Source organism: Myxococcus xanthus (assembly GCF_006402735.1).
Lineage (GTDB): Bacteria > Myxococcota > Myxococcia > Myxococcales > Myxococcaceae > Myxococcus > Myxococcus xanthus_A.
Window position 1 is genome coordinate 8,793,735 of record NZ_CP017174.1, and the last position, 54,595, is coordinate 8,848,329.

General features: G+C 69.5%; 56 protein-coding genes (2 of these 56 only partly in view). 26 read left to right on the forward strand and 30 right to left on the reverse strand.

Annotated features, from left to right (window positions below):
• The 6 genes from BHS09_RS36265 to BHS09_RS36295 form a co-directional block, all read left to right on the forward strand.
• Positions 1-251, forward strand: partial view of a YncE family protein gene (locus tag BHS09_RS36265; protein ID WP_140800350.1) — the end only. Its footprint begins 1,000 nt before the window's first position; only the last 251 of its 1,251 coding nucleotides appear in the window; its start codon lies off the left edge, out of view; its stop codon occupies positions 249-251.
• Entirely contained in the window at positions 248-967 is a 720-nt protein-coding gene (locus BHS09_RS36270) for a c-type cytochrome (RefSeq protein ID WP_140795917.1), read from the forward strand. The genes BHS09_RS36265 and BHS09_RS36270 overlap by 4 nt, the downstream gene beginning before the upstream one ends.
• Positions 968-1,124: 157 nt before the next feature.
• Positions 1,125-2,345, forward strand: coding sequence for a DUF1444 family protein (locus BHS09_RS36275; RefSeq protein WP_237080045.1), 1,221 nt, complete (start codon positions 1,125-1,127; stop codon positions 2,343-2,345).
• Positions 2,346-2,362: 17 nt separating this feature from the next.
• Positions 2,363-2,857 carry an endonuclease V gene (locus BHS09_RS36280; RefSeq protein WP_140800352.1) on the forward strand — a complete coding sequence of 165 codons (495 nt, stop codon included), beginning with the start codon at positions 2,363-2,365 and terminating at the stop codon, positions 2,855-2,857.
• Positions 2,858-2,975: 118 nt separating this feature from the next.
• Complete coding sequence (locus BHS09_RS36285) at positions 2,976-3,779, forward strand: hypothetical protein (RefSeq protein WP_140795919.1); 804 nt, start codon at positions 2,976-2,978, stop codon at positions 3,777-3,779.
• A 619-nt stretch (positions 3,780-4,398) separates the two neighbouring features.
• Positions 4,399-4,800, forward strand: a complete 402-nt coding sequence (locus tag BHS09_RS36295) for a DUF2203 domain-containing protein (RefSeq protein WP_174260618.1) — start codon at positions 4,399-4,401, stop codon at positions 4,798-4,800.
• Here BHS09_RS36295 and BHS09_RS36300 read toward each other — a convergent pair.
• Positions 4,793-5,422: a hypothetical protein gene (locus tag BHS09_RS36300; RefSeq protein WP_237080046.1), complete on the reverse strand. Its 630-nt coding sequence runs from the start codon at positions 5,420-5,422 to the stop codon at positions 4,793-4,795. The genes BHS09_RS36295 and BHS09_RS36300 overlap by 8 nt on opposite strands.
• A 166-nt stretch (positions 5,423-5,588) precedes the next feature.
• Here BHS09_RS36300 and BHS09_RS36305 point away from each other — a divergent pair, with 166 nt between their 5' ends.
• Together BHS09_RS36305 and BHS09_RS36310 are read left to right on the forward strand one after the other, a co-directional pair.
• A complete protein-coding gene (locus BHS09_RS36305; protein WP_140800355.1) occupies positions 5,589-6,509 on the forward strand; it encodes an NmrA/HSCARG family protein in 921 nt (306 codons plus the stop codon).
• A 19-nt stretch (positions 6,510-6,528) separates the two neighbouring features.
• On the forward strand, positions 6,529-7,221 hold the full coding sequence (locus BHS09_RS36310) for a putative periplasmic lipoprotein (RefSeq protein WP_140800356.1): 693 nt from the start codon (positions 6,529-6,531) through the stop codon (positions 7,219-7,221).
• Positions 7,222-7,251: 30 nt separating this feature from the next.
• Here BHS09_RS36310 and BHS09_RS36315 read toward each other — a convergent pair whose 3' ends face one another.
• Positions 7,252-7,545, reverse strand: a complete 294-nt coding sequence (locus tag BHS09_RS36315; protein WP_237077806.1) for a YgaP-like transmembrane domain — start codon at positions 7,543-7,545, stop codon at positions 7,252-7,254.
• Between the two features lie 243 nt (positions 7,546-7,788).
• Between BHS09_RS36315 and BHS09_RS36320 the strand changes: the two genes are divergently transcribed.
• Positions 7,789-8,031, forward strand: coding sequence for a DUF2171 domain-containing protein (locus BHS09_RS36320; protein WP_140800357.1), 243 nt, complete (start codon positions 7,789-7,791; stop codon positions 8,029-8,031).
• A gap of 4 nt (positions 8,032-8,035) precedes the next feature.
• Here BHS09_RS36320 and BHS09_RS36325 read toward each other — a convergent pair whose 3' ends face one another.
• Positions 8,036-9,424 carry an MFS transporter gene (locus tag BHS09_RS36325; RefSeq protein WP_237080047.1) on the reverse strand — a complete coding sequence of 463 codons (1,389 nt, stop codon included), beginning with the start codon at positions 9,422-9,424 and terminating at the stop codon, positions 8,036-8,038.
• Entirely contained in the window at positions 9,421-10,383 is a 963-nt protein-coding gene (locus BHS09_RS36330) for an ornithine cyclodeaminase family protein (protein ID WP_140800358.1), read from the reverse strand. Before BHS09_RS36330 ends, BHS09_RS36325 begins: the two co-directional genes overlap by 4 nt.
• 232 nt (positions 10,384-10,615) lie before the next feature.
• On the opposite strand from BHS09_RS36330, the gene BHS09_RS36335 reads away from it, so the two are divergent.
• The 4 genes from BHS09_RS36335 (at position 10,616) to BHS09_RS36350 (ending at position 19,279) form a co-directional block, all read left to right on the forward strand.
• Complete coding sequence (locus BHS09_RS36335) at positions 10,616-12,661, forward strand: ATP-binding protein (RefSeq protein ID WP_237080048.1); 2,046 nt, start codon at positions 10,616-10,618, stop codon at positions 12,659-12,661.
• Between the two features lie 95 nt (positions 12,662-12,756).
• Positions 12,757-13,413, forward strand: a complete 657-nt coding sequence (msrA, locus tag BHS09_RS36340; protein WP_140800360.1) for a peptide-methionine (S)-S-oxide reductase MsrA — start codon at positions 12,757-12,759, stop codon at positions 13,411-13,413.
• A gap of 387 nt (positions 13,414-13,800) precedes the next feature.
• Positions 13,801-18,180: a discoidin domain-containing protein gene (locus BHS09_RS36345; protein WP_140800361.1), complete on the forward strand. Its 4,380-nt coding sequence runs from the start codon at positions 13,801-13,803 to the stop codon at positions 18,178-18,180.
• A gap of 295 nt (positions 18,181-18,475) precedes the next feature.
• A complete protein-coding gene (locus tag BHS09_RS36350; RefSeq protein WP_140795929.1) occupies positions 18,476-19,279 on the forward strand; it encodes a lectin OAA family protein in 804 nt (267 codons plus the stop codon).
• A 62-nt stretch (positions 19,280-19,341) separates the two neighbouring features.
• Here the strand turns inward: BHS09_RS36350 and BHS09_RS36355 are convergent, their stop codons facing one another.
• The 5 genes from BHS09_RS36355 to BHS09_RS36375 form a co-directional block, all read right to left on the reverse strand.
• The gene (locus BHS09_RS36355; RefSeq protein WP_011556981.1) at positions 19,342-20,064 is read right to left on the reverse strand and encodes a YebC/PmpR family DNA-binding transcriptional regulator; all 723 of its coding nucleotides are present in this window, start codon (positions 20,062-20,064) and stop codon (positions 19,342-19,344) included.
• A gap of 118 nt (positions 20,065-20,182) precedes the next feature.
• Positions 20,183-20,386, reverse strand: a complete 204-nt coding sequence (locus tag BHS09_RS36360) for a YbdD/YjiX family protein (protein WP_152039059.1) — start codon at positions 20,384-20,386, stop codon at positions 20,183-20,185.
• A 1-nt stretch (position 20,387) separates the two neighbouring features.
• Positions 20,388-22,451 (reverse strand): carbon starvation CstA family protein, encoded by a 2,064-nt coding sequence (locus BHS09_RS36365; RefSeq protein ID WP_140800362.1) that lies wholly within the window; start codon positions 22,449-22,451, stop codon positions 20,388-20,390.
• A gap of 142 nt (positions 22,452-22,593) precedes the next feature.
• Positions 22,594-23,412, reverse strand: coding sequence for a methyltransferase domain-containing protein (locus BHS09_RS36370; protein WP_201800544.1), 819 nt, complete (start codon positions 23,410-23,412; stop codon positions 22,594-22,596).
• A gap of 174 nt (positions 23,413-23,586) precedes the next feature.
• A complete protein-coding gene (locus BHS09_RS36375) occupies positions 23,587-23,970 on the reverse strand; it encodes an Mpo1-like protein (protein ID WP_140800363.1) in 384 nt (127 codons plus the stop codon).
• 199 nt (positions 23,971-24,169) lie between these two features.
• Here BHS09_RS36375 and BHS09_RS36380 point away from each other — a divergent pair, with 199 nt between their 5' ends.
• A complete protein-coding gene (locus BHS09_RS36380; protein ID WP_174260619.1) occupies positions 24,170-25,309 on the forward strand; it encodes a hypothetical protein in 1,140 nt (379 codons plus the stop codon).
• A 3-nt stretch (positions 25,310-25,312) separates the two neighbouring features.
• On the opposite strand, the gene BHS09_RS36385 is transcribed toward BHS09_RS36380, so the two are convergent.
• Positions 25,313-25,666 carry a winged helix-turn-helix transcriptional regulator gene (locus BHS09_RS36385; protein ID WP_140795933.1) on the reverse strand — a complete coding sequence of 118 codons (354 nt, stop codon included), beginning with the start codon at positions 25,664-25,666 and terminating at the stop codon, positions 25,313-25,315.
• A 172-nt stretch (positions 25,667-25,838) separates the two neighbouring features.
• Between BHS09_RS36385 and BHS09_RS36390 the strand changes: the two genes are divergently transcribed.
• Positions 25,839-26,441, forward strand: coding sequence for a malonic semialdehyde reductase (locus BHS09_RS36390; RefSeq protein WP_140800365.1), 603 nt, complete (start codon positions 25,839-25,841; stop codon positions 26,439-26,441).
• A 21-nt stretch (positions 26,442-26,462) separates the two neighbouring features.
• Here the strand turns inward: BHS09_RS36390 and BHS09_RS36395 are convergent, their stop codons facing one another.
• Together BHS09_RS36395 and BHS09_RS36400 are read right to left on the reverse strand one after the other, a co-directional pair.
• Complete coding sequence (locus BHS09_RS36395) at positions 26,463-27,233, reverse strand: methyltransferase domain-containing protein (RefSeq protein ID WP_174259386.1); 771 nt, start codon at positions 27,231-27,233, stop codon at positions 26,463-26,465.
• Between the two features lie 32 nt (positions 27,234-27,265).
• The gene (locus tag BHS09_RS36400; RefSeq protein ID WP_174259088.1) at positions 27,266-27,730 is read right to left on the reverse strand and encodes an acyl-CoA thioesterase; all 465 of its coding nucleotides are present in this window, start codon (positions 27,728-27,730) and stop codon (positions 27,266-27,268) included.
• A gap of 185 nt (positions 27,731-27,915) precedes the next feature.
• Here BHS09_RS36400 and BHS09_RS36405 point away from each other — a divergent pair, with 185 nt between their 5' ends.
• The gene (locus BHS09_RS36405) at positions 27,916-29,742 is read left to right on the forward strand and encodes a metallophosphoesterase (protein WP_140800367.1); all 1,827 of its coding nucleotides are present in this window, start codon (positions 27,916-27,918) and stop codon (positions 29,740-29,742) included.
• An 81-nt stretch (positions 29,743-29,823) separates the two neighbouring features.
• Positions 29,824-30,540, forward strand: coding sequence for a hypothetical protein (locus tag BHS09_RS36410; protein ID WP_140795938.1), 717 nt, complete (start codon positions 29,824-29,826; stop codon positions 30,538-30,540).
• A gap of 8 nt (positions 30,541-30,548) precedes the next feature.
• Here the strand turns inward: BHS09_RS36410 and BHS09_RS36415 are convergent, their stop codons facing one another.
• A complete protein-coding gene (locus tag BHS09_RS36415; protein ID WP_237080049.1) occupies positions 30,549-31,985 on the reverse strand; it encodes an aminotransferase-like domain-containing protein in 1,437 nt (478 codons plus the stop codon).
• Between the two features lie 196 nt (positions 31,986-32,181).
• On the opposite strand from BHS09_RS36415, the gene BHS09_RS36420 reads away from it, so the two are divergent.
• Both BHS09_RS36420 and BHS09_RS36425 read left to right on the forward strand, forming a co-directional pair.
• Positions 32,182-32,523 (forward strand): DUF2917 domain-containing protein, encoded by a 342-nt coding sequence (locus BHS09_RS36420; protein WP_237080050.1) that lies wholly within the window; start codon positions 32,182-32,184, stop codon positions 32,521-32,523.
• A gap of 134 nt (positions 32,524-32,657) precedes the next feature.
• Positions 32,658-33,335, forward strand: coding sequence for a hypothetical protein (locus BHS09_RS36425; protein ID WP_237080051.1), 678 nt, complete (start codon positions 32,658-32,660; stop codon positions 33,333-33,335).
• Between the two features lie 31 nt (positions 33,336-33,366).
• On the opposite strand, the gene BHS09_RS39795 is transcribed toward BHS09_RS36425, so the two are convergent.
• Entirely contained in the window at positions 33,367-34,668 is a 1,302-nt protein-coding gene (locus BHS09_RS39795) for a hypothetical protein (RefSeq protein ID WP_237080052.1), read from the reverse strand.
• Between the two features lie 124 nt (positions 34,669-34,792).
• Positions 34,793-35,773 (reverse strand): TolB family protein, encoded by a 981-nt coding sequence (locus tag BHS09_RS36440; protein WP_237080053.1) that lies wholly within the window; start codon positions 35,771-35,773, stop codon positions 34,793-34,795.
• Between the two features lie 66 nt (positions 35,774-35,839).
• Here BHS09_RS36440 and BHS09_RS36445 point away from each other — a divergent pair, with 66 nt between their 5' ends.
• Entirely contained in the window at positions 35,840-36,715 is an 876-nt protein-coding gene (locus tag BHS09_RS36445) for a helix-turn-helix domain-containing protein (protein WP_174259002.1), read from the forward strand.
• A gap of 307 nt (positions 36,716-37,022) precedes the next feature.
• The gene (locus tag BHS09_RS36455; protein WP_140800373.1) at positions 37,023-37,739 is read left to right on the forward strand and encodes a class I SAM-dependent methyltransferase; all 717 of its coding nucleotides are present in this window, start codon (positions 37,023-37,025) and stop codon (positions 37,737-37,739) included.
• A gap of 102 nt (positions 37,740-37,841) precedes the next feature.
• On the opposite strand, the gene BHS09_RS36460 is transcribed toward BHS09_RS36455, so the two are convergent.
• The 9 genes from BHS09_RS36460 to BHS09_RS36500 all read right to left on the reverse strand — a co-directional run bounded on the left by BHS09_RS36460 (position 37,842) and on the right by BHS09_RS36500 (position 46,130).
• Complete coding sequence (locus BHS09_RS36460; protein WP_140795946.1) at positions 37,842-38,453, reverse strand: hypothetical protein; 612 nt, start codon at positions 38,451-38,453, stop codon at positions 37,842-37,844.
• Positions 38,454-38,538: 85 nt separating this feature from the next.
• Positions 38,539-41,604, reverse strand: a complete 3,066-nt coding sequence (locus BHS09_RS36465; RefSeq protein WP_140800374.1) for a protein kinase domain-containing protein — start codon at positions 41,602-41,604, stop codon at positions 38,539-38,541.
• Positions 41,601-42,506 carry a transcriptional regulator gene (locus BHS09_RS36470; protein WP_418763973.1) on the reverse strand — a complete coding sequence of 302 codons (906 nt, stop codon included), beginning with the start codon at positions 42,504-42,506 and terminating at the stop codon, positions 41,601-41,603. Before BHS09_RS36470 ends, BHS09_RS36465 begins: the two co-directional genes overlap by 4 nt.
• A gap of 199 nt (positions 42,507-42,705) precedes the next feature.
• Positions 42,706-43,701, reverse strand: coding sequence for a type I methionyl aminopeptidase (map, locus tag BHS09_RS36475; protein WP_140795948.1), 996 nt, complete (start codon positions 43,699-43,701; stop codon positions 42,706-42,708).
• Complete coding sequence (locus BHS09_RS36480) at positions 43,698-43,919, reverse strand: hypothetical protein (protein ID WP_171410092.1); 222 nt, start codon at positions 43,917-43,919, stop codon at positions 43,698-43,700. The genes map and BHS09_RS36480 overlap by 4 nt, the downstream gene beginning before the upstream one ends.
• 120 nt (positions 43,920-44,039) lie before the next feature.
• Entirely contained in the window at positions 44,040-44,303 is a 264-nt protein-coding gene (locus BHS09_RS36485; RefSeq protein WP_140800375.1) for a TraR/DksA family transcriptional regulator, read from the reverse strand.
• Positions 44,304-44,468: 165 nt separating this feature from the next.
• Positions 44,469-45,116: an START domain-containing protein gene (locus BHS09_RS36490; RefSeq protein WP_237080054.1), complete on the reverse strand. Its 648-nt coding sequence runs from the start codon at positions 45,114-45,116 to the stop codon at positions 44,469-44,471.
• A gap of 157 nt (positions 45,117-45,273) precedes the next feature.
• Entirely contained in the window at positions 45,274-45,513 is a 240-nt protein-coding gene (locus tag BHS09_RS36495; protein WP_140795950.1) for a hypothetical protein, read from the reverse strand.
• Complete coding sequence (locus BHS09_RS36500) at positions 45,510-46,130, reverse strand: hypothetical protein (protein WP_140795951.1); 621 nt, start codon at positions 46,128-46,130, stop codon at positions 45,510-45,512. The genes BHS09_RS36495 and BHS09_RS36500 overlap by 4 nt, the downstream gene beginning before the upstream one ends.
• Before the next feature lie 133 nt (positions 46,131-46,263).
• Here BHS09_RS36500 and BHS09_RS36505 point away from each other — a divergent pair, with 133 nt between their 5' ends.
• From BHS09_RS36505 to BHS09_RS36515, 3 genes are all read left to right on the forward strand, one after another.
• Positions 46,264-46,815, forward strand: coding sequence for a glutathione peroxidase (locus tag BHS09_RS36505; RefSeq protein ID WP_011557009.1), 552 nt, complete (start codon positions 46,264-46,266; stop codon positions 46,813-46,815).
• 95 nt (positions 46,816-46,910) lie between these two features.
• Positions 46,911-48,419: an HAD-IG family 5'-nucleotidase gene (locus BHS09_RS36510; RefSeq protein ID WP_140800377.1), complete on the forward strand. Its 1,509-nt coding sequence runs from the start codon at positions 46,911-46,913 to the stop codon at positions 48,417-48,419.
• A gap of 147 nt (positions 48,420-48,566) precedes the next feature.
• Positions 48,567-49,100 carry a hypothetical protein gene (locus BHS09_RS36515; RefSeq protein ID WP_140800378.1) on the forward strand — a complete coding sequence of 178 codons (534 nt, stop codon included), beginning with the start codon at positions 48,567-48,569 and terminating at the stop codon, positions 49,098-49,100.
• A gap of 63 nt (positions 49,101-49,163) precedes the next feature.
• On the opposite strand, the gene fghA is transcribed toward BHS09_RS36515, so the two are convergent.
• From fghA to BHS09_RS36530, 3 genes are read right to left on the reverse strand one after another with little or no spacing between them, the layout of a single operon-like run.
• Complete coding sequence (fghA, locus tag BHS09_RS36520; protein ID WP_140800379.1) at positions 49,164-50,015, reverse strand: S-formylglutathione hydrolase; 852 nt, start codon at positions 50,013-50,015, stop codon at positions 49,164-49,166.
• A gap of 2 nt (positions 50,016-50,017) precedes the next feature.
• A complete protein-coding gene (locus tag BHS09_RS36525; RefSeq protein ID WP_002636403.1) occupies positions 50,018-51,127 on the reverse strand; it encodes an S-(hydroxymethyl)glutathione dehydrogenase/class III alcohol dehydrogenase in 1,110 nt (369 codons plus the stop codon).
• A gap of 43 nt (positions 51,128-51,170) precedes the next feature.
• Positions 51,171-51,446 carry a metal/formaldehyde-sensitive transcriptional repressor gene (locus BHS09_RS36530; protein WP_140795956.1) on the reverse strand — a complete coding sequence of 92 codons (276 nt, stop codon included), beginning with the start codon at positions 51,444-51,446 and terminating at the stop codon, positions 51,171-51,173.
• 348 nt (positions 51,447-51,794) lie between these two features.
• On the opposite strand from BHS09_RS36530, the gene BHS09_RS36535 reads away from it, so the two are divergent.
• Positions 51,795-52,094, forward strand: a complete 300-nt coding sequence (locus tag BHS09_RS36535; protein WP_237077815.1) for a hypothetical protein — start codon at positions 51,795-51,797, stop codon at positions 52,092-52,094.
• Positions 52,095-52,154: 60 nt separating this feature from the next.
• Here BHS09_RS36535 and BHS09_RS36540 read toward each other — a convergent pair whose 3' ends face one another.
• Entirely contained in the window at positions 52,155-52,814 is a 660-nt protein-coding gene (locus BHS09_RS36540; RefSeq protein ID WP_237077816.1) for a hypothetical protein, read from the reverse strand.
• 163 nt (positions 52,815-52,977) lie between these two features.
• Here BHS09_RS36540 and BHS09_RS36545 point away from each other — a divergent pair, with 163 nt between their 5' ends.
• Entirely contained in the window at positions 52,978-53,379 is a 402-nt protein-coding gene (locus tag BHS09_RS36545; RefSeq protein WP_140795959.1) for a hypothetical protein, read from the forward strand.
• 419 nt (positions 53,380-53,798) lie between these two features.
• On the opposite strand, the gene BHS09_RS36550 is transcribed toward BHS09_RS36545, so the two are convergent.
• Together BHS09_RS36550 and BHS09_RS36555 are read right to left on the reverse strand one after the other, a co-directional pair.
• Positions 53,799-54,362: a hypothetical protein gene (locus tag BHS09_RS36550; protein ID WP_237077817.1), complete on the reverse strand. Its 564-nt coding sequence runs from the start codon at positions 54,360-54,362 to the stop codon at positions 53,799-53,801.
• A gap of 23 nt (positions 54,363-54,385) precedes the next feature.
• Positions 54,386-54,595, reverse strand: partial view of a hypothetical protein gene (locus BHS09_RS36555; RefSeq protein ID WP_140800380.1) — the 3' portion only. 168 nt of this gene lie beyond the right edge of the window; 210 of the gene's 378 nt are visible here — the last part of the coding sequence; its start codon lies beyond the right edge, outside the window; its stop codon occupies positions 54,386-54,388.

The window sequence follows — 54,595 nt, forward strand, 5'->3', positions numbered from 1 at the left end:
ACGCGCTGGCCGTCATCGACCCGGAGACGGGCACCGTGCTGCGCGAGGTGCAGCTGGCGGACGCCGGCTGTCTCAACGTGCATCAAGTCACGCTGACACCCGACGAGCGCATAGGCCTGGTCGTCTGCGAAGGCGACCACGTGGGGCCGGGCACGCTGCACGCGGTGGACCTGACGGAAGGCACGGTGATGGGCACGGTGGAGGTGGGCATCTTCCCGGACTCGGTGAGCATCCTGCGGGGGCAGCCATGAAGCGCGCGGCCTGGGGTGTGGTGGCACTGGCCCTGGTGCTGACCGGCTGCGACGACGGCGGCGATGGCCGCGTGCCGGCGGCGGAGTACGGCGAGGTGCTGTTCAACGACTCGCGGCTGTCGGAGAGCGGCTTCAACAGCTTCTCGTGCGCGACGTGCCACGCGACGACGCCCACTGCACCCACGGGGCGGATGGACTCCGGCTACACGCTGTATGACTCTGCGTTCCGGGAGAGCTGGTGGGGCGGCTTCGAGACGCGCCTGCTGGACGCGGTGAACTTCTGCTACGTGAACTTCATGCGGGGCGTGACGCCGCTGCCGAAGGACTCGCCGCAGAGCCGGGCGTTGTACGAGTACCTGGTGAGCATCAGCCCGAGCCCGTCCGCGCCGGCCCGTCCCTTCACGGTGGTGAAGGACATCGTCGAAGTCACGCGCGGTGACGTGACGCGTGGACAGCAGGTCTACATGGAGGCCTGCCAGAGCTGCCACGGCGCGCCCCACACCGGCGCGGGCCGGCTGACCGAGCTGGCGTCGATTCTACCGGAGGTGACGAACGACTACGACGAGCTGTTCCCCGGCGTGCCCAAGTCACTGGTCGTCATCGAGAAGGTGCGGCACGGCCAGTTCTTCGGTGTCGGGGGCAACATGCCGCTCTACAGCCTGGAGACCCTGTCTGACGAGGACCTGGGCGCATTGCTCGCATTCCTGGCTTTGTGACGAGGCATGCGTGTTCCGGTGGAGCCCACGGGCCACCGGACATAACCTCGCCGCGAACACACACGTGGGAGCGAGCATGGGGTTCTGGGGCAGGCTTTTCGGGAGGAAGACACCAACGGCCGCCGAGGTTCCTCCCGGCCCCTCCAAGGAATGGGCGGTGGAGCCGCGCGAGGCACTGATGCGGCAGGTGGAGGCCCTGCTGCGCGCCGACCCGGCGGTGGAGAAGGTGGAGCGGCGCACGCAGGACTACGGGCTCGACATCACCCGCGCCGGAAGTGACGGCACCTTCTTCCTGGACAACCTCTACGCGGACACGCGCGAGCTGCCGCCCGACCAGCGCGTCCAGCTCATCCAGCGCTACCTGCGCGCGCTGTGGCAGGAGTCGCCGGATTCGCTCCACTGGGAGCAGGCCCGCGAGTTGCTCCTGCCCGTGCTGCGCGCGTCCACCTTCGGAATGTCGTTGCAGAAGCAGGCAGAGGCGGACCGGGAGATGGTGGGGCGGCGGACGCTGCCTTTCCTGCGCGAGCTGCTGGTGATGGACCTGCCGGAGTCCGCCATGTTCGTCCAGCGCCGGCACCTGGAGACCTGGGGCGTGACCGAGGAAGAAGCCTTCACTGCGGCCCACGCGAACCTGGCCCGGCTTCCGGACGAAGGCGTGGAGCTCTACGACGAGGAGCATGGCCCGCTGTGGACGGTGGAGACGCGCGACACCTACGAGACGTCCCGGCTGCTGCGCCCGGGGTTCCTCGCGTCCTTCGCCGGGCGCGTGGAAGGTCGGCCCATCGCCATCCTCCCGGAGCGCTCCACGCTGCTCATCGGTGGAGACGCGCGCCCGGAGCTGGTGGCGCGTCTGAGCGAGAGCGCCGAGCGGGAGTACGCGGCCGCGTCCCGGTGCCTGACGCCCGCCCTGTACACGGTGGACGACGCGGGACGCGTGGTGCCCTATGTGCACCCCGGGCAGGACGTGCTGGCGAACCGGGTGCGGCTGGCCCACGTCCGCCTGGCGCTGGCGGAGTACAGCGCACAGAAGGAGGAGCTCGACGAGCTCCATGAGGCACAGGAGGTCGACCTGTTCGTCGCCAGCTACAGCGCGACGGCGCGCAAGCGAGACGAGTTCCCCATCTCCTGGTGTGTCTGGGCGCATGACGTGGACGCCCTGCTGCCGGAGGCGGACATGGTCGCCGTGTCTCCCGCGGCGGAGGGCAAGGATTTCTTCACCGTTCCGTGGCAGGAAGTGCAGCGCATCGCAGGCAGTTGTTTCACGCGGGTGCCGGAGCTGTGGCCGCCGCGCTACCGCACCACGGAGAAGCCGTCCCCGGAAATGGTGGAGCAACTTCGCGCCGCGCAGGTCTCCTTCGAGGACTTCCAGTCGCCCTGAGTCGGGAGGACAGCACGATGCTCGCTTGCGTGGACGTGGACTACCGCCCCGAACTCACCGTGGCCGCGTGCGTGCTGTTCCGAAACTGGGCGGATGCGAACGAGGCCTCGCACCTGGTGGAGCATGGGCCCGCCGCCGAACCCTACGAGCCCGGGCAGTTCTACCGCCGTGAGCTGCCGCACCTGCTCCGGGTGCTGGCACGGGTGGAGGTGCCACTGGAGGCCATCATCGTGGATGGCTATGTGTGGCTCGGCGAGGACCGGCCCGGGTTGGGGGCGCACCTGTACGAAGCGCTCAACCGGGAGGTACCCGTCATTGGAGTGGCGAAGACGGCCTATGTCACCACGGGGCCCTCTGTGCCCGTGCTGAGGGGGAAGAGCCTGCGGCCGCTGTTCGTCGGAGCGGCGGGCATGGACGCGGCCACGGCGGCGGAGCACATCCGGCGAATGCATGGGGCATCTCGCACGCCCACGATGCTGAACCGGGTGGACCGGCTCTGCCGCATGTCCTGAGCGGGGCGGCGGCGAAGCTAAACCCCCGACATTTCCGAACAGCGACCTCCTCCTCTTCGCCCGGGGAGCGACCATCCTCCTGGAATCCTCGCGCCGGGAGGCTTACCTTTGACGGCGGATGGCCTCGCACCCGACCTCACAGCTGGGCTTGTTCGACACGGCGGCGCCCGAGCGCGCGGACGTGGAGACGGAGCCGCGCGCGAGCACCGGGGTGCAGAGCCGGCTCCCCGCACGGGAGGAAGCACTCCCGCTGGCCGCGGACCTCGCGCGACGGTTGTCTTCGATTCTCGGCGTGCCGGTGCATCTGCGGCTCACGGACAACCGGGCCACGCTGGTGAGCTTCCGCCGGGGAGAAGAAGGCCTGCGACTGCGCGTGCATCACCTCTTCCTGGGAGCACCGGACGCGGTGGTGCAAGCCATGGCGGCGTATGCGGGCCGAGCGGATGCGCAGGCGGGCGAGGCGCTAGAGGCCTACGCGCACGAGCACAACGAGCGGGTCCGCCGGGAGCGGCGGCCGGGGAAGCCTCTGCGCACTCGGGGCCGCTGCTTCGACTTGCAAGCCGTCTTCGCCCGGCTCAACGCGAGTTGGTTCGATAGCCGGGTGCAAGTGGACGTGGGGTGGGCGCGCAAGCCGGCCGGCACGAAGCGGCGCAGCATCCACGTGGGCGGCTACGACGCGCGGTTGAGGGAGATTCGAATCCATCCAGCGCTGGACCGGCCGCATGTGCCCGCGTTCGTGGTGGACTACCTCGTCTTCCACGCGATGTTGCACGCGGACCTCGACGACGGCACGAGCAACGAGGGGCGCTGTGCGCCGGAGCACACGCCGGCCTTCCGCGAGCGCGAAGCCTTGTTCCCGCTGCGTGACACAGCCCAGCGCTGGCTGGGTGACAACCACGCGTCCCTGCTGCGCGGCCGATAGCGAGGAGGTGGCTCGCGCGGGCCACGCGACTTCTGCACGGAGAGAATGACCCACGTGGCCGTATCCACGGCGTAGACAATGGGAACGTCCGACAGGGGCGGTCCTTCCATGTCGCGGCAGGCGCCCGGCCGGGCTGAGAAGCTGACGAAGACCACGGCCTTCGCCCCAGGAACAGCTGTCACGTCGTAAGACTGGCGCTGGGAGGCACACGCCTCCGTGGGAGTAGCGCCTCGACGCGGCTGTGCGCCCAGCGGGAGAAAGTCCTCCATGGCGAACGCGACGGCAGCGGCAATCGCTCCTGGCAAGACGTGCTGCCCATCGGTGGGAAGCACAACGGGAAATCGGTAGCGAGCCGCTTCTTCGGGCGGCACCTTCGCGGGCCGAGGCGCCCGCGACAACACACAGCCCGAAAGCAACACCAAGCAGGGCGGAACGAATAGCCAATATTCAATCTGCGACCCTATGAACCTTGACCGCATTCCCATACACATATGACGCCCATCGATAGCGCAGGTTTGTCCCCGCGTGACACAGCCCAGCGCTGAATGGGCGACAGGCTGACGCCCCCGCGCGCCGGGACAGTAGCGGCCGTGGGCCATACCGATGCATGCTCGGGGGGATGCGCTACTTCAGCGTGGAAGAAGCCAACCGGCTGGTGCCGCTGTTGACGCGCACCTTCGAACGGGTCCGCCCGTGGGTGGAGCGTGCCCAGCAGCTCGCAGATGAGCTGGGCGCCGCGCCCATCCCCAGCGCCCCGAGCCTGGCCTCCCTGCGCGACGAGCGCGACACCCTCCTCGAGCGCATCCGCGGCGAGCTCCTCCAGCTCCAGGAGATGGGCCTCGAAATCAAGGGCGCGGACGGCCTCGTGGACTTCCGCGCCCATCGGGGCGGTGAGCAAGTCTATCTGTGCTGGCGCTTCGGAGACCCCGCCGTCTCCCACTGGCACGCCCTACTCGACGGCTTCTCGGGACGGCGCCCCATCGAAAGCCCGGACGACTTCGCCCCCACGTACCTCAGCTAGCCGCCCCGCCGCCGAAGCTCTTCTGCAACAGCGACATCTTGTTCCGCGCCGACAACAGCTGCTGACGCAGTGAGTCCGCCTGCCGGGCCACGTCGAGGAACGCCTGTTCCTCCGCGGCCTGCGCCAGCGAATGGGCCTCGTCCGCGACCAGGGACATCCGCTCCTGGAGCGCCTGGAAGGTCCCCGCCAGCGCGGCGTTCTCCTCCGGCGCCTTCGCCGCCTGCCGCTGCTGCGCGAACTGCTGCATCTGCACGTTCAGCTCGCCCGCGTTCTGTCCCAACGCGCCGTAACGCACGAGCAGGTCCTTGAAGACCTCGGTGCGCCGCTGGAGTTCCTGCGCACGCAGGTGGATGGCCTCGGCCTGCGCCTGCTGCCGATCTCTCACCTTCGAGATGGCCCCCACCAGCGCCGTCACCCGTCCCCGGAGCTGCTCGTCCAAATCCGCCAGCCCCTGCAGCATCGCCGACGCGCGCTCCAGATGCTTCTCGGATTGAAGTGGCGCCTTCTCGAGCTGTTCGGCCTGGGACTCGAAGCGCGCCAACTCCACGTCGAGTGCCCGGGCGGCCGCCACCAGTTCGGAGTCCTGAAGCTTGTCACGCTTGCTCATCGTGGGCAGGACCATGACATTTCCCAAGAGAAGGCGCCGCACCCAAGCAGGCGCCCCAGGCCGCCTGCTGGCCCGGCCGCCCGGCAACCCCTGGCCGTGAGGCTCGATGCGCCCACAGTGTGCTCGCCAGCGGCGTCCGTCATCCCCAACTTCCGGACATCTGACGTCACGAGGTGCATACATGCCCATGGGTTTCTCACGCTCCGTGCTCGTTACCGGCGCCACTGGCCAACAGGGCGGTGCCGTCGCACGGAAGCTCTTGCAGCGCGGCCACCGCGTCACCGCCTTCATCCACCACCCGGACTCTCCCGCCGCCCGGGAGCTCGAGTCGCTCGGCGCCGAGCTGGTCGTCGGGGACTACGACGACCTGGACTCCATCGCCCAAGCGGCCCAGGACATGGACACCATGTTCGCCACCGCCACGCCCTTTGGCCCGGGCGGCGTGCAAGCGGAGGTCCGCCACGGGAAGAACCTGGCGGACGCGGCCCGGCTCGCGCGCGTACAGCACTACGTCTACTCGTCGGTGGCCGGAGCGGACCGCCTGACGGGCATCCCCCACTTCGACAGCAAGCACCGCATCGAGATGCACGTGCGCGGCAGCGGCCTGCCCTACACCATCCTCGGGCCCACCTTCTTCATGGAGAACTTCACCAGCGGCATGTTCGAAGAGGGGCTGAAGGCGGGCGTGCTCGCCATGGGCCTGTCGCCCACGCGCGGCCTGCAGATGGTGGCCCTGGAGGACCTCGCGGCCTTCTCCGTCCGCGTCATGGAGGAGCCGGAGCGCTTCGAGGAACAACGCATCGAGGTGGCCTCCGACGAGGTGACGGGTCAGCAGGCCGCCGGGCTGCTGTCCATGGTGAGCGGTCACCGCATCCACTACGAGCAGCTTCCCCTGGACTACATCCGCGAGCGCAGCGAGGACCTTGCCGCCATGTACGAGTGGCTGGACCGCAAGGGCTACCAGGCGGACGTCCTCACGCTGCGGCACCGCTTCCCGGAGGTCCGCTGGCACACCTTCGAGGACTGGGCGCGCGGACAGGACTGGAGCGCCCTGACTTCTCCCGCGTGGCCCCATGCCGCCGCGGAGCCCGTATCCCCCTGAGCCCCTGAGGAGAATGCCCATGCGAGCCCTCATGCCCACCGCGGCGGCACTGTTCATCCTGACGGGTTGCGCGGCGGAGACCCAGCTGCGCCCCTCGCCGGGCGCCCAGGTCCTCCAGAGCGATGCGAACGCCGCGAAGGCGGCGACGGACGGCATCGTCCTGGTCGCGGACGGCACGGCATGGAAGGGCACACCGAAGAACCTGGAGCTCAGCCTCACGCCCGTCTTCGTTCAATTGGAGAACCGCGGCCAGCGCCCCCTGCGCGTCAAGTACGGCGTCTTCTCGCTCGTGGGCACGCAGTCGCGCTTCCGCTACGCGGCGCTGGCACCGCTGTCGTTGGGGGACACCGTCATCTCGGGACAGGAGGGCACGGGAGGCTCGGGGGCCGCGCTGGGCTTCTCATCGGGCTGGGGCTACGGGCGCTACCGGCCGTTTGGCGGCTTCGGCGTGGGCTCGTACATGGGCCCGTACTACCCAGACCCGTACTACGCCGGCTACCAGTGCCGCGAACCCCTGCCCACGCGGGACATGCTGCAGAAGGCCTTGCCGGAGGGAACGCTCGAGCCCGGTGGCCGCATGTCGGGCTTCCTCTACTTCCAGGGCGTGGGCTCGCGAGAAGGCCAGGTGGTGCTCCAGGCCCGGCTCGTGGACGCGGAGAGCGGCGAGCCGTTGGGCACGCTCGACATCCCCTTCCAGGTCCGCAAGGGCTGAGCCCCAAGGCCCGGCGCGGCGGGCCTCTGCTCAGTGAAGCGTCGGCGAGGTGTCCCGCATGGACACGCGAGGGAAGCCTTCCAACAACGACGCCTCGTCGGACACACCCAGCTCGCGCCGCAGCGTCGGGCCGTCCATGGGCAGGCCAAAGAGCGCCGCCGTGGGCACCCAGTCCAGGGCCGCGGCCACCAGGGGCCCCAGGCCCACGAGCGCCACCGCCGCGCCTCGCGACGTCCCTGTCGCCAGTCCGCCCACCACCATCCCAGCGCCCGTCACGATGCGGAGCCACCGCCCCGGCCGCGACGCCAAGAAACCAACGACCATATGCACCTCCCAGGGGCGAAGATGGCCACGTCCTGGCGGGCGGCCACCCGGGCCAGAGCCCCGCACGGGTGGAACGCCGGGCAGCCAGGCAGGCACCCACGGGCGCCCTGACCGGGCGCCTGCCCGCCGAGCGTCTCACGCGGGCTTCACCGGTGCGGTGCCCCGCCTGTCCGCTGCCAGCTTGCGGGGTGAAAGCCAGCTTTCGCGCACGGGGCTCCACGGACCGCCCTGGGGGAGGCAACCATGTTTAGTCGTTCGGAAATCCACAAGGGGATGAAGGTGCGCGGAAACGACGGGCACGTTCTCGGACGCATCATCGAGATGACAGGGGATGAACTCATCGTGGAGAAGGGCCTCATCCGCCGGCATGACTTCGCGGTGTCCCTGACGGACGTGCGTGAAGTCGTGGGTGGAGAAGTCGTGCTCAACCACGGGCGGGACAGCCTCTTCTCCGCGCCCCGGGAAGTCCCGCCCACGAAGCACTGACGGCTCAGACGCCGCGGCTCGCGTCCGGCGCGCCCTCCGGGGCCGAGGTGACCTCCGGTGCACCGTCGCCGCGCCATCCGGCACGGGCCTCCGCCTCGCGGGCCGCGCGTCGCCCCGCGGCCACGTCCACCCGGGACAGCACCGCCGCGCCCGACACGAAGAAGAAGAGCAGGGACAGCACCGCCTGCCGGCTGGAGCCCGTCAGCTCCACCGTGGCCGCGAACACCAGCGGGCCCGCCACCGCCGTGACTTTCTCGAAGACGCTGAAGAGGCCGAAGAACTCCGCCGCCCTGTCCCGGGGCACCATCTGCGCGAAGAGCGAACGGCTCAAGGCCTGACTGCCGCCCTGCACCATGCCCACCAGCAACGCGAGCGCGAAGAAGTGCACCGGCGTGCGCATGAAGTAGCCCAGGAACGTCACCCCCACGTACACCGACAGGGCGAACATCAGCGCGCGCTTCACCCCCACCCGTCCCGCGGCGCGCCCGAACAGCACCGCGCACGGCACACCCACCACCTGCGTCAGCAGCAACGCACCAATCAGCGCGCCCCGGCCAATGCCCAGCTCCGTCCCGTACAGCGTGGACAAGCGGATGATGGTGCCGATGCCGTCGCTGTAGAGCAGATAGGCCACCAGCAACAGAAAGGCCTGACGGTGCTGGCGCAGCCCGCCCAGCGTGCCCGCCAGCTGCGTGAAGATGCCGCGCAGGGACAGCGGGGGACGTTGGACGGACACGTCCGGTTTTGGTTCGGGGATGCGCCGGAAGAGGGGCACCGAGAAGATGGCCCACCACACCGCCACGGAGGCGAAGGCCACGCGCGACGCGGCCCCCGCGTCCGCCAGTCCGAACCACTGGGGCTTCATCAACAGCACCAGCTGCGCGGCCAGCAGCAGACCGCCGCCCAGATAGCCCAGCGCGTAGCCCGCGGTGGACACACGGTCCAGCTCATCATCCCGGGCGATGTGCCGCAGGAGCGCGTCCGCGAAGACGATGCTGCCCGTCACGCCCACGTTGCCCAGCCCGAAGAGCAGCAGACCCCACTCCCAGTCACCCGGGCCCACCGTGGCCAGCGCCAGCGTGGACACCATGCCCAGGCCCGCGAAGATGCCCAGCATGTGCTTGATGCGTCCGGCCCGGTCGCTCAGCGCGCCCAGCACCGGTGACAGCACCGCCACCACGCTCAGCGCCACCGCGGTGGCGGTGGCGAAGCGGCTGGTGGCCACCTCGCGCGGCAGTCCCTCCGCCGCCACGGAGGCGTAGTAGAGCGGGAACACCACCGTGACGACGGTGGTGATGAAGGCCGAGTTCGCCCAGTCGTACATCGCCCACGCGCGCAGCGCGGGCCGCGTCAGGCCGATGCGACACAGGAGCCCCAGCACCAGACGCCTCATGCGCCGAAGTCCACCCCGCCCACTGCGTCGTCGCCCTGGACCGACTGGTAGACGTGCCAGGCCGCCGCCAGGTCCTGGAAGGGCAGTCCTACCGCCGCGAAGACGGTGACGTCCTCCGCGGACGTGCGCCCGGGCTTCAGGCCGGCCAACACCTCGCCCAGCTCCGCGTGGATGGACTCCTCACCCAGCCCCACCGCGCCCGCGGCGCCGGTGGACACCGCCAGGCCCCGGTGGTCGACGATGAACCGCGACTGACGCAGCAGCTCCGCGGACAGCTCGGCCTTGCCCGGCTCGTCCGCGCCCAGCGCGATGATGTGCGTGCCCGGCCGCACCATGCCGGGGTGCAGGAAGGGGTGACGGCTCCACGTCGCCGTCACGATGATGTCCGCGTCGGAGACGGCCTCCTCCATGGACTCCGCCATCCGCACCGGCAGGTTCAACTCCTGGTACATGCGCGTGGCGAAGGCGAGCGAGCGCTCCGGCGCCGTGTCGAACACCCGCACGTGCGTCAGCGAGCGCACCAGCCGCAACGACTTGAGCTGCAGCACCGCCTGCCGGCCCGCGCCAATGAGCGCCACCCGGCTCGCGTCCGGCCGCGCCAGCACGTCCGCCGACAGCGCGCCCACCACGCCCGTGCGCACCGCAGTCAGGTGGCCGGCGTCCATCACCGCCATCACCTCGCCGGTAGCGACGTCGTGCAGGTGCACCACGCCTCGAATCGCCGGCGACTGGCCGGGGAACTTCGCGTGCACCTTCACGGAGTAGGCGGGGATGGAGGGCAGGCTGCCAGGGAACAGCACCAGGGCGGTGCCCTCGGCGTGGAGGGGGGCCCGGGCGCGCTGCGGTGCCACGGTGCGTGCCAGGGCGTCGGTGCGGAAGGCCTCGCGCATGTCCTCCAGCAAGAGAGGAGCCTGCAGGTTGCGGGAGACGTCGGAGCGGGTCAGCAGGAGCGTGCGCATCTTACAGACACCCTAACCGAGCCCGTGCGGGCCCACAGCTCCACAGCGCATGGACACGGTGGCAAGCGCCCGAAGTTGGACGTCCGAGCGGACGGTGCGCCGCAGTGCCGCCCGTGGTGGCGTCCACCGGGCCCGCCTCCAGCGACGGTGGGACGAGGCACGCAGGCGCCATCGTCCCCAGAATGGAGGTGAACGGCGGGGTGGGCGGCCCCAGGGCCTCGGGAGGCCAGTGATGCTGGAGACAGAGTCACGCACAGCGGGCGACAAGGAGGCCTCCGGGGCTCGGACGCTCAAGGCGGCGGAGTTCCTGCGCGCCCACCAGGAGGAGGTGCTGGAGGACTGGCAGCGGGCCATGCGAGCGTTTCACGTGGGACACGCGGCGCAGCCTTCGTGGCTGCTGGACCACATGCCCCAGTTGCTCAACATGCTCGCGGACCTCATCGACCACGGCCCGGACGAAATCCTCACCACGGTGCCGGACGAGCACGCGATGTCCCGGCTGGACGCCGGCTTCGACCTGGGCCAGGTGGCGTCCGAGTACGCGCTCCTGCGCAAGTGCATCCTCCACAGGATGGAAGCCGAAGCGGCCTACCCCGCGCCGGGCGAGTTGGAGCGGATGGAGGACGCGCTGGACCGGATTGTCACCCGGACGGTGACGTCCTTCTCCCAGGGGCGGCAGCGCATCCTCCAGGCCCTGGACCGGATGACGCAGGCCGCGCTGGACAGCCCTTCCATGGCCAGCCTCCCCTCGCGGCTGCTCACCGTCCTGGTGGAGTCTGCGCTCTCGGTCGACTCGGCGGCGTTCGTGCTGGTGGAAGGCGACGCGCTGGTGGTGCGCGCCGCGGTGGGCCTGGGCGCGGACGAGGCGCTCGGCGTGTCGCTGGAGCGGGAGGAAGGATTCGTGGGCGAGGTGCTCCGCCAGCGTCAGCCCCTGACGCTGCGCTCAGCGTCCACGGACCCTCGCGTGACACTGCCCACGCTGAAGCAGGAAGGGCTGCGCGCCGTGTACGGCGTGCCCCTGCTGGATGGCGACCAACTCCTGGGCATGGCGTACATGTGCTCGCGCACCGCCTTCGTCTTCTCCGAACCGGACGCCCTCTTGTTCCGGACCATGGCGCAGCGAGCCACCGCGCACCTGGTGCAGGCCCGGCTCCGGGCCCGCGAGCGCCAGGCCCACGCGGACGCCCAGCGCTCGCTGGCGCAACTGGACGCGCTGCTGGCCTCCACACCTCTGGGCATCGCCCAGTTGGACCGGGAGTTGCGCTTCGTGCGCATCAACCAGGCCATGGCGGACATCGACGGCCACTCGCCGGAAGCCCACCTGGGCCGCCGCTTCCAGGAGATGGCCCCCGTGACGGCCGTGGCCACGTTCGAGCCCATGTTCCGCCGCATGATTGAGACAGGTGAACCCGTGGACGCCGTCGAGTTCACCATCCCTGGAGATGCCCGGACCTTCCAGGCCAGCGTCCACCCGGTCCGCACGCCCGACCAAGGGGTGCTGGGCTTGAGCTGCACGGTGGTGGATGTCTCCCACCACAAGCGGGCGGAGGCCGTACTCCAGCGGGCGGTGGACTTCCGGGAACAACTCATGGCGGTGTTGGGACACGACCTGCGCAACCCACTCAACGCCATCAACGCCTCGGCCTTCCAGCTCACGCGGTCCGAGGACCTGACTCCACCCGAGCGTCGCGCCGTGGACCGCATCCGCAAGGCCACCGCGCGCATGGGGCGCATGATTACGGACATCCTCGACTTCGCCCGCACCCGCCTGGGCGGGGGGCTTCCCGTGGCCCGCCAGCCCATGGACTTCGTGGAGGTATGCCAGGCGACGCTGGAGGAGCTCCGGGTCAGCGCCCCGGAGCGCTCGCTGGTGTTCGAGGCGCACGGAGACACCCGGGGGAACTGGGACCCGGACCGGGTATCGCAGGTGCTGGGCAATCTGGTGGCCAACGCCCTCCAGCATGGCCAGGAAGACAGACCGGTGTGTGTCACGGTGCGCGGAGAGGCGCGTGAGGTGGTGCTGGAGGTCCACAACACCGGCGAGCCGATTGCGTCCGAGCTGATGCCGCGCCTGTTCGACCCGTTCAAGAGCATGCCCGCAACCGCGCCACCGCAGGACGTCGCGAGGAAGAAGCGCAGCCTGGGCCTGGGCCTCTACATCGTCAGCCAGATTGTCGGCGCACACGGGGGGCACGTGGAGGTCCGCTCCAACCGAGACCAGGGCACCACCTTCACCGTCCACTGGCCCCGCACCCTCACGACGCTCGGGGGCGCATGAAGCAGCGCGGCAGGCGGGACGGCCTGCCACCCTCTGCCTGCACGCCGGCCCCTTCTGGGGGTGAATCGCGCACGCCGGGCCGCTATGCCTAGGGCATGTTCTTCAATCCGACCAAGAAGCCGAGGATTCCGACCCCGGAGGAAGCACTGCCGGGCCGCTCGGACGTGATGCCCGTCCCGGAGAAGCACGAGGTGCTGGGCACACCCATCAAGGGCCCCGTGCCGGAAGGCCTGGAGGAGGTCTACTTCGGCCTGGGATGTTTCTGGGGCGCGGAGCGGAAGTTCTACCAGACGACTGGCGTGTACAGCACGGCGGTGGGATACGCCGGAGGCCTGACGCCCAACCCCACCTACCGCGAGGTGTGCAGCGGTCTCACCGGACACAACGAGGTCGTCCGCGTCGTCTTCGACCCGAAGAAGGTGTCCTTCGAGCAGCTCCTGCGCGTCTTCTGGGAGAGCCATGACCCGACGCAGGGCATGCGCCAGGGCAACGACGTGGGCACGCAGTACCGCTCCGGCATCTACTTCACCAGCGAAGCCCAGCAGCGCGCCGCCGTGGCGAGCCGTGACGCGTACCAGAAGGCGCTGGCGGCCCGGGGCTTCGACGCCATCACCACCGAGCTGCTCCCCGCTCCGCCCTTCTATTACGCCGAGGACTACCACCAGCAGTACCTGGAGAAGAACCCGGGTGGCTACTGCGGCCTGGGCGGCACCGGCGTGAGCTGCCCGGTGGGCGTGGGCGTCAACGCCTGAAGCCGGACGCCGACGTGCGCGGGCGCGTGTGGGGACTCCATGCGCCCGCCTTTCCGGCATGCAGTCCAATCCCAGACAAAGACATCACAAAAGACGCGTGTGACGGGAGCCGTGGGCCCCAGGTCGCACACCAGTCTTTCTTGACTTGATGCATTATCCGGCCTCTGTTTGACTTTGTTGCAATGCCGAAGGAATAGAATAGACGTCAGAAAGGAAAGGACCGCTCGGACGCCATTCATCGTCGCTGCGTGCTGGTTCACCCCCTCCCCCACTTTCTCCAACGGTCCACTTTTCCCCATGCGTGTGCCGATTTCCCGTGTGCAGGGCGCGCACGGCCCCTGGCTGTCTTTGGCCAGGGCCTGCGCCGTCGTCGCGGTCTGGCTGTTCATGGCGGTGGGAACGCGCGCGGAGGCCCAGTCGGGCACGAACCTCGCGCTCAACCGTCCGGTGGTGACGTCCTCCGCGGAGCCCGGGCTCACCGGCAACTTTGCCGTGGATGGCGACGCCGGGACGCGCTGGGGCAGCAGCTTCGCGGAGGGCCAGTGGCTCTACGTGGACCTGGGCCAGGCGACGGCCATCTCCCGCGTGGTCCTGACATGGGAGACGGCGTACGGCCGGGGCTACCGCGTCCAGGTCTCCAACGACGCGGCGGCGTGGCAGGACGTGCGCGTCGTCACGGACGGCGACGGCGGCGTGGATGACCTCGCGGTGACGGGCAACGGCCGCTACGTCCGCATCCTCGGGACGCAGCGAGGCGCCATCGACTACGGCTATTCCCTCTGGGAGTTCGCCGTGTACGGGGGCTCGCATCCATCGGGCGACCTTGCCCGCGGCCGGCCCGCGACGGCCTCCAGCGTGGAGGCCAACGCCGCGCACCTGGCACCGGCCTACGCGGTGGACGGAGACGCGTCGACGCGCTGGTCCTCCGACGACACCTCCCATGCGCAGTGGATTCGCGTGGACCTGGGCTCCTCGCAGCAACTGGGCAAGGTGGTGCTGGACTGGGAGGGCGCCTACGGGAAGCAGTACGTGATTGAGGGCTCCACCAACGACAGCACCTGGACGGCGCTGGCGCCCACCATCACCGACGGCGCGCCTGGCCGCCGCGACATCACCGTGTCGGGCAGCGCCCGCTACGTGCGCGTGCGCGGCATCGAGCGCGGCACCGGCTACGGCTACTCGCTCTGGGCCTTCGAGGTGTACGTGCCCGGAGGTGGCCCCCAGGAGCCGCCGCCGCAGACCACGCCCCAGACGGTGAAGCTGATGTTCCCCGAACTGGCGTACGCGAAAATCAACGTGTCGCCCGCGCCCCTCAGCGTCACGCCCACGCCCGAGGAGGGCAACACCACGCCGTCGGTGCGCAACCCGCCCGGGCCCTTCACCTACGAGCTGACCTTCCCGCCCAACACCGTGGTGACGATGTCCAAGAATCAGTTCTCACCCACCACGCCGAACACCGACATCCGGCTGGCCGTCACCACGTCCACCGGCACGGTGCTGCGCGGACAGACGGTGTCCGCGCTGGCGGTGCAGGGCGCGGAGTGGCGGGTGGAGATATTCACCCTCACCACCGGCCCGGACGGCCGCGACCGCACCATCATCCCCGACCCCTACCCGAAGCAGCCGCCGCCCGCCGTCACGGGGGCCTTCCGCGTGGTGGCGCCCGCCAACGCGGCGGTCATCACCAACACCCGCCGGCCCACGCTCCAGTGGGCGCCCGTCACCGGCGCCACCGGCTACACGGTGTTCGTCAACCTGAGCCGCGACGACTACGACTGGATGGCGCCCGGCAGCCTGCTGGACCGCTTCACCCAGGTGGGCACCACCACCGCCACCTCCTTCACGCTGCCGCAGGACCTGCCCGACCGCTGGACGTACAAGTGGTACGTCGTGGCCAACCTGGGCGGTGGCGGCACCAGCCGCTCCGACCTGCGCACCTTCAGCGTCTACCTGCCGGTGGTGGAGACGGCGGATGACGGCGTGGCGCTCATCAACGGCCGGCGCGACCTCAACAAGAACGGCGTCATCGACCCGTACGAGGACTGGGGCAACCCCATCACCGTGCGCGTCAACGACTTGATGTCGCGCATGACGCCGCACGAGAAGGCGCTGCAGATGTTCTACGAGGCGAGGACGGTGCCGGAGGCCGGCTTCACCATGGGGCCGCTCAGCCCGGCGGACATCGTGAGCTTCCAGCGCGCCTCCGCGCGTACGCGCCTGGGCATCCCGCACATCGACGCGGGAGACACCATCCACGGCTTCAAGACGAGCTGGCCCACGCAGCCCGCGCTCGCCGCGGCGCGGGACATGGACACCGTCTACGAGCTGGGTGACATGCAGCGCCGCGAGCAGCTCGCGGTGGGCAGCCGCGGCACCCTGTCGCCGCTGGCCGAGGTGGGCACCAAGGTGCTCTACCCGCGCATCCAGGAAGGCGGCGGCGAGGACGCCGACCTGGCTGCGGGCATGACGCGCGCGCTGGTGGCGGGCCTCCAGGGTGGCCCCGAGGTGAACCCCCACTCCCTCTGGGTGACGACCAAGCACTGGCCGGGCCAGGGCGCCGGAGGCGAGGGCGGCATCACCTACGACGGCACCACCATCCACTACCACATGCGTCCGTGGCACGCGGCCATCGAGGCAGGCACCAGCGGCATCATGCCCGGCTACGCGGGCAGCTGGCTGCTCGGGCCGGAGGGATGGGGCGCGGGCGACAACCCGGGCATCCTCAACTACCTGCGGCAGCAGCTGGGCTACACGGGCGTCATCTGCTCGGACTGGCTGCCGTCGGGGGCGTGGTCGCGCTCGGCGATGGCGGGCTCGGACGTCATGGGCGGCGCCAACCCGCAGCAGATGGGCGACTTCGAGAGCGTCGTCACGCCGGCCCGCATCGACGAGGCCGTGCGGAAGATTCTCGATTTGAAGTTCCGCCTGGGCATCTTCGAGGACCCGTACCGCAACGGCCCGGCGGGCACGTCCGAGTGGCACACGGCCGACCACAAGGCCCTGGTTCGCCGCGCGGCGCAGAACGCGATGACGCTGCTGAAGAACGACGGCGCGCTGCCGCTGCGGCTGCCCGCCGGCTCGCGCATCGTGGTGGCCGGCCCCCGCGCGGATGACCCGGCCTGCATGGTGACGTGGCGCTCCGACTTCCACGGGACGGAGTTCGGCGACCTCACCATCTACCAGGCCATCAAGCAGCGCGCGGAGCAGGACGGCATCACCGTCTACAAGGACGTGGCCCCCGCGGGCGTCACCGTCAACGCGGCCATCGTCGTGGCGGGCGAGAGCTACTTCACCCACGGCACCGAGTGGGACAAGGAGAAGCCCTACCTGCCGGGCGACCCGATTGGCCCTCCGCACGAGCCCCAGTGGGGCAACCAGTACGGGCTCATCACCGGCTTCCGGGCGCAGAACATCCCGGTGACGACGGTGATGATTCTGCCGCGGCCCTACATCCTGACCAACGTGGTGCCGCAGACGAATGCGCTGCTGATGGCGTACCGGCCCGGCGACATGGGCGGCGTCGCCGTGGCGGACGTGCTCTTCGGTGACGTGCTGCCGCGAGGCCAACTGCCGTGGCAGCTGCCGCGCTCCCTGGACCAGATTGGCACCGACGTGGAGAACAACCAGCTGGAGCGGTGGGACTTGCCCTTCGACCTGGGCGCCACCGAGGCCCAGCGCGCGGAGATTCGTCAGCGGATTGCACTGGGCCTGCCCATCTCCCCGGTGTACGGCAACCCGCTGTTCCAGTACGGCGCGGGCATCCAGGGCTTCGGGTTGTCGGACGCGACGCCGCCCACGGCCTTCACGCTGCTCACGCCGGCGTCGGGCGCCACCATCACCACGCGGCCCACCTTCACGTGGACGCCCAGCAGCGACCCGCAGACGGGCATCCACCGCTACGAAGTCTACCTGGATGGCAGTCCCTTCCCGGTGGCGACGACGAAGACGCCATCCGCGGCCCTGGCCAACGTGTCCCTGGGCAACGGCGCGCACACCTGGTTCGTGCGGGCGTACAACTGGGCGGGCGGCGTGACGACGTCCGCCACGGCCACCTTCACGCTCAACGACACCGCGCCGCCCGCGGCCTTCACGGCGCTGTCACCGGCGGCCGGTACTTCCGTGCCGGGTGCGTCCACGACGTTCATCTGGGAGCAGACCACGGACGTGGGCGCGGGCGTGGCGCGGTACGTCCTGGTGGTGGACGGGGCGGACCGCACGCCCACGGTGACGCCGCGGGCCTACGTGGGCACGAGCACCAACCTGGCGCTGGGCCGCAACGTGGCGGCCACCTCGTCCGAGTTCGGCAGCCCCAACGACGCGGTGGACGGAAACCTGGAGACGCGCTGGGCCAGCCGCTACGACGTGGCCAGCCCCGACACGGAGTCCCTCACCGTGGACCTGGGCGGCGTGTACTCCATCAAGCGCGTGGTGCTGCGCTGGGAGGCCGCGTTCGGCCGCCGGTACGTGGTGGAGACCTCCATCGACGGCAGCACGGGCTGGCGGACGCTGTACACGGAGGCCAACGGCAACGGCGGGCTGGATGACCTCACCGGCCTGAGCGGCGTCGGGCGCTATGTGCGGATGCGCGGCGTGGAGCGCGCGACCGGCTTCGGCTACTCGCTGTGGGAGTTCGAGGTGTACGGCGTGGGCACGGAGCAGATGTCCGTGACGGGCCTCGCCACGGGCACCCACACGTGGCGGGTGCGCGCCGTGGACGGTGCGGGCAACAGCACGCTGTCCAACGGGCCCATCACCTTCACCAAATAGTCAGGACACACCCAGGGTGGCCATCGTGACTCGGGCGGTGGCCACCCAGCCCTGAGAGGCGTCGCCCCGCGGTCCTAAATGCAAACACATACAATCCGCGCCATTCCAGACACACCTCCACCCGCGCGGAACGATTGCATAGAAAGACACCAGACACTCCAGGCGTCACCCGACACAGCAGGTCCTCTCGCGTCAATTGGCACGCCATCTGCTTCGAGGCCGGCCGGAGCCGGCCCTGTCCAGGCTCCAACAGGTAGTTTTTGTCAGTCCAACCTCGACTCAAAGGATGTCTGGAATGGCTGCATATCTCGTTCAGAATCAATGGGGTGGTTCGCAAGCGGCTTGGAACCCCGGCGGGCTCTGGATCATCGGTGCCCGGGACAAGCAGAACGTGGTGGCCCTCGACATCAAGTCCGACGACGGCGGCAAGACGTTGAAGGGCACCATGACGTACAACGGCGAAGGCCCCATTGGCTTCCGCGGTGTCCTGTCCGAGGCCAACAACTACAAGGTGGAGAACCAGTGGGGTGGCCCCTCCGCGCCCTGGCAATCCGGCGGCGTGTGGGTGCTCGGCGCCCGGGACAAGCAGAACATCGTGGCCATCAGCATCAAGTCCAACGATGGCGGCAAGACGCTGACGGGCACCACGACCTACAACGGCGAGGGCCCCATCGGCTTCAGGAGCGAGGCGACTGACGGCGACAGCTACTCGGTGGAGAACCAGTGGGGCGGCAGCGCCGCGCCCTGGCATCCCGGCGGCGTCTGGGTCCTGGGCACCCGGGGCAAACAGAACGTCATCAACGTCGACGCGAAGTCCAACGACGGAGGCAAGACGCTGACGGGCACCATGACCTACAACGGCGAGAACCCCATCGGCTTCCGTGGCACGCTGACCTCGCCGGACACCTACACCGTGGAGAACCAATGGGGCGGCAACTCCGCGCCCTGGAACCCGGGTGGCTTCTGGATGATTGGTGCCCGCAATGGCCAGAACGTCGTCGCCCTCAACGTCGCGTCCAACGACGGCGGCAAGACGCTGGCCGGCACCATGATCTACAACGGCGAGAACCCCATCGGGTTCCGCGCCAGGCTCGGCTGACGCCCGCCCCCATCGTCACGGCTTGACCGGCCCCGGTTCAAGGGCCGGCCCCGCCTCCAGCCTCACGCCAGGTTGTGGAACACGCGCTGGACGTCGTCGTCCTGCTCCAGCGCGTCCACGAGCTCCAGCACCTCGGTGGCCTTGTCCTCGGGCAGCTCGATGGGGTTCAGTGCCACGTATTCGGAGTCAGCCGAGACGGGCACCAGTCCCTTTGCCTCGATGGCGGCCTGGAGCTGGCCGAAGTCGGCGAAGGCGGAGCGGATGATGATCTGCTTCTCGCCCTTCTCCCCCACGCCCTCGCCCATCTCCTGGAGGCCGTGGTCGATGAGCTCCAGCTCCAGCGAGTCCAGGTCCAACCCCTCCGGGTTCAACCGGAACACGCCCATGCGCTGGAACATGAAGGCCACGCTGCCCGCGGTGCCCAGGTTCCCGCTGTGCTTGTTGAAGTGCATGCGCACGTTGGCCACGGTGCGCACGACGTTGTCCGTCGCCGTCTCCACCAGCAGCGCGATGCCGTGGGGCGCGTAGCCTTCATAGAGTACGATTTCGTAGTCGGTCGCCGACTGGCCGCTCGCGCGTTTGATGGCCGCGTCGACCTTGTCCTTCGGCATGTTCGCGGCGCGGGCGTTCTGGAGCACTCGGCGCAGCGTGGAGTTCGAATCGGGATTCGGCCCACCCGCCTTCACCGCGATGGCGATGTCCTTGCTGATCCGCGTGAACACCTTCGCCATCTTGTTCCAGCGGGCCATCATCGTGGCCTTGCGTGTCTCGAAAATGCGTCCCATGGGAGGGATGTATAGGTCGGCCACGTTCCGCGTGGCTACTCCCTGTAGCGCCCTCGGGGCCCGGATGTTGACCAGGACAGACCGCCCGGTCTCCGGCCTGCCCCACCCCGCCCCCGTTTCAGCAGCAGCGGCCTCCGCCCCCGCGGTAGCGGGCCTGGAGCCGCTCGTCGAAGAAGCGGGCGTAGCTCATCACCTCCCGGTCCGGATGGTGGCGGCGCATGTGTTCGACATAGGTGTCGTAGTCCGGAACACCAATCATCAGCCGAGCCACTCGCACCGCGCGGCGCCACGCGCGCCCCAGCCATGCCCACATGGCGGCCATGTCAGCGGACCTCCGCCGACAGCGGCACGGCGGGTGACTCCTTCGCGGTGGGCTCCGGAGACCGCCAGGCCGCCCGCGCGGCGCGCACGCCGAAGAGCACCGTGGCCACCACCAGCACCATGAACACGCCCGTGAGGGCGGCATCCAGGTAGTCGTTGCCGATGATGCGCTCCATCTCCTCCACGGACGCCGCGGGCGCCACCACCCGCCCCTCCGCCACCGCCGCGGAGAAGGCCCGCGCATGGGCCAGGAAGGAGATGCGCACGTCGTCGCCAAACACCTTCTGCCACCCCGCCGTCAGCGTGCAGAGCACCAGCCACGCCGCGGGCACCGCGGGCACCCAGGCGTAGCGCTGCCGCTTCATCTTCACCAGGATGACTGTCGCCAGCGTGAGCGCGATGGCGGCCAGCATCTGGTTGGCGATGCCGAACAGCGGCCACAACGTGTTGATGCCGCCCAGCGGGTCCACCACGCCCTGGTAGAGGAAGTACCCCCACGCCGCCACGCAGATGGCCGTGGCAACCATGTTCGCCGTCCAGGACTCGGTGCGCTTGAGCGGGGCGTACACCAGGCCGGCCAGCTCCTGAATCATGAAGCGGCCCACGCGCGTGCCCGCGTCCACCGTGGTGAGGATGAACAGCGCCTCGAAGAGGATGGCGTAGTGGTACCAGAAGGCCATCATCCCCTCGCCCGCCACCAGGCCATGGAGAATCTGCGCCATGCCCACCGCCAGCGTCGGCGCGCCGCCCGCGCGGGACAGGATGGTGGACTCACCGATGTCCTTGGCCGTCTGGCTGAGCACCTCCGGCGTGACGACGAAGCCCCACTGGCTGATGGTGCGCGCGGCCTCCTCCACGGTGGTGCCAATCACCGACGGCGGCGAGTTCATGGAGAAGTACACACCCGGGTCCAGCACCGACGCGGCGATGAGCGCCATGATTGCGACGAAGGACTCCATCAACATGGAGCCGTAGCCCACCATCCGCGCGTCCCCCTCGTTGGCCAGCATCTTCGGCGTGGTGCCGGAGGAGATGAGCGAGTGCCACCCGGACACCGCGCCGCAAGCAATCGTGATGAACAGGAAGGGGAACAGCCCGCCGGAGAACACGGGCCCCGAGCCGTCGATGAAGCGCGTCATCGCCGGCATCCGCAGCTCCGGCGCGGCCAGGATGATGCCCACCGCCAGGAGCAGCACGGTGCCAATCTTCAGGAAGGTGGACAGGTAGTCGCGGGGCGCCAGCAGCAGCCACACCGGCAGCACGGACGCGCAGAAGCCGTAGCCGATGAGCATCCACGCCAGGGCGCGCGCGTCGAACGTGAAGGCCTCGCCCCAGGTGGGGTGCTCGGCGACGTGGCCGCCCAGCCAGATAGACAGCATCAGCAGCACGAAGCCCGCGAGGGAGACTTCCAGCACGCGGCCAGGGCGGAGGTAGCGCAGGTAGAGCCCCATCAGCACGGCGATGGGCATCGTCATCGCGACGGTGAAGGTGCCCCAGGGGCTGTGCGCCAGCGCCTTGACGACCACCAACGCCAGCACGGCGAGGATGATCATCATGATCATCAACACGCCAATCATCGCCGTCACACCAGCGGCGGGCCCCAGCTCCAGGCGCACCATGTCGCCCAGGGACTTGCCGTCACGGCGCACGGAGAAGACCAGGATGACGAAGTCCTGCACCGCGCCCGCCAGCACCGCGCCCACCAGAATCCACAGCGTGCCGGGCAGGTAGCCCATCTGCGCGGCCAGCACCGGCCCCACCAGCGGGCCCGCGCCGGCGATGGCGGCGAAGTGGTGGCCGAACAGCACCCACTTGTCCGTGGGTACGTAGTCCAGGCCGTCGTTGCGCAGGTGCGCCGGCGTCGCGCGCGAGGGGTCCACGTCCAACGCCTTGCGCGCCACGAAGCGGCCGTAGAAGCGATAGCCGATGAGGTAGACGGAGACGGACGCCACCACCAGCCAGATGGCGTTGATGCGCTCTCCCCGGTGCAGGGCCACCGTGCCCAGGCTCACCGCGCCCGCGGCGGCGAGGAGCACCCAGCCCAGCTTCCGCGCGATTCCACCCATGCCTGCCTCCGCGCAACTGCGCCCGCCGCACCGCGAACGGTGTGGGACGGACTGTTACGGTCGGCGATAGCCTGGGCTGTACTGCCCCGGTGTCAAATGCAGGGCGCGCGACTGTCGTCCGTCAACGCCCCCGCCCCGCGCGTCACACCTTCGCGGGCTTCTCCAGCACCAGCCCGAAGTGCGTGTAGCAGGTCGGGTGCAGGTCCATGATGTTCTCGAAGTGGAAGACGCGAGACTGAAGCCCCGCCGCGTGCGCGGGCGCCAGGACGCGCTCCTTCAGGGTGATGGCGTCGTAGAAGCGGCCGTGCCGCTCACCCCAGCGAGGGAAGAGGTGGATGATGGGCTCCGCGTCGCGGCGGATGTCGTAACCCCACGCGGGGTCACACATGGTGAAGGCGTACTCGCCCAGGTACAGCGGGACGATGCAGACCTTGCCGCCGGGCCGGAGCACGCGCCCCGCCTCCCGGATGAAGCCCGTGTCCGCGGTCCCCTCGAAGTGCTCGAAGGAGCAGTGCAGCGTCATCGCGTCCACCGAGCCGTCCTCGAGCGGAAGCTCCGCCGCGGAGCCGCCAATCTGGTGGCCGTGGATGCCCGGCGGGAAGACCAGGTCCTGCGCGTAGATGTTCCGCGTCCGCCCCAGCATCCGGACCACGTCCAGGTACAGGCTGCTCGGGGTGGAGGCGATGTCCACGTAGACGGCGTCCTCGCGCGCCACCAGCGGTTCAATCTGCTTCCAGGTGAAGTAGTACTGCGGCCGCTTCTCCCAATACGGTTGGAAGCCGCAGAAGTGCCGAATCACGGCGTTCTGCGCCTGGAGCCCGTCCCAGAAGCGCTCCAGCTCCGCCACATCGAAGCGGTAGGACTCGACGGGGATGCCGGCCTGGCGCAGCGGCTCGGGCTGCTTGAGCTGAGGACCCGGGCCATAACGGCCGAAGCCCGTCAGGCTGAGCAGCTTCGACAACGGCTCCACGCCTTGTAGGCGGCGCGGTGCCGGACACTCTTCTTCACGCGGGTCAGCAGGTTCACGGAGATCCCCCGGGCGGATGCCCGAAACGAGTGGGATTCTGGGAGAGGGCCCCGGATGCGTCAATGCACCCCGAAGCCCGCCTTCCCTCCGTGCCAGAGAGCCTGCTCGCTAGCGGGCCTGCTGCGTCGCGGGCACCGCGCGGGCCACTTCACCCGAGCCCACGCCGCCCGCCCGGGCACGCTCCAGGTGCGGGGCCAGCCGTCCAATGGCCATCAGCCCCGCCATGCGGAAGTCGGAGATGAATGACCAGAGCGGGTACTTGAACGACGCCGGCTTGTTCCGCTCGATGACGAAGTGGCTGAACCACGCGAAGCCGTAGGCGGCGACGAGCGCGGCCGGAACCAGCGCGCCGCGGCCCGTGGCGACGGCCGTCACGCCCAGCCCCAGTCCCAGGGAGGTGCCCGTGAAGTGAAGCCAGCGCGTGGACGGCAGCGCGTGCTCCCGCAGGTAGAACGGCCAGAACTCGGCATAGGTCTCGATGCGGTCGGACATGGTGGGAAGTTAGGGCCCCAGGGCGCCCTCCCGTCAACCCGGCTCGACGCAGAGCGTGTAGGCATGGACAGGCAAGGGTACTCCCCGCACGCCCACCAGCCGGGCTGGCCGTCCAGCATCCGTCATGTTTTCCAGTCCGGTGCCACCCTCCCAAGCGGGGCCTGCCGCAGCCTTCCAGGTCATGAAAGACTCTGGAGCCATGACGGAGTGGATGCCCAAGCCGAACCCCTCGGTCGACCTGCGGACGCTGGCCCTCAGCCCAGAGGAGGGCTTCGTGCTCTCCCGCCTGGACGGCGCCACCCCGGCCCGGAACCTGCCCGCGCTGACGGGCCTGCCCCTCGAGCGGCTGCGGACCATCCTCTCCCGGCTCGTCACCCAGGGCGCGCTGCTGCCCACGCCCACCGCCAGCCCGGCGGCACCTGTCGCCGCCCCGCCAGTGGCCTTCGAGCCCCAGCGACGGACGTCTCCCGCGGCCCCCGAGCCCAAAGCAGACCTCCCCGTGCTCGACCTGACGCCGCTGGACGCCGCGCCCGAAGCAGACCTCCCCGTGCTCGACCTGACGCCGCTGGACGCCGCGCCCGCCCCCGACACCGCGCCGAACGCCGAGCCCTCCTCCGAGGACGAACCCGAAGCCGCCCTGGGCAACTACCGTCAGCTCTTCGAACTGCGGCTGCACCCGCTCCCCGAGGACCAGCGCATCGCCCACGCCCACGCGGCGGAGGACCCCATCCTCTCCGCGCTGTGCTTCGACCCGGTACCCGCCGTCATCAAGGCCGTGCTGGAGAACGCGCGCACGGGCCTGACCCATGCGCGGCTCGTAGCGCGCTACCACCGCAACCCCGTCGGCCTGGAGGCGCTGTGCGCCCGGGCGGCCTTCGCGGCGGACACAGGGGTGCGGCGCTGGCTCGTGCGCAACCCGCAGCTCCCCGCCAGCCTCTTCCGGCGGCTGTGGAGCGCACGCCGGCTCATGGAACTGCACAAGGTGGGCAATGACCGCGACGTGCCGGAGTCCACGCGGCGCGCGGCGCGCGAGGTGCTCCGCCAGCGCTTCTCCAGCGGCCCCGCGGAGGAGAAGGTGGAGCTCATCCTCAACACGGAAGGCCGCGCGCTGGCGGCGCTCATCGGCCTGCCGGTGGATGGGAAGACGGCGTCACTGCTGTGCGGCCGCACCTACCGCTCGCCCATGCTCATCCAGAACATCGCCCGCTGGAGCGCGGCCCCGCCGGCCCTCATCGCCCACCTGCTGAAGCAAGAGGCGGTGCGGCGTCAGCCCCAGCTGCGCATGCTGCTCACCCGCCACCCCAACGCCCCAGCGGACGCGAAGCGCGGCGGCGCCTGAGCCTCACGCGGACTTGCGCTTGCGAGCGGCGGAGGTGGGCTTCACGTCCACCCAGCGCTCCGCCCACCGCGCCAGCTCATCCACGACCTTCCACAGCGCCTGTCCCTTCTCCGTGAGCTGGTACGCCACGCGGATGGGAGGCCCCGCGTCCACGTGACGCGACACCACGCCCTCCGCCTCCAGCTCCTTGAGCCGCTCTGACAGGACGCGCTCGCTGATGCTGCCAATCTCCTCACCCAGCTCGCCGAAGCGCCGGGGCCCCGCGAGCAGGATGCGCAGGATGAGGCCCGTCCAGCGCTTCCCCATCAGCTCGCTGGCCTTCTCGAACCGCGCACACCGTGTCAGCGGATGCTCCATTGGCGCCTCCTCTTCCCGAATATAGCGAGCCGCCCTGCCACCGGCACGGAAGTCCCAAGTCACTTACTTATTGGAAGTGACTTGCATATTAAAAGCACGCCCATTACCTGAAGGAACGAGGCGGTGGCCCGGGAAGGTCACGCGCCGGACCACTCCAGGAAGGGACTCGCCCATGGCAACGCAGCAGGCCGGCCTCGACACCAACGCGCTCAACCAGCTCTTTCTCGACGCCCGCACCCACAACGCGTGGCTCGACAAGCCGGTAGCGGACGACGTCCTCCAGCAGCTCTATGCACTGGCCCGGATGGCGCCCACGGCGGCCAACTCGCAGCCGGTGCGCATCGTCTTCGTGAAGAGCCGCGAGGCGAAGGAGCGGCTCAAACCCACCCTGTCCCCGGGCAACGTGGACAAGACGATGAACGCGCCAGTGACGGCCATCATCGCGTACGACACCGCGTTCTACGAGAAGCTTCCCCAGCTCTTCCCCGCGCGCGACATGAAGACGGGCTTCCTCGCCATGCCCGCGGAGGCCCGCGAGAAGACGGCCTACATGAACAGCTCGCTGCAGGGGGGCTACTTCATCCTCGCCGCGCGGGCGCTGGGCCTGGACTGCGGCCCCATGGCGGGCTTCGACAACGCGAAGGTGGACGCGGCGTTCTTCCCGGAGGGGAAGTGGAAGTCCAACTTCCTCATCAACCTCGGCTACGGCGACGCGGAGAAACTCTTCCCGCGCAACCCTCGCCTGGACTTCAGCGAGGCGTGCCGCATCGAGTAGCGGCCCGCCTTCGCGCGGAGCTCAGGCCCGCCGCGCCGTGAGGATGGGCTGATGGAAGCCCGTCTCCTCCGGCGTGTACCAGCGCGTATCCATCAGCCCCGCGCGCGTGAGCGCCCGCTCCAGGTCCACGCGCTGAAGCGCACGGTACACGCCAGTGTGCTCGGTGGTGTGCCAGCCCTTGCCCTCGGGGCGGAGGATGAACTGGTGCACCGTGTACGTCCGTCCGTCCGCGGCCCAGTCCCAGATTTGAAAGAGGATGCGGCGGCCTTCGGGCGCCTCCAGCAGCCGCTCCGAGGTGAAGCGGGGCTGGCTCTGCACCAGCGCGTCGGCGTCGCGCACGCTCAGCACCACCAGCCCACCGGGAGCCAGCTTCGACGCCATGGCGCGCGCCGCCGCGTCCAGGTCCTCGTCCGTCAGCAGGTGCGTCACCGCGTTGTCCAGCGCCAGCACCACCGGGAAGGTGCCCTCCACCTGCGCGTCCAGCGCGCGCATGTCCGCCACGGCCGTGGTGAGGTGCACGTTCATCGCGCGAGCCTCGCGCTCGGCACGCGCCACGGCGGCCGGGCTCAAATCGGTGGCGTGGACGGTGTAGCCACGGCCCGCCAGTCCCAGCGCCTGGGTGCCGATGCCACACGCGCAGTCCAGCACACGCCGGGGCGGCGGCGCCTCGCAGCGGCGCAGCAGCGCGTCCAGCATGGCGCCCTGCCGCTCCACCACCTGCGGCCAGTTGGCGAAGAGCAGGTGGTACTCCTCCGCCATGCCCTCGTAGAACCCCAGCGCCAGGTCGCTCATGGACGGCGCGCCGTTCGAAAACCGCCGTTCACTCACGAGCTGAAGGAGCGCCCTTCGAGCGCTTCAATCGCCGCGCGGAGTTCCGGCGGCACGGGGACCTTCTCGTGCGTGGCGTAGCGCAGGGTGACGATGACGCAACTGCCCCGGGTGTAGAGGACGCCGTCGTCCTCTCCGGCTACCGCGTGCTCCAGGGTGATGGAGGACGTGCCGATGCGGGTGGCGCGGCAGCCGGCCACCAGGCGCGTGGGGAAGAGGACGGGACGCAGGTACTCCGCGTTGGTGGCCTTCAGGATGGGCCCCACGCCGTCGCGGTTCGTCCGCTCGTCCCCCGCTCCGGACGGCCCCGTCAGGCCGATGCGCGCGAAGTAGTGGATGCGGGCGGTCTCGAACCAGGTGAACGTGCGCGTGTTGTTGGCGTGGCCGAAGGCGTCCATCTCACCCCAGTGAAGGGGGAAGGAGACAACCACCGGGAAATCCTTGAGCGGCGAGTCCGGCATGCCCCCAGGGTGCCCCACCCGGCGGCCCCAGGGAACCGTGAACCGCGCCCGCCTGGCCTCCAGGCGAGGGCCACGGCCGTGGTAATCCAGGACAGCCATGCGTTCACGATTCCACACGTCCTCGCCCGCGGCCCCCGGGCTCGACTTCACCGTCCTTTCCGGCCTCTTCCTGGAGCAGCCTGCTCATGGCCGCTGAGCGCGAGCCGCTGAAGCCGCCACGAGAGGACATCCCCGCCGAGGACCTGCGTCCCTACGCCTTGTCCCCGCGCGAAGGTCTGCCGGTGTCGGACGAGAGCATGGCGGCGCATCCCCGGCAGCGGGCGGACATGGTGCGCTGGCTTCATCCCGCGCAGTTGCTGCGCACGGGCCTGGACGCGGTGGTGGCGGCCGTCTTCGGCGCGCGCGCGGACCAACGGCTCATCGAAGCGGTGGTGCGGCCGCAGGTGCCCTACTTCGACTACTCGCAGGAGCCGATGCCGGAGGGCGGATTCTGGCTGGACTACGTGTCGGACACCGGCGACGGCTGGAACTCCACCTACGCGGTGGCGCGGCTGCTGGCGCTGCCGGAGTTGACGCTGCCCGTGCAGGGCCCGTCCCACGCGGAGTCCCACGCCACCCAGCGAGGACGGCTGCTCGTCTTTGGCGGTGACGGCGTGTACCCCGGCGCCAGCCGCGAGGTGTACGACGAGCGGCTCGTCCAGCCCTATGAGGCGGCCATGCGGCGCTCGCATGCGCCCAGCCCGGACCTGTTCGTGATTCCGGGCAACCATGACTGGTACGACGGGCTCGGCGCCTTCCTGCGGCTGTTCTGCGCGAACCGGTGGATTGCCGGCCGGCGCACGCGGCAGAGCCGCAGCTACTTCGCGCTGAAGCTGCCCCAGCGCTGGTGGCTCATCGGCACGGACGTGCAGCTCAACAGCGACATCGACGTGCCGCAGGTGGAGTACTTCCGCGAAGTGGCCAGCCACATGGGCCCCGACGACCGCATCATCCTCTGCAACGCGGAGCCCGCGTGGATTCTGGCCGCCACCGAGCGGCGCAAGGGCAGCTACCTGGAGAACAACCTGGAGTACCTCCAGGAGAAGGTGTTCGGCCGGCGCATCAACGTCTTCCTCGCCGGGGACCTGCACCACTACCGGCGGCACGAGGACGCCGGCGGGCGGCAGAAAATCACCGCGGGCGGTGGCGGCGCGTTCCTCCACCCCACGCACGCGCCCTCCGCCCACGTCCTGCGGGACGGCTACACCTTGCAGAAGAGCTTCCCGGACGAACGGACGTCCCGGAAGCTGGCCCGGCAGAACCTGCTCCTCATCCGCCACAGTCCGCTGTTCGGGTTGATAACCGGCATGCTGTACCTGCTGCTGGCGCTGGCGGCCTACGCGGAGGTGGGCTCGTTCGGGATGTCGCAGCTTTCAGAGGTCATCCTGGCGGTGGCCAACAGCATGGTGGCCCGGCCATGGACGCTGGTGCTGGGAATGGCCACCATCGGCGGGCTCATCGGACTGGCGGACCCGGCCTTCGGCAAGTGGCGCACGCTGGCGGGCACGCTCCACGGGCTTGGACACATCGCCGCGGCCTTCTTCGTGGCCTGGGGCGCCACCTACTTCACGGTGAGCGGCCTGGGCGTGTGCCCCGAGCTCGCCGCGGACGGCATCCACTGCGAGGCGGGCTGGTGGCACCTCGCGGGCAAGTTCCTGCTGTCCTCGGGCTTCACCTTCCTGGGCGGCTTCCTGGTGGGGCCCTTCGTCATGGGCCTGTACCTGTGGCTGAGCGTGAATCGCTTCGGCGCGCACTCCAACGAGGCCTTCATCTCGCTGGCGCTTCCGGACTGGAAGAACTTCCTCCGCATGCGCATCGGTGAAGACGGACGGCTCACCGTCTTCCCGGTGGGCATCGAACGCGTGCCCCGCAAGTGGAAGGAGACCCACGCCGGTCCCTACGCGCCCGCGTTCGACCCGGATGACCCGAAGGCCACCGAGCCCGTGCTCATCGAGCCTCCCATCCGCGTGTGAGACGTGCCACCACCGGGCACCCACCGTCCCGGAAGCACCACAGCCATCCCCAGGCGTCCAAGTCCAGAGTAGACAGGGCTCATGAGCGCCCCTGTCTTCATCTACCTGACCCCGCCCGACGGACTCGTCCCCCTGCTGACGCCGGCGCGGCTCGCGGCCTTCCGCGACTGGCTCTGGCGGGAGAACACGGAGCACCTGAACGCAGAGGAACTGGCCGACATTGAGTCGGACGAGGAGCTGAAGGCCCTCCTCGGCCTCGTGGACCACCTGCTCCAGCAGGGCGCCGAGTCCCTGAGCAAGCCCCCCACCCGCCACGCGGACGCGATGCTGGACCTGCTCGATGAGCTGTCCGACTACTTCACCCGCGAGGAACTGGGCATTCCAGAGGGCATGGAGCTGGCGACGGACCTCAAGCCCACCGACAAGCAAGTCCGCGCCTCGGACGTCGTCATCGGAGAGAACTGTCCCAAGCGGACGTTCGAGCTGTGGCGCCACCTCGTCTGGGGCCGGGCGCCGAACCGGACAGTGGCGGAGGGCATTGGCCTGCGACGCAACTTCCCCTCCATGGGCTACTGGACGGCCGCGGAGGTACGGCAAGTGCGCGACGACCTGCGCCAGCACCTGAGCGGGGCCCCTGACTACATGCCCATGAGCGACTGGGCCCGCTTCATGACGTCCCTCCGCCTGAAGCTGACACGGTCCGGTCGGGCAGCAGCCCCCGCCCCGGCGATTGAGGCCATCTCCCGCGCCGTGGACCGGGCGACCCGAGAAGGCGCGGGGCTGCTGTTCGCGCGCTGAGCCCGACGTCAGGTCAGGCTGCGCGCCAGCGCCCCCAGCGTGGACATGGCCGCCTCGATGCGCGGCGTCCACGGGTGGCCACAGTTCAGCCGGAAGCAGTGGCGATATGAGTCCATCCGCGCGGAGAAGATGGGCCCCGGGGCGATGCTGATGCCCGCCTCCAGGGCCTTCGCGCTCAACACCAGCGAGTCCACCTGCCGCGGCAGCTCCACCCAAAGCAGCGCGCCGCCCGAGGGCCTCGTCACGCGCGTGCCTTCGGGGAAGAACTCCGCCACGGCCTCGGCCATGCGCTCCACCTGCGCGGCGAGCCGGCGGCGCAAGGAGCGCAGGTGCCTGTCATAGCCTCCATTCTGAAGGAAGCGCGCAATCGCATACTGGGGCACCGTGGCGGTCGTCACGGAGGTGGAGAACTTGAGCAGCTCCACCCGCTCCCGGAAGCGGCCCGGCGCCACGTAGCCCACGCGGAAGCCCGGCGCGAGCGTCTTCGAGAACGAGCTGCACAGCAGCACGTTGCCGCGCGTGTCGAATGCCTTGCATGAACGCGGACGCTCGGCGCCGAAGTGCAGGTCGCCGTAGATGTCGTCCTCGATGAGCGGCACGTCGTGAGCATCCAGCAGGTTCACCAGCCGCTGGCGCCGCACGTCGGGCATGCAGCTGCCCACCGGGTTGCTGAAGCTGGGCACCGCCAGCACCGCGGCGATGCGCCGCCGCGTCAGCGCCGCCTCCAGCGCCTCCATCTGCATGCCGTTGCGTGGGCAGCAGGGAATCTCCAGCGCGCGCAGACCCAGCGCTTCGATGGACTGCAGCGTTCCGTAGTACGCGGGGGACTCGATGGCGATGGTGTCTCCCGGGCGGGCCACCGCGAGCAGGCACAGGTGGATGGCCTCGGACGTGCCGAAGGTGGTGATGAAGTCGTCCGCGGACAGCGAGCAGCCCCAGTCCATGGAGCGGCGCGCGAGCTGCTGGCGCAGCTCCGGACACCCGGGCAGCGCGTCGTACAGGATGCTCCGGTCGCGCGATTCGCGGCTGAGCGCGTTCAGCTCGCGGTACAGCCTGCGGACGGGTAGCAGCTCCGGCGCAGGCGAGGCGGCGCCCAGCTTGACCATGCGCGCATCCCCCATGGACCGGTAGACGCTCGCGACGAGCCCGCTGACGGTGACAGCGGTGGCGCTGGACGCGGGCCGGGACACCTGGGGCTCCGCCAGCCGGGGCCGCTCACGGCGGCGCACGTAGTGGCCGGACTGGGGGCGCGTCTCGATGAGCCCCAGGGACTCCAGGTGCAGGTAGGCCTGGAGGACCGTGGAGATGCTCACCCGCTCGCGCAGGCTGAGCTGCCGCACGGACGGCAGCCTGTCTCCAGGCTGCAAGGTGCCCGCGGAGATGGCATCCACGAGCCGCTCGGCCACCTGCTCGTAGAGCTTTGCTTTGTGTGCCACCGCGCCCATGGCTCCTCCCAAAGTGAGCCGCATCCACCACGGCCGGTATCGGAGACGAGAACGGGCCCGTTGCCCAGATACAGCTCCCGCCGACGGCGACCGGTACAGTTCATTGGAACAGAACTGTACCGGTCACAATCTCACCTGACTGAATCTGTTCCGCAACCGCCCGGGGGCGCATGTTGGTGCCCTGGAGGACGCGGTGATGTGGGACTGGATGAGGACGGTGGTGAGCGGGCTGCGGTTCGAAGCAGCGCCAGCGCGGAACGTGGGCCCGGTTCACCTGGCCCAGGGCGCCTTGTGGAGCGAGCGCACCCGGAGCGGACATCCCCTGACGCTGACGTGTCGCGAAGGCATGCTGTGGCTCACGTGTGAGGGCGATGCGAAAGACTACGTGCTGCACCCCGGCGACACGCTGCGCATGGAGCGCTCCGGGCACGTGGTGGTGCAGGCACTGAAGCCCTCGCGCCTCTGCATGATGCAGCGCGCTCCGGTCCATACGCCGTGCACGCCTCCCGTGAGGAAGCATGAGGCGCCTGTCCGATAGCCGGTGCCATGCCCGGCCTTGCTATCGTCCGCGCCATGCCCAGCCTCCCTGACTGTCGCCGCCTCGCCTCGGTCCTCACGCTCGTGTCTTCGCTCCTCACCGCCCAGGCCGCGGAGGTCTCCCCGGCGGAACGGGTGGAGACCTCGCCGGGCCTGTCACCTGATGCCGTGCGACGCGCCTTCGACAGCCAACGCCAGACGCTCGCGTCCTGCATGCGTCTGGTCTCCATACAGCGCGGGAAGGACAAGGCCCCGCATTCGATTGAGTACGTTCCCTGGAAGGCCGGACCCGACACGGATGATCGCATCCGGGTGCGCTTCACCCTGGCGCCAGACGGCAAGGTGCAGAACGAAGAAAGGCAGACGGAGGCATTGGGCGTGCGGTCGATGTTCCTCGACACAGGCTGCGTGGAAGAAAAGGTGAAGACCTGGTCCTTCCCGACCTTTCCAGGGAACCATGACGAGCGGGTGCAGGTGGAACTGTGGGCGCGGTTCCGGACCACGGAGGCGGAACGGACGGCGGCAGCCACCCGGCTGCGTGAATTCTACGGCGACTTCTGCAAAGCCCTTTCCGCATTGAAAGTCACCCAGCAGCCTCAGGCAGGCGTGGAGTGGCGCGCCACCATCAAACGCTTCCTCGCCGAGCACGGCGCGCGCGTCGACCCACGCATCGGCACGGCCATGCAGGCGGTCGGAGACATCGCGGGCCACGACGTGCCAGGCGCCATCTCGATTTATGAGCTCAGCATGGAAGAGTCGCTCGCCACGACCCTTGCGTGCCCGAAGCTCCGCGCCTGGGTGAAGGAGGGGTGAGCCCCAGGCCGGCCCCTCCTCGCCAGCGCACTCAGAGCACTTCGCGCAGGTTGCCCTCCACGATGCGCGTCAACTGCGTCACGCGCTTGTGGAGCCAGAACCCGAAGGGCTGGATGCGCTCGGGCTTCGTCATCCTGGGGAGCTTCTGGATGCTTTCGTCGAAGCCGACCACGGCGTGTTCGCCCGTCGGGGACTTCGTGCGCAGGTCAAAGGCAAAGGACCTGCCGGTGTGCCAGCCGCCGTGGAACACGGTGAGGCGCTCCAGCTCCGCGTTTCCAGTCGCCTCGACGAGCCCGTCGAGGTCATAGACGTCGTCGGCGATCTCCAGGCAACTCCAGCCCCCGCCCGAGACGTTTCCGCACGGGAACGTGGGCAGGCCATTGTCGACCGCGTTGTCCACAATCCAGGTGCTGGAGCCGTACACGCGCAGGAAGTAATCCCAGCTCGACTCTGTCTTCCTGGGCTTGAGCGCCTTTACGCCCTTCCACCGCCCGATGCGGTGCTTGTAGACGCGCTTGAAGAGGGACAGCTGTTGGTCGAGCGAGTCCATGCGCTTGGGCTCCTTCTTCACGTCGAGGTGCTCCGCGACGAAGTGCGCCGTGGGATAGCGCTCGTGGAGGTCCTTGAGCATGACGATGGCGGTGTCGACCGCCGCGAATGCATCCTGCGGCTTCGCGAAGGAGGGAGCCTTGGGAGCTGCGGGCTTCTTCGGTGCGCCCTTCGGAGCCACGGGCTCGGGGTTGGGGTGGTCAGCGTCTCGGAGCTCCACTTTGCGCAGGACGAAGCCAGCCTTCTCCTGAGCGCGGATACGCTTCTCCGCCCGCTGGATGGCGGCCTCGCGGCTGTCGGCGACCGTCTCTTTGCGGTAGTTCTCGACGGTCCGATTCCCATCGACCCAGATGACCCATTGGGTCGAGGCACCCTTGCGATACTCGCGCACCGTGATGCGCTTCCGGTTCGCGTTCCAGGGCGTGCCATCGCGGAAGCCCAGCTTCCGGTAGCGCGCCACCAGGGCCTCGACGTCTGACGCGTCGATGAGGGAGACGAGGTGAGCGCCGTTCAAGGTGCCACGGCGAACCACGGCTTTCGCTCCACGCACCTCCACGTCGACGAAGAGCAAGGACAGCAGCTTGAACAGGGTGAAGCGCTCCGACACAGGCGCGGTGACCTTCAGTGCCTTGGGCTCCGGCCTGTAGAGGGTCCCCGCGCTCCAGACTCGCAGCTCGCCTCCCGCCGAGTAGAGCCAGACCTCGTCCTTCACATCGAGCTGAGGCTCCGAGTACCAGATGGCGTCGCCGCCGTTGAGTTCCTGTAGGCGCTTCCAGTTGGACATACGCCAGCCTCTCGCATGGGACTGACGGGGGTCAACGGAAGCACTGCCTCAACAGCCCGAGCCGCGCGCGCAACCGGCCAGGACGTGCTCCGTCTCGCGACGGAGACCTCCTCCGCTGCCGGGTTCACAGCCCCAGCGCACTCATGGGGATGCGGTACATGTCCCCCGTGCCGCGGCCAATGCCCTGGACGGCGCTGTCATCTCGTGGCGCATCGAAGCGCGCCCCCACGTCGCCCGTGAAGGGGCGCGTACTGCTGAAGTAGAGCCATTTTCCGTCGGGGGAGACGCTGTGGTTGTAGTCGCTCGCGGCCGTGTTGATGCCCTCGCAGAGCCGGCGTGCAGGCGTCCATGCGCCATCCACCTTGCGGCTGAGGAACAAGTCGTATCCGCCCAGGCCGTCTTCCCGCCGCAGTGCACTGAAGATGAGGTAGCTCTCATCAGGCGCAATCCACGGCTCGAGTTCATGGACCGACGAGTTGATGGCGGGACCCAGATTTTCTGGCGGCTGGTAGGCGCCGTCGACCCAGCGGGAGACCCAGAGGTCGCTGCCACCCAGTGTGCCGTCTCGCTCACCCCCGAAGTAGAGATTGCCATTGGCGGCCACGGCCGGTGACCACTCGTCGCGGTGCTTGTCGTTGACGGGGGCCGGAAGGCGTCGCGCGTCCTCCCATGCTCCGTCGGCGTCCAGCGACGCGGCCCAGATGTCATACGAGCTTCGGGGGCCTTGCTCCCCAGGCTCGGGACGGTTGGAGATGAAGTACACCGTCCGCCCGTCGGGCGAGAGGTGTGGGTCCGCGTTGCTCCACTCGGTGGCGAAGCGCGGGAGCACCGGACGGGACCAGTGCCCTTCATCGGTCAACTGCGTTTCGTAGAGCGTATATTGTTGGAAACGGTCATCTGCCCTTCCAAAGAGCACGCGTCGCTGGTCTGGAGAGAAGGCCATGAAGAAGTCCCAGGCCCCGGTGGTGAAGAGCCCCGCGCCGTAGAGTTCGGGCGCGCAGGTGCCCCCGTGATTCTCCAGCGCCTCCGCGGGCCGTCCACCGTGTGCGCCACAACCCAGCTCCCAGAACGTCATCATCAAGAGCACGCCTCGCATCGACGACATCCCCGCCATGTACGGCTCCTCCTGGACATTGCTTCAGCACCACGGCGGTCGGGATAGCATCGGCCCATGAGGCGAAACTTTGGGAATGTTGCGGTGCTTCCCGAGCGGGCTCCCGGCTATCACGCGCTCAGCGCGGGCGATGCCTTCGACATCAGTGACTGTGTCTGTCGAGCAGGCACCCGCAGCCCCATCTTCGGCGGCGAGCACGCTCGGGTCTGCATCAGTGTCGTGCTGTCCGGCGTGTTCCATGTCCGAAGCCCCGAGGGGGCCGCGGTGGTGGGGCCGGGCGCGCTGCTGCTCGGGAACCGGTCGGCGCCCTATGAGTTCCGGCACGTCGATGATGGAGGAGACCGGTCGCTCGTCATCGAGTGCTCCGACGCGCTGCTGGACGATGCCCTCCGCTCGCTGGGACGCTCCTCGCGAGGAACGCGCCCCTTCGCGCGCGTCTGCGCTCCGGCGTCGCTCACGTCGGTGAACGCCGTCCTCCTGGCGCGACAAGCGCTCGAGAGTGGCCAGGTGGAGGACCTGCGAGAGGCGGCCCTGGCGGTGGTGGACGCGGGGGTGACGCTGGGAAGCAACCCGACGGAGACACGGGTGGAGGTCTCCGACCTTCAGGCGCGCAGAGTGGCCCGGGTCCTGCGGTATCTCGAATCAAAGTTCATGGAGGACTGCTCGCTGGACACGCTCGCGGACGTCGCGGGGCTCACGAGCTTTCACTTCCTGCGCATGTTCCGAGCAGTGACGGGGCAGACACCCCGCCAGCTCGTCATCGCCACGCGGCTTGGCATGGCGGCCTCGGCGCTGCGCGGCAGCCGTGCGCGAATCACCGACGTCGCCCTGGAAGCCGGCTTCGGTGACCTGTCCCACTTCACGACGAGCTTCACGCGAGCGTTCGGTCTCTCGCCTCGTGCCTACCGCGCTCGCGCGCGCCAACACGCCTGACCGCGGTGGCAGGCGCGGCTCGCGTTTCCGCCATCGAACACCTGCGTCACTGCCTCAGGGCATCGCCAAGGCGGGATACCGCACGGTGCGGGAACTCGAAGCGCCATAGGGTGGCGCCGTTCGCCGCGAACTCCCCTTCGAGCCGACGGAGCGCGCGCCAGAATAACGCGCCGCCGCCCTTACTCGCCTGGATAGCAACCGTGGGACAGACCTGTGTTTCCGCCGATCCCACCTGAATCCCCGCCCTCCCATTCACCCGAGCCGGAACGCATTCTCGTAGCCCACTACGACTTTCCGAGGACATCTCATGGCTCACGACCACCACCATCCGGCCCACCACATCGTGCCAGGATTTGGCGCGGACCGCGCCGCTCACTACGACGCCCAGGCGTCCGTCGCGCTCGCGGGAACCCAGGCCCTGTATGAACTCGGCGTCAGCACGCTGACGGCCCGGCTCGACGGCCAGGACGCAGCCTCGCTGCTCTTCGTGGGAGTGGGCACGGGTGCGGAGTTGATGCCCTACACCCGCTTCGACGTCCCCGGCTGGCGCTTCACGGGCGTGGACCCCTCCGACGCCATGCTCGACGTCGCGCGAAAACGCCTGGAGGCGGAAGGCCTGCTCTCGCGCACGCACCTGCACCACGGCGAACTGCACACCCTGCCCGCCGGTTCTCCCTTTGATGGCGCGCAGATGATGGGCGTCCTCCACCACGTGGAGGGTGAAGCAGCCCGCCTCGATTTGCTCCGGGAAGTCGCCCGTCGGCTCAAGCCCGGAGCCCCTCTCGTCGTGGGCTGCCGCATCGGCATGGACCCCGAGCTGTTGAACGTGGAGCTCCGGCGATGGCGGGCCTATGGCACCCCACGGGAGGAACTGGAGCGCCGGCGCGAGCGCTTCATGACGCTGCGGCCCATCGAATCCGATGCCGCCCTGTTCGCGATGCTCGCCAATGCAGGACTGGTCGCGCCGAAGCCGATCTTCGTATCGCTTCAGTTCAAGGTGTTCCTGGCGCGATACGCGCCCTGAGAGCGACCGCCGAACCCGGAGCGCGCAGCCGGAGGAGTCCGGCCGCGCGCGTCCACGGACTCACGCCACGGAGGAGGAGCTCATGAGATTGAGCCCCGGCGCTCACCCGGCGCAGCTCTGCTGCCCCGTCATGGGCTTGTTCGTCGTCGTGGCACAGGAGCAGACGCTCCCCCGACACTTGAACGAGGCGCTCTCCTCACACAGGTCATTCACCCGCTTCCAACGGAGGATGGTCCCCCGCGAGTCGTCCTGGTCCTGGGTGAAGAGCTCGTCGCCCCGAACCGCGAAGGCATGGACCTCGGTGACGAGGTTGTCCAACGGCCCCTCGCTGTAGTCGTCGCATGAGGAGGCCCGGGTCAGCTCCAGCTTCCCGTTGCTCACCTTCCAGGTGCCCAGGTAGTTGTTCCAGCTCCCCCCCAGCAGGATGACGGAGTTGCCACGGAGGACCATCGCCGCGTCGTAGCCGATGCCCTGCTCGACCCGGTAGGTCCCCTCCCGGAGGTTGCCCCCCGTCAGAGGCGGTGCGTTCGTCACCTCGTTGGTGTCCGCGCTCCACGTCGTGCACCACCCCACCGCGGAGCACTGGAGTGCGTTGCCGCCGCCTCCTCCGCCGCCTCCTCCTCCCTCACCGTCCTTGTCGTCTTCCTTGGAGTCACCACACGCCACAGCGAGGAGTGAGAGCGACAGCACCAACGCACGCGTCAGGTTCTTCATCGGAACTTCCCGGAAAAAGGTTCATGGGGATTTGCCCCCCACAAAGAGACATCCCGGGAGCCATCGTTGCGTCGAAATCGGACGGCTAGCGCGGACAGCGGTCCTTTTCGGCGCGAGCCTCGGCGACTTCACCGGGGTAGGCCTTGCGCCAGGGCTCCCACTCCAGCCACGCCCTGCGCGCCTCCTGACACGCCTCGTCAGACGCCCCGGACAAACGCAAAGCCTGGGCGAGCCGCCGCCGCGCCAGGGGAACCCGCGCGGACGCCACCTGTTCGCTCGCGAGCGCCGCCAGCGCCGTCCTCAAGGGCGCCGCCGCCTCCGCTGGCGCGCGCCTCGCCAGATGGACGTCGCCCAGCAGCACCAACGCCTTGATGCGCTCCGGCGCCACCGGCCCCCAGTCCCGCTCCAGCCTCGCGAGCGCCCGCTCCGCGTGGCCCCGAGCCTCCTCGACGCGCCCCAGGAACAGCAGAGCATCCGCGAGCCAGCGCAACCCCTCCCCCTCCAGCTCACCTCGCGCCAGCAACGATTCCTGGAGCGCGACGCCGCGCGCATGGAAGCCCCGAGCCTCCTTCGCGCGCCCCAGCAATCGCAACAGCCGCCCCACCTCGTGCAGGTCCAGCGCGACCTCCGGATGCGTGGCGCCGTACACGCGCTCACGGTGGGCCAGGCTGCGCCGGGCCTGCTCCAGCTCAGCCTCGCGCGCGCCCAGCTCACCCAGCACCCCCGTCCGGTTCGACGTCATGCCCATGAGCACCGCGTCCGCGCCTTCCGGCGGCACGCTCTTGCGAGCGACCGCGAGGCTCTGCTCCGCCGCGCGCAGCGCCTCCGGCCCCCGCCCCCACTCGAAATAGATGACGGCCAGGTTGGACAACGTGCGCGCCACCACGAGGTGTTCCTCGCCCAGGCTGCGGCGGAGGCTGGCCAGCGCCCGCTGCACGACGGCCTCCGCGCGGGCCAGCTCCCCCGCGTGGGCCAGCGTGCCACCCAGGTTCACCAGGGCCCGGGCTGTGTCGCGGTGGTCGGGGCCATGCAAGTCCTCCTGAAGCCGCAGCGCCTCTTCCTGCCAGCGCTTCGCTTCCAGGAGCCGGCCCTGATGACGGGCCAGCAGGCCCAGACGCCCATTGAGCTCCGCGCGGGCAGCGGCATGGGAGACGCCCTTCTCCGTGACACGGTCCAGCGCCTCGCGCAGCAGTGGCTCCGCCTCGGAGAAACGTCCCTCCTGCTCGAACAACTCGGCGCGGACATAGTTCAACAGCGCGTCGAACTCGGGGTCGCGCAGCGGCTCAGCCACCGCCTGAGCGCGGCTCAGATAGGCCCAGGCCTCCTGTGTCCGTCCCAGGTCATGGCCACTCAACCACGCCTGGGCATAGAGCACCCGGGCCAGCACGGCATGATGGCGCCCCGCCTCCGCGGCGAGGCCGGCCTGGACCAGCGAGGCTCGCGCATCCTCGAACGCACTGGCGTCTTCCTGGAGCGTGGCGCACAGCAGGTGGGCCTCCGCCTCCAGCGGGCGGTAGCGCGTGCGCACGGCCCGCTCCCGTGCCGCCAGCGCCACCTTCAACGCCTCCGGCGTATGGCCCGCGAACAGCCCCGCGTTCGCCCGGGCCAGCTCCGCCCGGACCGCTGTTACCTCCACCAGCACGGCCGGGTCTTCCGGAGGCGCCACGGCCTCCAGCAACGTCCTCACGTCCGAGCAGCGCCGCAGGCTCGCCAGCGAGCCCCCCAGCCCGAAGCCGCGCGCCACGGTGCGGGCATCCGCCTCCTGGAGCGCCACCACCACGCGGGTCACCTCTTCCAGCCGCTCGTCGAGGCAGGCCATGCGCAGGCCCAGGACCTGGTCTGGCTGCTCGCCCCAGACCCGCGTGGCCTCGCAGGCCTCCTGGTGCGCGCGCGTCCAGTCCAGCTTCCAGCGGTCCAGCGCCGCCACCACCGCGGAGAAGGACGCTTCCGCGTCCGGGGCGCTCGTGGCCAGGAAGGCCCGCCGGGTGGACTCCCGCATCTGCGCATCCCAGACGCCCGCGAAGTGCCGCTCACTGCCCTGACACAGCGCTTGAGGCGGCTGCCTGGACAGCAACCCGAAAACAGTCAGCCCCGTCAGGACTGCGCCCAGCATCACCAGGGCGACCGTGCGCCTGCGCGCCACGGTGTCCCGGGACAACTGCGCACGCAGCGCCTCCATGGAGGAGAACCGCTCCGCGGGGTCGGCGGAGAGCCCGCGCCGGACGACGGCCCGCAGCCACGCGGGGACACCGGGGCGTTCCGGCCGCACGGCCTTCCGCGCCACCTGCTCCAGCAAGGCCTCACGCGTCTTTCCCTCGAAGGGACGCTGGCCGTTGAGCGCCTCGTAGAGCGCGACACAGAAGGAGAACTGGTCCGAACGGGCATCACCGTGCTCGCCGCGGAGCTGTTCGGGCGCGCCGTAGGCCAGCGTGCCCAGCAAGGTCCCCGTGACGGTGAGGGACGCCGAAGTCACCGCGCCGGGAGCCGCCGCTCCGGGCACCAGGGTCGCGTTGGCCAGGCCGAAGTCAGTGATGCGAACGAGGCCCCCCTTCGTCAGCAAGACATTGTCCGGCTTGAAGTCCCGGTGGACGATGCCCAGCGCATGCGACGCGGCGAGTCCATCCGCCGCCTGCCGGAAGCGCTCGAGCACCTCCCGGAGCGGGCGCGGTTGCTCCGCCAGCCAGCGCCGCAGCGTGCCGCCCTCCAGGAACTCCATCACCAGGAAGAGCTGTCCCTGGTACTCGCCCACGTCATGAAGGCTGGCGATGTGCGGGTGGGACAGCTTCGCCATGGTGCGGGCCTCGCGCTCCAGACGTTGCCGCGCCAGGGCCAGTGAGTCCTCATGGAAACGCTCCGGCTTGAGCAGCTTCAGCGCCACCTTGCGGTCCAGCTCGGGGTCATACGCGACATGAACCCGGCCCATGCCGCCCTCGCCTAGCAGCCCCAGCACCACGTAGCGCCCCACCCGCGTGCCCGTGGCGAGCGGACCCACGCCCGCGAAGGAGGTCCGCGCCTCATTCGGGCTCAGCGCGGCGAGCACGCTCCGGCACTCGGCGCAGCCGGCGACGTGGGCACGCACCTGTTGCTCACGCTCGGAGGAGAGCTGGCCTTCCAGGTGACGCGCGAGGTCGTTCTCGTCCGGGCAGCTCATTCCTTCGCCGCCAGGAGTCCGGACAGGCTCACGTCGAGGCGGCCATGAACGGCCCGCATCATGCTGTCCAGTTCCTCCTGGGAGAGCGACAGCCGCTCCGTCAGCCCCTGGTGCGTGCGCGTCTCCAGCAGCGCCTTCACCCCGGACAGCCGCCGGGACAGGGTGGACTTGTGCACGCCGTAGAGTTCCCCCATGCGAGCCAGCGACAGATGCTCGACGAAGTGGAGACGAAGCAACTCCCGGTCCTCGTCATCCAGGGAGGCCACCGCCTGGACGAAGGCGGCGCGCACGTGCGAGCGGGCCTCCTCGCGAACCAGCCCCAGCTCCAGCCCGCCTTGCGCGGGGTCCGCGGCCAGCATCTCCGCGTCCACCCGTGCCTCCTGCCCCTGGGCCTTTCGCATCCGGAGCGCGAGGCGCACCGCGGAGATGTTGACCCAATGCAACAACGACCCCACGCCCGCATAGCCAAGGAGCCGGGGCGGCGAGTCGGGCCGAGGCATCAGCAGATTTCCCCGGAGCGCCTGAAGCACCTCATCCACGAACGTGGGCGAGGAATGAAGCCGTGCGAGCGAACCATGCAGCTTGCGCAGGACCTGCGCTTCGAAGAGGTCCGCCGCCCCCGGCTTCCCTTGAGCGCAGGCGAGCGCGAGGGCAAGGTCCCTTGCGTGCAAACGCTCCAGCGCGACGACAGGGTCCTCCGCCTCGGAGAGCCGTGCCCCCAGGTGCCGCGCGAACACCAGGGGCTCGGGCGCCGCGCACTGAAGGGAGGCCGCCTCACGCAGGGCCAGGGCGAGCGCCCGCGGCACCTCCGGCGCGGAGCGCAAGCGGCCCGCGGCGGCGGTGTCCATCGAACGAAGAACCGTCTCGAGAATCTCCTCGGGAAGAGCGCTGTCCGTACGCATGAGATGGTGATTTCCGTGGCGATGAGGCCACATCCCCCTCCCCGGAATCTCTAGCACGAATGCCTGAGCGGGCTCCCGGTCCTCGAGCGGCGCGCGCCTGCGCGGGGCCGCTCTCACCCGACGGGCTACGCCCCTGACAGCGACCGCCGGGGAGCCGGAGCGCACGGCCGGAGGAGTCCGGCCGGGCGCGTCCACGGACTCACGCCACGGTGAGGATTTCGGCGCCCTGCTCGGTGACGAGCAGGGTGTGCTCGAACTGGGCGCTGCGGGTGCCGTCGGCGGTGACGGCGGTCCACTCGTCATCCCAGGTGCGGTGCCCCCAGCCCCCCAGGTTGATCATCGGCTCGACGGTGAAAATCATGCCGGGCTGCATGACGGTGTCGGATTCGGGCTCGTAGTAGTGCGGAATCTGGAGCGCGGTGTGGAACGTCTCGCCGATGCCGTGGCCACAGTACGCGCGCACCACGCTCATGCCGTGCTGCGTGGCATGCGTTTCAATGGCCCGGCCGATATCGCTGATGGGCCGGCCCGGCTTCACCGCGGCGATGCCCAGGTCCAGGCACTCGCGCGTCACCCGCACCAACCGCTGGCTCTCCTCGTCCACGTTGCCCACGAAGACCGTCGCCGAGCAGTCACCGTGCACGCCATCCAGGAAGATGGTGACGTCCAGGTTGACGATGTCGCCATCCTCCAGCGGCCGGCTGTCCGGGATGCCGTGGCAGATGACCTCGTTGACGGACGTGCAGAGCGACTTCGGATAGCGGTGGTAGTTCAGCGTGCTCGGGTAGCCGCCCCGCTTGATGTAGGCCTCGTGGGTAATCGCATCCAGTTCGTCCGTGGTGATGCCCGGACGCACGTGCGAGGACACCTCCTGGAGCACCTCGGCGGCGGCCTTGCACGCCTTGCGCATGCGGGCGATGACGTCCGGCGTCTTGATGTCGGAGCCCGCGTCCTTGCGCGACGGACGGCCCGTCAGCGCGTAGTCCGGACGGGGGATGTGGAGCGGCACCTCGCGGCGCGGGCTGATGACGCCCGGGCGGATACCCTTGCGAAGCACGTCCGGGCCCCTCTTGCGCGCCTCGGCGGCATCCGCGCCGCGGTGGCACTTCTTGTACTTGGTGCCACTGCCACACCAGCAGGTGTCGTTGGGGCCCGGAAGCACGGCGGGCGGGGTACGGGGAACAGCGGTAGTCATGACTCACCTCCAGCGCGGAGCTGCTCGGGCTTACGGGCGCGCATCCAGCGCACCACCTGGGGACGAAGCCAAAGCCGGGGCCGCCCCGTGCCCAGGTCCAGGACGGGCCGGGGCATGTCGGGATAGCGGCGCAGGTAGGTGCTGACGCTGTTGGCGTGGCGCAGGCGCAGCAACCCGGCCACCGCCTGAGCGTCAATCAGGTCTTCGGTCTTCACCATGGGACACATTTCGGGCGTGTCTATACCCCTAGACATGCACCCATGCACGGCTTCTTTCCCAGACGGGACGGCGGCACTGCTCGCCAGGCGACGCCGCCCGCCCGGGCAGGGAGCGGGCCTTCAGCGCGCCAGGGCGGCACACGTCAGGCAGTGCCGGGCCTCTGGAACAGCGCGCAGCCGGTGCCGGCCAATGGCCCCGCCGCAGCGCGCGCACCGGCCGAACTCACCATGAGCGATGCGCGTCAGCGCCTCTTCGATGTCCCGCAGCTCCTGCGCCTCCGCCTGGGTGAAGGACAAGCCCCCCACCCCCAACGAGGCCCGAGCGCGCAGCCGGTGGCTGCGTTGCCGCAATGCTTCCTGGGCCTCCCGAGCCAGCAGCTCCATGTTCGTCTCCCACTGCGGCCACCCCGGCCACTCCGGACCCGCGGCCCAGCAGGAGATAATGCTTTCAGGAAGCGTGCCTTGCGGTGCGCGGCGCTACAGCCCTGAAAACGCGCAAGGCTTGCGCACCCCGGCCCAGGGCCCTGCATCGGTTGCGGCGCACCGGCGTCACTCCGCGCGTGCCCGGGATGCGGCGTGTTCCCGGGCGCGCTTCTCCACCGCGCGGAACGTGTCCTCCACGGCGTCCTTCTGCCCCATGCGCGCCAGGAAGCCAGGAATGGAGCCAGCCGGGTCCACGGTGAAGCGGTACACGGCATGGGACTTCCCTTCGCCTCGAGGCTCCACGCGCCAGCTTCCCTCGTTGAGCCGGATGCGCACCGTGCCGCGCCGCTGGGGAATGGCATCCGGCGTCGCCTGCCAGCGCTGCGCGAACACACCCGAGCCGTCCTCCGCCAGCCTGGACTCCAGCACCACGTTGCAGATGTAGTCGCGCGAGGACACCACCGGCAGGTCCAGCTTCGTGTACGTGAGCTGCCCCTCGTCCGGCAGGTCCTTCAGGATGCGGGACTCCTTCACATACGGCATCCAGCGCCGGTAGGCGTCCACGTCCCGCAGCACCGCCTGGACATCCGCGGCGCTCGCGGCCAGCTCGCCCTCCGCCCACACGTCCTTGGCCTCGGAGCCCGGACGCGCGCGGACCTTCACCACGTAGGGCTTCTCCGCCACCGTCTTCCACGCCTCTTCCGCGTGGGCTTGTCCGGCGGCGAAACCCAGCGCGCAAGCAGCCACGGCCGCCCCACTCCACAACATCTTCATGCAAGCATCCTTCGCGGCTCGGGCCGGATGTGACGTCACGTCAGCATCCGACACCCAGGCGCGGCGGCGCATTCACGAATGCGCAACGGGCCCACGCAAGCACCGCCCCCGAGCCACCTTCCGAAGGTGGCCCGGGGCGGCAATCCCACGCCGCGCCCTACGGCACGCGGACGGCCCGCCCACCGAATGCCGGGCTGGCCATGACATCCATTGCCAGGCGGTCCGCGTAGGGGCGGCCCAGCCGGCCGTAGGCCTCGGCTTCCTGCGCGGTGAGGACCACCCGCACCGTGAACTGGGCGATGCCCCCCACCACCACGTCGAGGAAGAGCGCCCCCTCGGCCGAGCGCACCAGCCGGTACATCAGCGGGCTCTGGATGAGGACCTGCTCCTCGCTCACGGAATCTCCGTCACCGCCGCCTGGGAGACGGGCGCGTCGATGACCATCAGCTCCGGCACGCCGCCAGAGGTGTAGCCACCGAACTTGAAGCAGTCCGTGTCCTCCTCGCTGGTGCACTTCCAGACGCCCGGGTCGCTGTCCACGGGCAGGCGCACGCACACGCCGGTGGCCGCCAGGTCCAGCGTCATCATCCGCAGCGGGCCTTCGAAGTTCTTCGCCGGCAGGCCCAGCGCCTGGCCAATCACCGCCGGGTCATGCGCGCCGTCCACCATCGACTTCTCGACGGCGGCCTGGATGGTCTCCGACGGCGCGGCGAACAGGTAACAACCATTGTCATTGCAGCGGCCGAAGTTCTGCGCGTTCGGCTTCACCACGAAGTTCTGGTACGCGGCGTCCGTCATCAGCCACGACACCTTCTTGCCAGGGAAGTTCTTCGCCAGGTGCTGCTCAACGCTCCACGGGCTGGCGCGCTCATCGGCCTCGCGGGAGATTTGCGCCTGCTGCGCATCACAGGCCTGCGGCTGCGTCGGGGTGGGGGTGACGCTGCCGCCCCCCGTGTGCTTGCAGCCGGACAGCAGGAAGACACCAAGGAGCAGGCTCCGAATCGTCCACGTCATGGGCAGACCTCCAGATAAGGAAGGAGTGAAAGAGGTGGCGGAACCTACCTCCTGTCGGCCCATGGATAGTCGTCATTTCTTGATTTTGTAATCTCCCCGGCCTGCCCCCCACCGAGCGGTTATAGGGTGCGGCATGAGCCAGAACCTCTACGACATTCCCCTCAAGTCCATCGACGGTGCCCCGCAGTCACTCGGCCAGTTCAAGGGCAAGGTGCTGCTGGTGGTCAACGTGGCCTCCAAATGCGGCCTGACGCCGCAGTACGAAGGCCTGGAGAAGCTCTACGAGCGCAAGCGCGCCGAGGGCTTCGAGGTGCTGGGCTTCCCGGCCAACAACTTCCTGGGCCAGGAGCCGGGCAGCGAGTCAGAAATCAAGGCGTTCTGCACGCTGACCTACGACGTGAAGTTCCCGCTGTTCTCCAAGATTTCGGTGGTGGGCGCGGACAAGCACCCGCTCTATCACGCGCTGACGGGCGCCATCCCGGACGCCGTGGGCGAAGGCCCCATGCGCAGCCGGCTCCAGGGCTACGGCATCACCGCCAACCCCGTGCCGGAAGTGCAGTGGAACTTCGAGAAGTTCCTCGTCGGGCGTGACGGCCGCGTCGCCGCGCGTTTCGCGCCGGACGTCGCCGCGGACGATGCGCGCCTGCTGTCCGCCATCGACGCGGAGCTCGCGAAGCAGGCCTGACCCGGCCGGGGTGCCGCTGGACTTCTGCCGTCCAGCGGACGGGCCCTGACGAAAGCAGTGACTTTTCGCGCGCTCCGGGGCAAGCCAGGGGTGCCATGAGCACGTTCATTCCTGGTCCCCCGCCCGAGCGCGGACTGTTCTGCAACCGCACCCTCAACCTGCGCGCCATCAAGGCGGTGGGTTACGACATGGATTACACGCTCATCCACTACCATGTGGAGGCGTGGGAGCGCCGCGCCTACGAGCACATCCGCGACCGGCTCGTGGAGCAGGGCTGGCCGGTGGCGGACTTGTCGTTCGACCCCGAGCTGTCGATGCGCGGCCTCATCATCGACACGGAGAAGGGCAACCTCCTCAAGGCCAACCGCTTCGGCTTCGTGAAGAAGGCGCTGCACGGCACGCAGGCCATGAGCTTCGAGGCCCAGCGCGACGAATACGCGCGCACCATCATCGACCTGCATGAGCGGCGCTGGGTGTTCCTCAACACGCTCTTCTCGCTGTCGGAGGCGTGCATCTACGCGCAGCTCGTGGACCGGCTGGATGCCGGCCAGCTCCCGGGCCCCATGGGCTATTCGGACCTCTACGAGCACGTGCGGAAGAACCTGGACGCCACGCACATGCAGGGGCGGCTGAAGGCGGAAATCATCGCCGACCCGGAGCGCTACGTCATCGACGACCCGGAGACGCCGCTGGCGCTGCTGGACCAGCGCAACGCCGGCAAGAAGCTGCTGCTCATCACCAACAGCGAGTGGGCCTACACCGAGCCCATGATGCACTTCGCCTTCGACCGGCACCTGCCGGAAGGCATGACGTGGCGGCAGCTCTTCGACGTGGTGATTGTCTCCGCGCGCAAGCCGGAGTTCTTCACCACGCGCTCGTCGCTCTTCGAGGTGGTGGAGTCCAGCGGCGAGGCGCTGCTGCGTCCGCACTCGGGCCCCTTCAAGCCCGGCACGCCGTACTTCGGCGGCAGCGCGGTGGAGCTGGAGCGCCACTTGGGCATGAGCGGGGACCAGATTCTCTACGTGGGCGACCACATGTTCGGCGACGTGCACGTGACGAAGAATGTGCTGCGCTGGCGCACAGCGCTCATCCTGCGCGAGCTGGAGGACGAGGTGCGCTCAATCGCCTCGTTCCGCGCCACGGAGTCCCGGCTGGCCGAGCGCATGGTGGTGAAGGAGCGGCTGGAGGCGGAGAGCTGCCAGATTCGCCTGGAGGTCCAGCGGCGGCGCTTCCAGTACGGCCCGCGCACGGACACGCCGACGGAGGCGGAGCTGGTGGCGCGGCAGGCCACGCTGCGCACGGAGCTGGAGGCGCTGGACGCGGAGCTGGGGCCCCTGGCACGCGCGGCCACCGAGCTGTCCAACCCCATCTGGGGCCTGCTGACGCGCGCGGGCAATGACAAGAGCCACCTGGCCCGGCAGGTGGAGCGGTACGCGGACATCTACACGTCGCGCGTGTCCAACTTCCTGTTCGCCACGCCCTTCGTCTACCTGCGCAGCCCGCGCGGCAGCCTCCCGCATGATCCCAGCCTGCCCGGCGGCACGCCCGTCTTCGGCGCCAGCGAGGCCGGCGGCGGCGTGTCCGGCACGGACGGCGGGGAGTAGCCGGCACGGGGGACGCGGCGGCATGGGGCCTACCTGTGCCGCCGGCGTCCTACCAACAGGGGAGGATGTGTAGATCCTCGGATTCATTGAACTTTCGTTCAGTACCCCTCCGAGGAGAGGGCAGGCAGGCATCCCCCTCCACAGGGCATGTCAGACCGCCCCGGTATGAGTGCTCTTGTGAGCCACTCGACCTCGAACAGCTCTTCGACGCGCGTACTCGAGCAGCGCAACCTGCTTGGGGGCATGGACCTGCTACCGGTGCTGGGCGGCAAGGGCCGCAAGCGCGCCCGGCGCTTCCACGTCGCCTCGGAGCGACGGGTGGGGTTCGCCGCGGCGCTGGCGCTGGTGGTGGAGCACGGCAAGCAGAAGGCGAAGGAGACGGGCGTCACGTACCTGAGCACCTGCCCTCGCTGCGGCCACAGGGGCCCCACGGCGCAGGACTTCGGCTACCGCATCATGCGTGGGGAGCGCCGGCCCCAGTCCTGGTGCCGCGGCTGCCGTGGCCTGCACCTGGAGCCCACGGAGACGGCGCGGACCAGCAACAGCGCTCCGCGCGGCACGGACGGCTGGCTGTTCCCGCCTGAGAGCACCACCAGCACCCGCCCGCCCCGGCGTGGCAACGGCTCGTCGACGCAGCACCGGGCCACGGGCAGCTCCGCCGACTCGCCTCCGTCCCGCTGAGACACGGCCAGCCCCGACATGTCACGTCGGGGCTGACCGGAACCAGGAGAACGAACGTCGCGACTACGAACGCGCGTTCTCGGAACCGACGAGGGCCTTCGCGTGGTGCGCGAAGTGGTCCGCGAGGAAGGTGGCGATGAAGTAGTAGCTGTGGTCGTACCCCGCGTGCCGCCGCAGCGTGAGCGGGTGGCCCGTGGCCTCGCAGGCGGCGGCCAGCAGCTCCGGGCGCAGCTGGGTGGCGAGGAACTCGTCGGCCTCGCCCTGGTCCACCAGGAGGGCCAGGCGCTCCTTGGCCGTCTTCACCAACTCGACGGCGTCCCAGGCCGCCCACGCGTCACGGTTGTCGCCCAGGTAGGCGGTGAAGGCCTTCTGGCCCCACGGCACCTGTGAGGGTGCGACGATGGGGGAGAAGGCGGACACGCTGCGGTAGCGGCCCGGGTGGCGCAGGGCGGTGACGAGCGCGCCATGACCGCCCATCGAATGGCCGAAGATGCCTCGCGCGTCCGTGGCCGGGAAGTGCTGCTCCACCAGCGCGGGGAGCTCCCGGGCCACGTAGTCCTGCATGCGGAAGTGCGGCGCCCAGGGGGCCTGCGTGGCGTCGAGGTAGAAGCCCGCCCCCTGCCCCAAATCGTAGGCAGCGTCATTGGCCACCGCGTCGCCGCGAGGACTGGTGTCAGGCGCGACGACGATGAAGCCATGGCGCGCCGCGTGCTCCTGCGCGCCCGCCTTGGTGATGAAGTTCTGCTCGGTGCAGGTCAGGCCGGAGAGCCAGTACAGCACCGGGCAGCGCTCGCCGCGCAGCGCGGCCTCCGGCAGGTAGATGCCGAACCGCGTCTCGCCGCCCAGCGCGGAGGAGGTGTGCTTCCACACCTCCTGCCGGCCGCCAAAACTCGCGTGGTGTTCGATGCGTTCCATGGTCAGTAGCGGACGACGGTGCGGATGGACTTGCCCTCGTGCATCAGGTCGAAGGCCTCGTTGATGTCGGTCAGCGGGCGCGTGTGGGTCACGAACGGCGCGAGCTGAATCTTCCCGGACATCGCGTCCTCCACCATGCCGGGGAGCTCCGAGCGGCCCTTCACGCCACCAAAGGCGGTCCCCTTCCAGGTCCGGCCCGTGACGAGCTGGAACGGACGGGTGGAGATCTCCTGTCCCGCGCCGGCCACGCCGATGATGATGGACTGGCCCCAGCCACGGTGCGCGCACTCGAGCGCGGCGCGCATCACCCCCACGTTGCCGATGCACTCGAAGGAGTGGTCCACGCCCCAGCCCGTCATCTCCACGATGACCTGCTGGATGGGGCGGTCGTGGTCCTTGGGGTTGACGAAGTCGGTGGCGCCGAAGGTCTTCGCCAGCTCGAACTTGGCGGGGTTCGTGTCGATGGCGATGATGCGACCGGCCTTCGCCATCTGGGCGCCCTGGATGACTGCCAGGCCGATGCCGCCCAGGCCGAACACCGCCACCGAATCCCCTTCCTGCACGCGGGCCGTGTTCTTCACCGCGCCCAGGCCCGTCGTCACGCCGCAGCCCAGCAGGCAGACCTGCTCGGGGTTGGCGTTCGGGTTGATGCGGGCCAGCGACACCTCCGCCACCACGGTGTACTCGCTGAAGGTGGAGCACCCCATGTAGTGATAGACGGGCTTGCCGTTGTACGAGAAGCGCGTGGTGCCGTCTGGCATCACACCCTTGCCCTGGGTGGCACGCACCGCCACGCACAGGTTCGTCTTTCCAGACTTACAGAACAGACACTGGCCGCACTCCGCGGTGTAGAGCGGGATGACGTGGTCGCCGGGCTTGACGGACGTCACGCCCTCGCCCACCGCCTCCACCACGCCGGCTCCCTCGTGGCCGAGCACCACAGGGAAGAGACCTTCCGGATCATCCCCGGAGAGGGTGAACGCGTCGGTGTGACAGACGCCCGTGTGGGTGATGCGGACCAGGACCTCGCCCTTCTGCGGAGGCGCGACGTCGAGCTCGACGATGCTCAAGGGCTTTCCGGCTTCGAAGGCAACAGCGGCACGGGACTTCATGAGGATGCTCCTGGGGCTAGGGGATGAAGGCAGGGACTCCCGCTCACTTGAGATAGGTGCGGACCAGCGCCGTCATGTCTCGCACCCGCTGGGCGTGGCGCGGGTCCTCGTCGGACGCCGGGCCGAACTCCTCCCGGATGTGTGACTCCAGCACCTCGGACATCAGTCCGTTGATGGCGCCCCGGATGGCGGCGAGTTGCTGGAGGACCGTGCCGCATTCGGCTCCGGACTCCAGCGCACGCTCCAGGGCTTCGGTCTGACCGTGGATGCGGCGGACGCGGAGCAGCGCCTTCTTCTTCTCTTCCGGCGAGTGGGGCATGGCGGCGACGGCATACTGGGTGGGGGTATCCTGCCGCGGGCGGATATATACCCCTGGGGGGTATTCGACAAGGAAGGAATGAAGGCGTCCTCGGTGAACGGCGCGGAGACTGCGTCGGCCTTCTTGAAGGTTGCACCCGTCGAAGCGGAGTGCACCTGAGGAACCGGCCGCACCGCCCATGAGCCAGGCCGGCGTCAGTGCGACACGGAGGCCGAGCGCACGCGCTCTTTCCGACAGCGCGCGGCATCTCTTCCTCCCGGCAGGCAGGGGAGCAATGACCTCCGCCGTCCCATGGAGGGGGATGGAAAAGCCGTGGCGCCGTCCTTACCTCACCCGCAGGGAGGCAACATGGCCGTTCGGACGATAGTGGCAGGCATCAAGAACAGGCGGCGGGTCGGCGCGCACGGAGCCCAGCCGAGTGTACAGGCCAGCAATGGGCGCAAGACGATGCCCCACGATGACGCGGCCGCGCTGCGGCGACAGAAGACGCTGGAGCGCGTGACGCTGGGCCCCGCCGCCGAGGCACATGAGCCCAAGAGTCATCGGCGACGCGCAACCACCCTCAAGGGCCGCAAGAAGGCACCCAGCGAAATGAACGTGAAGCACCTCGGCGGGCCGAAGAAGCGCCTGCCCCTTCACGGCGGCTAGCAGGTACACGTCGTGACGCGGCCCGCGCCCCGCGACCTCCGGGCAGGGGCCGTGCCCGTTTCAAGGGCCCGGTGGCCACAGCGCGCTGGCGCCAGGGTCCTCCGCCACGTAGACGGCCCACACGCGCTCTCCCGGGCGCCGCAGCAGGTCCGACGCGTGCGGTGAAGGCATGCGCCCTTCGACGCGCTGGCCATGCACCGTGAAGACGTAATCGAGCTGCACCAGGCGTCCGGCATGCAGCGTGGGCGCCACCTGACGCTCCACCCGCGTGATTTCAGCCGCCGCCGGCAGTCCCCAGACCAACGCCTTCAACTGGCGCTGCTGCTCGCGCCGCAGTGACACCGGCCAGCTCGTGCGCCGGAACAACAGCCCCATCCCGATGAAGATGGCGGACTGCAGGAGCAGAGGCCGCAGGAAGAACAGTCCCACCGGGAGCAGCATCCCCCCCGCCCACAGGGCCAGTGTTCCCAGGACGTAATGCTTGTGCAGCTTGGGCCGCGAGACGGCCGCGCGCTGTGCCCGGGTCAACCGGCGCGGTGGCAACGGAGGCGGTGGCCCTCGCGCGGCGCTCAAGGCCGCCTCCAGGCTCGCGCCGCACTTCATGCAGTGTGCCTCGGCGCCCACCGTGACGGCATGCCCGCAGCCAGGACAGACGATGCGGAACTCGCCCGACTCCGGCGAGAGGTACGGCGCGTCCAAGAAGATTCGAGCGCGGCGCATGGCACCACCATCGGAGCACCTCCCCCCGCGCCGCCGCAACCCGTCCCGGAATGCCATGACGGACGTTCCACGACACCACCAGACTTGGGCACCGGGGCCCGGCTGCTCCACTGCTCCCTGGCATCCCCCACCCAGCATTCCTACCTGTGTCGCTGGAGGTCGCATGCCAGAGAAGAGTCAGACGGAGCGCGTGAAGCGCGCGAAGCGGCAGGGAACGACGCTGGAGCTCAAGCCCACCGACGTGCATCTCGCCAGCGCGGACAGCACGCACCATGCGAAGAAGAGCGGCCGGCGGGCCCTGGGGAAACGGACCTTCGCGGACCGCAGCGTCAGTCCCCGCCACGCGCCAGGAACGGGCCTCACGGCGAAAAGCCGCAAGCTGCCCGAACCGGAGCCAGGCCAGAGCAGCACCTCGCGGCGCAAGACACTGCCGTCCGCGGCCGCCGTGGCCTACCGCAAGGAGGGCCGGCCCAAGAAGACGACAGGACGCGGCGATACAACTCCGCTGAAGGCGGGCAAGGTCTACAAACGCGCGGGCGCGCGGAAGACAAGCATCCGCGCCTGAGGCCCTTCCAGCCTGGAGCCATGCGCGATGAGCCATGACTCCAGGCCGAGGAAGGCGCCGCCAGGGCCTACGCGGCGTCCAGTCCTACGGGGGGCAGCGCGGCGGCCCTCCGTGGCTTCGACATGCCCATTGCCACGCGCACAGTGACGGCGCGAGGCGCGGCACGTTGGCCTGGAACCAGTTCCGCCAACCCGCGACCAGCGAGGGCCGCCCCTTCTCCCTGCATCAGGGCCGTCGCCGATCGGCCCGACTCTCTCACCAACGCGGCGTTCATCGACGAGCTCCGCGCCCTGCTGATGGGTTATCTCCAGCCCCTGACTCAAGACGTCGGGCGAGGAAAACCCGCCCGTTCACGAGCCCGCGGCCGGACCTCCGCGCGAGCGATATAGCCCACCCGCGGCGTCCGTTCCCCCTCGCGCTCAATCCGCGGGGGCGACGCCGTTCACCACCTCGGCCAGCCTGCGAACCTCGTCGTGCAGCTCGCGCAACTGTCCCAGGTTGCGCTGAAGGAGCGCGTCGATCTGCTCGCCCCGCTGCACGTCGCCTCGTGCCACGGCGTCCTCACGCTCGCGCGCCAGCCGCACCACGTCTCGCTCCACCAGTGCCGCCAGCCGCGCCATCTTCTCCAGCTCCCACTGGGCTGTTTGTGGCAGCTCGGGCTCGATGTCGTCGTTGTCCTCAGGCGGAGGAAAGGACACCTCTGGCTCGGGCACCTCTGGCTCGGGCACCTCTGGCTCGGGCGCCATCCGGGCCACCGTGACCTGGGGCGCCTCTTGCCGAGGCACGGGAGCGGGAGGCGCCACCGAGTGGGCCTTCACCGGCACAATACGAGGGGGCTGCGCGGGAGGAGGAGGAGGCACGGCCATGGCGAGCAGCGCGGCGGGCAGCGGCTCCGGCTCGGGCTGGGGCCAGAACTCCACGACGCCCAGTGCCACCGCGAGCACACCCGCACCGGTCAGAATCAAACGGTAACGAATCCGCATGGCCCCCCTCCCCGCCTCGGCGCTCAGAAACGCACCCGCCAGTCGCCGTCCTGGCGCTCCACCCGTAGCAACCACGGTGCCGGACGCTCGCGTCCACCATGGGCCACCCGGGCCCTCACGAGGACGGCCTCGGCGTCGCGCCCGTCCACCGTCGATTCGACAATCCCCACCAGCGTGAGGCCATGCCCCCGCAGCTCATGCACCGTCTCCACACAGGGTCGCGCGCTTCCCCC

Coding starts and splice junctions, on each gene's coding strand:
- BHS09_RS36270 (WP_140795917.1), top strand. CDS start 248: ATGAAGCGCGCGGCCTGGGGTGTGGTGGCACTGGCCCTGGTGCTGACC.
- BHS09_RS36280 (WP_140800352.1), top strand. CDS start 2,363: ATGCTCGCTTGCGTGGACGTGGACTACCGCCCCGAACTCACCGTGGCC.
- BHS09_RS36285 (WP_140795919.1), top strand. CDS start 2,976: ATGGCCTCGCACCCGACCTCACAGCTGGGCTTGTTCGACACGGCGGCG.
- BHS09_RS36295 (WP_174260618.1), top strand. CDS start 4,399: ATGCGCTACTTCAGCGTGGAAGAAGCCAACCGGCTGGTGCCGCTGTTG.
- BHS09_RS36300 (WP_237080046.1), bottom strand. CDS start 5,422: ATGGTCCTGCCCACGATGAGCAAGCGTGACAAGCTTCAGGACTCCGAA.
- BHS09_RS36305 (WP_140800355.1), top strand. CDS start 5,589: ATGCCCATGGGTTTCTCACGCTCCGTGCTCGTTACCGGCGCCACTGGC.
- BHS09_RS36310 (WP_140800356.1), top strand. CDS start 6,529: ATGCGAGCCCTCATGCCCACCGCGGCGGCACTGTTCATCCTGACGGGT.
- BHS09_RS36315 (WP_237077806.1), bottom strand. CDS start 7,545: ATGGTCGTTGGTTTCTTGGCGTCGCGGCCGGGGCGGTGGCTCCGCATC.
- BHS09_RS36320 (WP_140800357.1), top strand. CDS start 7,789: ATGTTTAGTCGTTCGGAAATCCACAAGGGGATGAAGGTGCGCGGAAAC.
- BHS09_RS36325 (WP_237080047.1), bottom strand. CDS start 9,424: ATGAGGCGTCTGGTGCTGGGGCTCCTGTGTCGCATCGGCCTGACGCGG.
- BHS09_RS36330 (WP_140800358.1), bottom strand. CDS start 10,383: ATGCGCACGCTCCTGCTGACCCGCTCCGACGTCTCCCGCAACCTGCAG.
- BHS09_RS36335 (WP_237080048.1), top strand. CDS start 10,616: ATGCTGGAGACAGAGTCACGCACAGCGGGCGACAAGGAGGCCTCCGGG.
- msrA (WP_140800360.1), top strand. CDS start 12,757: ATGTTCTTCAATCCGACCAAGAAGCCGAGGATTCCGACCCCGGAGGAA.
- BHS09_RS36345 (WP_140800361.1), top strand. CDS start 13,801: ATGGCGGTGGGAACGCGCGCGGAGGCCCAGTCGGGCACGAACCTCGCG.
- BHS09_RS36350 (WP_140795929.1), top strand. CDS start 18,476: ATGGCTGCATATCTCGTTCAGAATCAATGGGGTGGTTCGCAAGCGGCT.
- BHS09_RS36355 (WP_011556981.1), bottom strand. CDS start 20,064: ATGGGACGCATTTTCGAGACACGCAAGGCCACGATGATGGCCCGCTGG.
- BHS09_RS36360 (WP_152039059.1), bottom strand. CDS start 20,386: ATGGCCGCCATGTGGGCATGGCTGGGGCGCGCGTGGCGCCGCGCGGTG.
- BHS09_RS36365 (WP_140800362.1), bottom strand. CDS start 22,451: ATGGGTGGAATCGCGCGGAAGCTGGGCTGGGTGCTCCTCGCCGCCGCG.
- BHS09_RS36375 (WP_140800363.1), bottom strand. CDS start 23,970: ATGTCCGACCGCATCGAGACCTATGCCGAGTTCTGGCCGTTCTACCTG.
- BHS09_RS36380 (WP_174260619.1), top strand. CDS start 24,170: ATGACGGAGTGGATGCCCAAGCCGAACCCCTCGGTCGACCTGCGGACG.
- BHS09_RS36385 (WP_140795933.1), bottom strand. CDS start 25,666: ATGGAGCATCCGCTGACACGGTGTGCGCGGTTCGAGAAGGCCAGCGAG.
- BHS09_RS36390 (WP_140800365.1), top strand. CDS start 25,839: ATGGCAACGCAGCAGGCCGGCCTCGACACCAACGCGCTCAACCAGCTC.
- BHS09_RS36395 (WP_174259386.1), bottom strand. CDS start 27,233: ATGAGCGACCTGGCGCTGGGGTTCTACGAGGGCATGGCGGAGGAGTAC.
- BHS09_RS36400 (WP_174259088.1), bottom strand. CDS start 27,730: ATGCCGGACTCGCCGCTCAAGGATTTCCCGGTGGTTGTCTCCTTCCCC.
- BHS09_RS36405 (WP_140800367.1), top strand. CDS start 27,916: ATGGCCGCTGAGCGCGAGCCGCTGAAGCCGCCACGAGAGGACATCCCC.
- BHS09_RS36410 (WP_140795938.1), top strand. CDS start 29,824: ATGAGCGCCCCTGTCTTCATCTACCTGACCCCGCCCGACGGACTCGTC.
- BHS09_RS36415 (WP_237080049.1), bottom strand. CDS start 31,985: ATGGGCGCGGTGGCACACAAAGCAAAGCTCTACGAGCAGGTGGCCGAG.
- BHS09_RS36420 (WP_237080050.1), top strand. CDS start 32,182: ATGTGGGACTGGATGAGGACGGTGGTGAGCGGGCTGCGGTTCGAAGCA.
- BHS09_RS39795 (WP_237080052.1), bottom strand. CDS start 34,668: ATGTCCAACTGGAAGCGCCTACAGGAACTCAACGGCGGCGACGCCATC.
- BHS09_RS36440 (WP_237080053.1), bottom strand. CDS start 35,773: ATGTCGTCGATGCGAGGCGTGCTCTTGATGATGACGTTCTGGGAGCTG.
- BHS09_RS36445 (WP_174259002.1), top strand. CDS start 35,840: ATGAGGCGAAACTTTGGGAATGTTGCGGTGCTTCCCGAGCGGGCTCCC.
- BHS09_RS36455 (WP_140800373.1), top strand. CDS start 37,023: ATGGCTCACGACCACCACCATCCGGCCCACCACATCGTGCCAGGATTT.
- BHS09_RS36460 (WP_140795946.1), bottom strand. CDS start 38,453: ATGAAGAACCTGACGCGTGCGTTGGTGCTGTCGCTCTCACTCCTCGCT.
- BHS09_RS36465 (WP_140800374.1), bottom strand. CDS start 41,604: ATGAGCTGCCCGGACGAGAACGACCTCGCGCGTCACCTGGAAGGCCAG.
- BHS09_RS36470 (WP_418763973.1), bottom strand. CDS start 42,506: ATGCGTACGGACAGCGCTCTTCCCGAGGAGATTCTCGAGACGGTTCTT.
- map (WP_140795948.1), bottom strand. CDS start 43,701: ATGACTACCGCTGTTCCCCGTACCCCGCCCGCCGTGCTTCCGGGCCCC.
- BHS09_RS36480 (WP_171410092.1), bottom strand. CDS start 43,919: ATGGTGAAGACCGAAGACCTGATTGACGCTCAGGCGGTGGCCGGGTTG.
- BHS09_RS36485 (WP_140800375.1), bottom strand. CDS start 44,303: ATGGAGCTGCTGGCTCGGGAGGCCCAGGAAGCATTGCGGCAACGCAGC.
- BHS09_RS36490 (WP_237080054.1), bottom strand. CDS start 45,116: ATGAAGATGTTGTGGAGTGGGGCGGCCGTGGCTGCTTGCGCGCTGGGT.
- BHS09_RS36500 (WP_140795951.1), bottom strand. CDS start 46,130: ATGACGTGGACGATTCGGAGCCTGCTCCTTGGTGTCTTCCTGCTGTCC.
- BHS09_RS36505 (WP_011557009.1), top strand. CDS start 46,264: ATGAGCCAGAACCTCTACGACATTCCCCTCAAGTCCATCGACGGTGCC.
- BHS09_RS36510 (WP_140800377.1), top strand. CDS start 46,911: ATGAGCACGTTCATTCCTGGTCCCCCGCCCGAGCGCGGACTGTTCTGC.
- BHS09_RS36515 (WP_140800378.1), top strand. CDS start 48,567: ATGTCAGACCGCCCCGGTATGAGTGCTCTTGTGAGCCACTCGACCTCG.
- fghA (WP_140800379.1), bottom strand. CDS start 50,015: ATGGAACGCATCGAACACCACGCGAGTTTTGGCGGCCGGCAGGAGGTG.
- BHS09_RS36525 (WP_002636403.1), bottom strand. CDS start 51,127: ATGAAGTCCCGTGCCGCTGTTGCCTTCGAAGCCGGAAAGCCCTTGAGC.
- BHS09_RS36530 (WP_140795956.1), bottom strand. CDS start 51,446: ATGCCCCACTCGCCGGAAGAGAAGAAGAAGGCGCTGCTCCGCGTCCGC.
- BHS09_RS36535 (WP_237077815.1), top strand. CDS start 51,795: ATGGCCGTTCGGACGATAGTGGCAGGCATCAAGAACAGGCGGCGGGTC.
- BHS09_RS36540 (WP_237077816.1), bottom strand. CDS start 52,814: ATGCGCCGCGCTCGAATCTTCTTGGACGCGCCGTACCTCTCGCCGGAG.
- BHS09_RS36545 (WP_140795959.1), top strand. CDS start 52,978: ATGCCAGAGAAGAGTCAGACGGAGCGCGTGAAGCGCGCGAAGCGGCAG.
- BHS09_RS36550 (WP_237077817.1), bottom strand. CDS start 54,362: ATGCGGATTCGTTACCGTTTGATTCTGACCGGTGCGGGTGTGCTCGCG.